53 protein-coding genes (1 of these 53 cut by a window edge) are annotated in these 56,692 nt (G+C 64.3%); 25 read left to right on the plus strand and 28 right to left on the minus strand.

Translation table 11 applies throughout. From position 1 onward, the window contains the following. The coding region (locus E1N52_RS32475) for a transposase (protein ID WP_133184843.1) at positions 1–229 on the plus strand (229 nt) is incomplete at its 5' end. Positions 230–372: 143 nt separating this feature from the next. On the opposite strand, the gene dctA is transcribed toward E1N52_RS32475, so the two are convergent. Then, complete coding sequence (dctA, locus tag E1N52_RS32480; RefSeq protein ID WP_133187602.1) at positions 373–1,731, minus strand: C4-dicarboxylate transporter DctA; 1,359 nt, start codon at positions 1,729–1,731, stop codon at positions 373–375. Positions 1,732–1,836: 105 nt separating this feature from the next. Further along, positions 1,837–3,003 (minus strand): mandelate racemase/muconate lactonizing enzyme family protein, encoded by a 1,167-nt coding sequence (locus tag E1N52_RS32485; protein WP_133187604.1) that lies wholly within the window; start codon positions 3,001–3,003, stop codon positions 1,837–1,839. Positions 3,004–3,140: 137 nt separating this feature from the next. Here E1N52_RS32485 and E1N52_RS32490 point away from each other — a divergent pair, with 137 nt between their 5' ends. Further along, positions 3,141–4,070, plus strand: coding sequence for a LysR family transcriptional regulator (locus E1N52_RS32490; RefSeq protein ID WP_133187606.1), 930 nt, complete (start codon positions 3,141–3,143; stop codon positions 4,068–4,070). A 48-nt stretch (positions 4,071–4,118) separates the two neighbouring features. Here the strand turns inward: E1N52_RS32490 and E1N52_RS32495 are convergent, their stop codons facing one another. The 8 genes from E1N52_RS32495 to E1N52_RS32530 all read right to left on the minus strand — a co-directional run bounded on the left by E1N52_RS32495 (position 4,119) and on the right by E1N52_RS32530 (position 14,270). Next, entirely contained in the window at positions 4,119–4,850 is a 732-nt protein-coding gene (locus tag E1N52_RS32495; protein ID WP_133187608.1) for an SDR family NAD(P)-dependent oxidoreductase, read from the minus strand. 9 nt (positions 4,851–4,859) lie between these two features. Continuing rightward, positions 4,860–5,648 (minus strand): DeoR/GlpR family DNA-binding transcription regulator, encoded by a 789-nt coding sequence (locus tag E1N52_RS32500; RefSeq protein ID WP_133187610.1) that lies wholly within the window; start codon positions 5,646–5,648, stop codon positions 4,860–4,862. Between the two features lie 163 nt (positions 5,649–5,811). Then, entirely contained in the window at positions 5,812–7,035 is a 1,224-nt protein-coding gene (locus E1N52_RS32505) for a sialidase family protein (RefSeq protein WP_133187612.1), read from the minus strand. Between the two features lie 45 nt (positions 7,036–7,080). Next, positions 7,081–8,490 carry a sodium:solute symporter family protein gene (locus E1N52_RS32510; protein ID WP_133187614.1) on the minus strand — a complete coding sequence of 470 codons (1,410 nt, stop codon included), beginning with the start codon at positions 8,488–8,490 and terminating at the stop codon, positions 7,081–7,083. 68 nt (positions 8,491–8,558) lie between these two features. Beyond that, positions 8,559–10,889, minus strand: coding sequence for a 4-hydroxythreonine-4-phosphate dehydrogenase PdxA (pdxA, locus tag E1N52_RS32515; protein WP_133187616.1), 2,331 nt, complete (start codon positions 10,887–10,889; stop codon positions 8,559–8,561). Further along, the gene (locus E1N52_RS32520) at positions 10,886–12,055 is read right to left on the minus strand and encodes an iron-containing alcohol dehydrogenase (protein WP_133187618.1); all 1,170 of its coding nucleotides are present in this window, start codon (positions 12,053–12,055) and stop codon (positions 10,886–10,888) included. The genes pdxA and E1N52_RS32520 overlap by 4 nt, the downstream gene beginning before the upstream one ends. A 70-nt stretch (positions 12,056–12,125) precedes the next feature. Then, positions 12,126–13,013 (minus strand): 4-hydroxy-tetrahydrodipicolinate synthase, encoded by an 888-nt coding sequence (gene dapA, locus E1N52_RS32525; RefSeq protein ID WP_133187620.1) that lies wholly within the window; start codon positions 13,011–13,013, stop codon positions 12,126–12,128. A gap of 108 nt (positions 13,014–13,121) precedes the next feature. After that, complete coding sequence (locus tag E1N52_RS32530; RefSeq protein ID WP_133187622.1) at positions 13,122–14,270, minus strand: porin; 1,149 nt, start codon at positions 14,268–14,270, stop codon at positions 13,122–13,124. 323 nt (positions 14,271–14,593) lie between these two features. Here E1N52_RS32530 and E1N52_RS32535 point away from each other — a divergent pair, with 323 nt between their 5' ends. Continuing rightward, entirely contained in the window at positions 14,594–15,496 is a 903-nt protein-coding gene (locus E1N52_RS32535; RefSeq protein WP_133187624.1) for an NAD-dependent epimerase/dehydratase family protein, read from the plus strand. A gap of 74 nt (positions 15,497–15,570) precedes the next feature. Here E1N52_RS32535 and E1N52_RS32540 read toward each other — a convergent pair whose 3' ends face one another. The 4 genes from E1N52_RS32540 to E1N52_RS32555 form a co-directional block, all read right to left on the minus strand. Beyond that, the gene (locus E1N52_RS32540) at positions 15,571–16,812 is read right to left on the minus strand and encodes a cystathionine gamma-synthase family protein (protein WP_133187626.1); all 1,242 of its coding nucleotides are present in this window, start codon (positions 16,810–16,812) and stop codon (positions 15,571–15,573) included. Between the two features lie 96 nt (positions 16,813–16,908). Then, positions 16,909–17,895 (minus strand): GNAT family N-acetyltransferase, encoded by a 987-nt coding sequence (locus tag E1N52_RS32545; RefSeq protein ID WP_133187628.1) that lies wholly within the window; start codon positions 17,893–17,895, stop codon positions 16,909–16,911. 112 nt (positions 17,896–18,007) lie between these two features. After that, positions 18,008–19,279, minus strand: coding sequence for a cardiolipin synthase (cls, locus tag E1N52_RS32550; protein ID WP_133187630.1), 1,272 nt, complete (start codon positions 19,277–19,279; stop codon positions 18,008–18,010). A gap of 73 nt (positions 19,280–19,352) precedes the next feature. Next, on the minus strand, positions 19,353–19,781 hold the full coding sequence (locus tag E1N52_RS32555) for a MarR family winged helix-turn-helix transcriptional regulator (RefSeq protein ID WP_425468176.1): 429 nt from the start codon (positions 19,779–19,781) through the stop codon (positions 19,353–19,355). Between the two features lie 144 nt (positions 19,782–19,925). On the opposite strand from E1N52_RS32555, the gene E1N52_RS32560 reads away from it, so the two are divergent. After that, positions 19,926–20,294 carry an antibiotic biosynthesis monooxygenase family protein gene (locus tag E1N52_RS32560; RefSeq protein WP_205965701.1) on the plus strand — a complete coding sequence of 123 codons (369 nt, stop codon included), beginning with the start codon at positions 19,926–19,928 and terminating at the stop codon, positions 20,292–20,294. 117 nt (positions 20,295–20,411) lie between these two features. Here E1N52_RS32560 and E1N52_RS32565 read toward each other — a convergent pair whose 3' ends face one another. The 7 genes from E1N52_RS32565 to E1N52_RS32595 form a co-directional block, all read right to left on the minus strand. Then, positions 20,412–20,753 (minus strand): RcnB family protein, encoded by a 342-nt coding sequence (locus tag E1N52_RS32565; protein ID WP_133187634.1) that lies wholly within the window; start codon positions 20,751–20,753, stop codon positions 20,412–20,414. Between the two features lie 65 nt (positions 20,754–20,818). Next, on the minus strand, positions 20,819–21,025 hold the full coding sequence (locus tag E1N52_RS32570; RefSeq protein WP_133187636.1) for a hypothetical protein: 207 nt from the start codon (positions 21,023–21,025) through the stop codon (positions 20,819–20,821). A 289-nt stretch (positions 21,026–21,314) separates the two neighbouring features. Continuing rightward, on the minus strand, positions 21,315–21,809 hold the full coding sequence (locus tag E1N52_RS32575) for a molybdopterin-dependent oxidoreductase (protein ID WP_133187638.1): 495 nt from the start codon (positions 21,807–21,809) through the stop codon (positions 21,315–21,317). Positions 21,810–21,959: 150 nt separating this feature from the next. Beyond that, positions 21,960–23,501, minus strand: a complete 1,542-nt coding sequence (locus E1N52_RS32580) for a methyl-accepting chemotaxis protein (RefSeq protein WP_133187640.1) — start codon at positions 23,499–23,501, stop codon at positions 21,960–21,962. A gap of 294 nt (positions 23,502–23,795) precedes the next feature. After that, on the minus strand, positions 23,796–24,578 hold the full coding sequence (locus tag E1N52_RS32585; RefSeq protein WP_133187642.1) for a YdcF family protein: 783 nt from the start codon (positions 24,576–24,578) through the stop codon (positions 23,796–23,798). Positions 24,579–24,686: 108 nt separating this feature from the next. Next, positions 24,687–25,040 carry a DUF3311 domain-containing protein gene (locus E1N52_RS32590; protein WP_133187644.1) on the minus strand — a complete coding sequence of 118 codons (354 nt, stop codon included), beginning with the start codon at positions 25,038–25,040 and terminating at the stop codon, positions 24,687–24,689. Positions 25,041–25,151: 111 nt separating this feature from the next. Then, on the minus strand, positions 25,152–26,177 hold the full coding sequence (locus E1N52_RS32595; RefSeq protein WP_133187646.1) for a DapH/DapD/GlmU-related protein: 1,026 nt from the start codon (positions 26,175–26,177) through the stop codon (positions 25,152–25,154). Positions 26,178–26,375: 198 nt separating this feature from the next. Between E1N52_RS32595 and E1N52_RS32600 the strand changes: the two genes are divergently transcribed. Continuing rightward, on the plus strand, positions 26,376–26,831 hold the full coding sequence (locus E1N52_RS32600; RefSeq protein ID WP_133187648.1) for an MEKHLA domain-containing protein: 456 nt from the start codon (positions 26,376–26,378) through the stop codon (positions 26,829–26,831). 27 nt (positions 26,832–26,858) lie between these two features. Here the strand turns inward: E1N52_RS32600 and E1N52_RS32605 are convergent, their stop codons facing one another. Beyond that, positions 26,859–27,500, minus strand: coding sequence for a TetR/AcrR family transcriptional regulator (locus E1N52_RS32605; protein ID WP_133187650.1), 642 nt, complete (start codon positions 27,498–27,500; stop codon positions 26,859–26,861). A 308-nt stretch (positions 27,501–27,808) separates the two neighbouring features. Between E1N52_RS32605 and E1N52_RS32610 the strand changes: the two genes are divergently transcribed. From E1N52_RS32610 to E1N52_RS32630, 5 genes are all read left to right on the plus strand, one after another. Further along, positions 27,809–29,029, plus strand: coding sequence for an efflux RND transporter periplasmic adaptor subunit (locus E1N52_RS32610; RefSeq protein WP_425468177.1), 1,221 nt, complete (start codon positions 27,809–27,811; stop codon positions 29,027–29,029). Between the two features lie 9 nt (positions 29,030–29,038). Then, a complete protein-coding gene (locus E1N52_RS32615) occupies positions 29,039–32,257 on the plus strand; it encodes an efflux RND transporter permease subunit (RefSeq protein WP_133187654.1) in 3,219 nt (1,072 codons plus the stop codon). Beyond that, positions 32,254–33,708 carry an efflux transporter outer membrane subunit gene (locus E1N52_RS32620; RefSeq protein WP_133187656.1) on the plus strand — a complete coding sequence of 485 codons (1,455 nt, stop codon included), beginning with the start codon at positions 32,254–32,256 and terminating at the stop codon, positions 33,706–33,708. Before E1N52_RS32615 ends, E1N52_RS32620 begins: the two co-directional genes overlap by 4 nt. 123 nt (positions 33,709–33,831) lie before the next feature. Beyond that, positions 33,832–35,154 (plus strand): leucine-rich repeat-containing protein kinase family protein, encoded by a 1,323-nt coding sequence (locus E1N52_RS32625; RefSeq protein WP_246089310.1) that lies wholly within the window; start codon positions 33,832–33,834, stop codon positions 35,152–35,154. Positions 35,155–35,346: 192 nt separating this feature from the next. Beyond that, positions 35,347–36,336 (plus strand): D-alanyl-D-alanine carboxypeptidase family protein, encoded by a 990-nt coding sequence (locus tag E1N52_RS32630; protein ID WP_133187658.1) that lies wholly within the window; start codon positions 35,347–35,349, stop codon positions 36,334–36,336. On the opposite strand, the gene E1N52_RS32635 is transcribed toward E1N52_RS32630, so the two are convergent. Beyond that, positions 36,333–37,121 carry a helix-turn-helix transcriptional regulator gene (locus E1N52_RS32635; protein WP_133187660.1) on the minus strand — a complete coding sequence of 263 codons (789 nt, stop codon included), beginning with the start codon at positions 37,119–37,121 and terminating at the stop codon, positions 36,333–36,335. The two genes, E1N52_RS32630 and E1N52_RS32635, sit on opposite strands and share 4 nt — an antisense overlap. A gap of 108 nt (positions 37,122–37,229) precedes the next feature. Between E1N52_RS32635 and E1N52_RS32640 the strand changes: the two genes are divergently transcribed. Then, on the plus strand, positions 37,230–38,309 hold the full coding sequence (locus E1N52_RS32640) for an MDR/zinc-dependent alcohol dehydrogenase-like family protein (protein ID WP_133187662.1): 1,080 nt from the start codon (positions 37,230–37,232) through the stop codon (positions 38,307–38,309). Between the two features lie 7 nt (positions 38,310–38,316). Here E1N52_RS32640 and E1N52_RS32645 read toward each other — a convergent pair whose 3' ends face one another. Further along, positions 38,317–39,483: a radical SAM protein gene (locus tag E1N52_RS32645; protein WP_133187664.1), complete on the minus strand. Its 1,167-nt coding sequence runs from the start codon at positions 39,481–39,483 to the stop codon at positions 38,317–38,319. Positions 39,484–39,713: 230 nt separating this feature from the next. On the opposite strand from E1N52_RS32645, the gene E1N52_RS32650 reads away from it, so the two are divergent. Beyond that, the gene (locus tag E1N52_RS32650) at positions 39,714–40,172 is read left to right on the plus strand and encodes a VOC family protein (protein ID WP_133187666.1); all 459 of its coding nucleotides are present in this window, start codon (positions 39,714–39,716) and stop codon (positions 40,170–40,172) included. Positions 40,173–40,217: 45 nt separating this feature from the next. On the opposite strand, the gene E1N52_RS32655 is transcribed toward E1N52_RS32650, so the two are convergent. Further along, positions 40,218–41,189: a substrate-binding domain-containing protein gene (locus E1N52_RS32655; RefSeq protein ID WP_133187668.1), complete on the minus strand. Its 972-nt coding sequence runs from the start codon at positions 41,187–41,189 to the stop codon at positions 40,218–40,220. Between the two features lie 338 nt (positions 41,190–41,527). On the opposite strand from E1N52_RS32655, the gene E1N52_RS32660 reads away from it, so the two are divergent. Together E1N52_RS32660 and E1N52_RS44255 are read left to right on the plus strand one after the other, a co-directional pair. Beyond that, complete coding sequence (locus E1N52_RS32660; RefSeq protein ID WP_246089311.1) at positions 41,528–41,719, plus strand: hypothetical protein; 192 nt, start codon at positions 41,528–41,530, stop codon at positions 41,717–41,719. Between the two features lie 330 nt (positions 41,720–42,049). Then, a complete protein-coding gene (locus E1N52_RS44255) occupies positions 42,050–42,223 on the plus strand; it encodes a hypothetical protein (protein ID WP_165979490.1) in 174 nt (57 codons plus the stop codon). 141 nt (positions 42,224–42,364) lie between these two features. Here the strand turns inward: E1N52_RS44255 and E1N52_RS32665 are convergent, their stop codons facing one another. Together E1N52_RS32665 and E1N52_RS32670 are read right to left on the minus strand one after the other, a co-directional pair. Then, positions 42,365–42,673, minus strand: coding sequence for a hypothetical protein (locus E1N52_RS32665; RefSeq protein ID WP_133187672.1), 309 nt, complete (start codon positions 42,671–42,673; stop codon positions 42,365–42,367). 170 nt (positions 42,674–42,843) lie between these two features. Further along, positions 42,844–43,716: a GNAT family N-acetyltransferase gene (locus tag E1N52_RS32670; protein WP_246089312.1), complete on the minus strand. Its 873-nt coding sequence runs from the start codon at positions 43,714–43,716 to the stop codon at positions 42,844–42,846. Positions 43,717–43,955: 239 nt separating this feature from the next. On the opposite strand from E1N52_RS32670, the gene E1N52_RS32675 reads away from it, so the two are divergent. From E1N52_RS32675 to E1N52_RS32725, 11 genes are all read left to right on the plus strand, one after another. Then, positions 43,956–45,446: an aldehyde dehydrogenase family protein gene (locus E1N52_RS32675; RefSeq protein WP_133187676.1), complete on the plus strand. Its 1,491-nt coding sequence runs from the start codon at positions 43,956–43,958 to the stop codon at positions 45,444–45,446. A 250-nt stretch (positions 45,447–45,696) separates the two neighbouring features. Beyond that, positions 45,697–46,365, plus strand: a complete 669-nt coding sequence (locus tag E1N52_RS32680; protein ID WP_133187678.1) for a haloacid dehalogenase type II — start codon at positions 45,697–45,699, stop codon at positions 46,363–46,365. 25 nt (positions 46,366–46,390) lie between these two features. Continuing rightward, positions 46,391–47,665 (plus strand): NAD(P)/FAD-dependent oxidoreductase, encoded by a 1,275-nt coding sequence (locus E1N52_RS32685; RefSeq protein WP_133187680.1) that lies wholly within the window; start codon positions 46,391–46,393, stop codon positions 47,663–47,665. A gap of 72 nt (positions 47,666–47,737) precedes the next feature. After that, positions 47,738–49,354, plus strand: coding sequence for an ABC transporter substrate-binding protein (locus tag E1N52_RS32690; protein WP_133187682.1), 1,617 nt, complete (start codon positions 47,738–47,740; stop codon positions 49,352–49,354). 91 nt (positions 49,355–49,445) lie between these two features. Further along, the gene (locus E1N52_RS32695; protein ID WP_133187684.1) at positions 49,446–50,402 is read left to right on the plus strand and encodes an ABC transporter permease; all 957 of its coding nucleotides are present in this window, start codon (positions 49,446–49,448) and stop codon (positions 50,400–50,402) included. After that, positions 50,399–51,355 carry an ABC transporter permease gene (locus tag E1N52_RS32700; RefSeq protein WP_133187686.1) on the plus strand — a complete coding sequence of 319 codons (957 nt, stop codon included), beginning with the start codon at positions 50,399–50,401 and terminating at the stop codon, positions 51,353–51,355. Before E1N52_RS32695 ends, E1N52_RS32700 begins: the two co-directional genes overlap by 4 nt. Continuing rightward, complete coding sequence (locus E1N52_RS32705) at positions 51,352–53,217, plus strand: ABC transporter ATP-binding protein (RefSeq protein WP_133187688.1); 1,866 nt, start codon at positions 51,352–51,354, stop codon at positions 53,215–53,217. Before E1N52_RS32700 ends, E1N52_RS32705 begins: the two co-directional genes overlap by 4 nt. Then, complete coding sequence (locus E1N52_RS32710) at positions 53,214–53,534, plus strand: (2Fe-2S)-binding protein (RefSeq protein WP_133187690.1); 321 nt, start codon at positions 53,214–53,216, stop codon at positions 53,532–53,534. The genes E1N52_RS32705 and E1N52_RS32710 overlap by 4 nt, the downstream gene beginning before the upstream one ends. Continuing rightward, entirely contained in the window at positions 53,513–54,988 is a 1,476-nt protein-coding gene (locus E1N52_RS32715) for an FAD/NAD(P)-dependent oxidoreductase (RefSeq protein WP_133187692.1), read from the plus strand. Before E1N52_RS32710 ends, E1N52_RS32715 begins: the two co-directional genes overlap by 22 nt. Further along, the gene (locus tag E1N52_RS32720; RefSeq protein WP_133187694.1) at positions 54,985–56,154 is read left to right on the plus strand and encodes an NAD(P)/FAD-dependent oxidoreductase; all 1,170 of its coding nucleotides are present in this window, start codon (positions 54,985–54,987) and stop codon (positions 56,152–56,154) included. Before E1N52_RS32715 ends, E1N52_RS32720 begins: the two co-directional genes overlap by 4 nt. A gap of 2 nt (positions 56,155–56,156) precedes the next feature. Beyond that, positions 56,157–56,519 carry a helix-turn-helix domain-containing protein gene (locus E1N52_RS32725; protein WP_133187696.1) on the plus strand — a complete coding sequence of 121 codons (363 nt, stop codon included), beginning with the start codon at positions 56,157–56,159 and terminating at the stop codon, positions 56,517–56,519. A 24-nt stretch (positions 56,520–56,543) separates the two neighbouring features. Here E1N52_RS32725 and E1N52_RS32730 read toward each other — a convergent pair whose 3' ends face one another. After that, on the minus strand, positions 56,544–56,692 hold the final stretch of the coding sequence (locus E1N52_RS32730) for a cupin domain-containing protein (protein ID WP_133187730.1). Its footprint extends 196 nt past the window's final position; the window shows 149 of its 345 coding nt (coding positions 197–345); its start codon lies beyond the right edge, outside the window; it ends in the stop codon at positions 56,544–56,546.

The raw sequence follows: 56,692 nt of genomic DNA on the forward strand, positions 1-56,692 counted from the left end.
GCGCAAAGTGATCTACACGACCAACGCCATTGAAAGCGTGAACGCCCAGCTACGCAAGATCGTCAAGACGCGTGGGCACTTCCCCACGGACGAGGCCGCGACCAAACTGCTGTGGCTGGCCTTGCGCAATATCACGGCTGACTGGAGCCGTGCCGCACATGACTGGAAAGCCGCGATGAACCAGTTCGCGATCCTCTACGAGGATCGCTTCACCAGGAATCATTTGTAGAATGCAATTGATGACCTGCCAGACGGCAGGTTTTTATCTGCCTTGCACACAAAAATTCAGACACTTCCAAAGTAGGTGCCGCCCCGCACAGGGGCAACGCACGCACACCGACGCGAAAACAAGCCACCCGCAAAGCACACATTTCACAGATGGTTTTCTACCAGCCCCCTCGACCCAGAAACATCCTCGCCGCTGGGCAAAGACAAATCGCCATCGCCCAACGCGTCCCCAACCTCAACCTCCCCATTCAAAACCGCCCGAGCCCGCGCAACATCCATCGCCCCTTCCCACCGTGCAACCACAATCGTAGCCACACCATTCCCAATCAAATTAGTCACAGCCCGAGCTTCATTGAGAAACCGATCCACCCCCAACAGCAGCACCAGCCCTGAAACCGGAATCTTATGCATCGAAGCAAGCGTAGCAGCGAGCGCAACAAACCCCGCTCCGGCCACACCGGCAGACCCCTTCGAAGTCAGCAGCAAAACGCCCAGCACGACAAGCTGATCGAGCAGCGTGAGATGAATATTCATCGCCTGCGCAACGAACAGGGCGGCCATCGTGAGATAAATCGCCGTGCCATCCGCGTTGAACGTATACCCAGTCGGCAACACCATGCCGACAACAGGCCGCGAACAACCAAGGTTCTCCATCTTGACGAGCATCTGCGGCAGCACAGCCTCGGTCGACGCCGTACCGAACGTGATCAGAATTTCGTCCCTGATATAGCGAAGATACTTCCACAGCGAAAATCCGCAAACGCGCATGACGAGCCCGAGCACGACCACGACGAAGAAGATCGACGTCACATACAGACAAAGCATCAACTCGCCAAACGACGCCAGCGTGCCGAGCCCGTACTTCGCGACCGTGAACGCCATGCCGCCAAACGCGCCCACGGGCGCGACGTACATGACGATACGCACGACGCCGAACATGCCCTGCAAAAACATGTCGAGCATATCGACGAGCGGTGCGGTGCGCGGGCCGAGCTTCGCCAGCGCAATGGCGAACAGCACCGAGAAAAAGATGATCGGCAGAATTTCGCCGTTCGCAAACGCGCCGACGATGCTGTTCGGCACGATGCTCATGAGGAAGCCGAGCGCCGTGTGGTCGTGGGCCGCGTGCGCGTAGCTGGCGATAGCCGAGCTGTCGATGTGCGCCGGATCGATGTTCATGCCGCTGCCCGGCTTGATCACGTTCACGACGACGAGGCCCACGAGAAGTGCGATGGTCGAAGCCACTTCGAAGTAGAGCAGCGCCTTAACGCCCACGCGGCCCGCTTCGTGCAGATCGTTCATGCGGGCAATGCCCACGACCACCGAAGCGAAGATGATCGGCGCGAGCGCCATGCGGATCAGCTTGATGAAGAGGTCGCCAAGCGGTTTGAGATCGGCTCCGATATCCGGATAGAAGTGGCCGACGAGAATGCCCGCCACGATACCGATCAAGACTTGTATGTATAGCTTCGAAAGATACTTTTTGAGTTTCGAGGGCCGCATGTCTGTCTCCTGAGCATGGCGCCATCCAGGTGAATCCGGGCGACCGCCAACCGCCATGCGTGCAGCGATTGTGTTTCCGGTCGCGCTGTTCTCTTCGCTTGAGCGTCAAGCCGTGAGCTTTTGCATTTCTGCAAACAGATCGGCCTTGCCCTCAAAGCCGATGCCGGGCAGGTCGGGCATCGTGATGTAGCCGTTGTCGACCTTCACGCCATCGGGGAAGCCGCCATAAGGCTGGAACAGGTCGGGGTACGACTCGTTGCCGCCAAGCCCGAGGCCCGCCGCGATGTTGAGCGACATCTGGTGGCCGCCGTGCGGGATGCAGCGGCTCGCAGACCAGCCGTGCTGATGCAGCATCTCCAGCGTGCGCAGATATTCAACGAGGCCGTAGCTCAGCGCGCAGTCGAACTGCAGCCAGTCGCGGTCCGGACGCATGCCGCCGTAGCGGATCAGGTTGCGCGCGTCCTGCATCGAGAACAGATCCTCGCCGGTCGCCATCGGCTTGTCGTAGTAGTTGCGCAGCGTCGCCTGCAATTCGAAGTCGAGCGGGTCGCCCGGCTCCTCGTACCAGAACAGGTCGTATTGCGACAGCGCTTTCGCGTACTGGATCGCGGTGTCCAGATCGAAACGGCCGTTGGCGTCGACGGCGAGCTTCTGGCCGTCGCCCAGCACGCTCAGGATCGAATCGATGCGGCGCAGGTCCTCGTCGAGCGACGCGCCGCCAATCTTCTTCTTCACGACCGTGTAGCCGCGGTCGATATAGCTGCGCATTTCGTCTTTGAGCTTGTTGTGGTCCTGGCCCGGGTAGTAATAGCCGCCCGCCGCGTAGACGAAGATCTTGCGGTCGGGCTGGCCGTTGCCGTAGCGGTCGGCGAGCAGCTGGAAGAGCGGCTTGCCTTCGATCTTCGCTACGGCGTCCCACACCGCCATGTCGATCGTGCCGATCGCAACCGAGCGCTCGCCATGGCCGCCCGGCTTTTCGTTGGTGAACATCGTCGCCCAGATCTTGTGCGGGTCGAGGTTGTCGCCCGCGTCGTTCACGAGCGAGGCGGGATCGGCTTCGAGAATGCGCGGGATGAAGCGCTCGCGCATCAGCGTGCCCTGGCCATAGCGGCCATTCGAGTTGAAGCCATAGCCGATGACGGGCTTGCCGTCGCGGATCACGTCGGTGACCACGGCGACGAGGCTGAGCGTCATCTTGCTGAAGTCGATGTAGGCGTTGCGGATCGAGGAACTGATCGGAACGGTTTTTTCGCGGATTTCAACGATTCTCACGGGTGTCTCCTGGTGGCACGGCCAGCATGTGCGGTCGCTCTCGCGGTCGTCGCGGTTGGCTGGCTGTTGGAGACGCTAGGTTATGCGCCCGGATCGGTACTATGATTCACTTGTTTTCACATCTTTATTAACCTGCGGTGAAGAATGACCTGACCTCCTATCTGGAGTTTTTCGTCCTGCTCGGGCGTTACGGAAGCCTTTCGAGCGTTGCACGGGACATGGATATCACGCCGCCGGCGGCGACCAAACGCCTCGCGCAGCTCGAGGCGCGCCTGGGCGTCAGGCTCGTCAACCGGACCACCCGCAGCGTGAGCCTGACCGCCGAAGGCGAGACCTTTCTGCACTACGCGACGCGCATTCTGGCCGAAGTGAAGGAAATGGAGGATGTGGTGTCGTCGAGCCGTTCCGTGACGCGCGGCTTGCTGCGTGTGAACGCGACGCTCGGCTTCGGGCGCACGACGATCGCGCCGCTCGTTTCGGAGTTCGCGAGGCGGCATCCGCATGTCGAAGTGCAGCTCGATGTCACCGACCGGCCGATCGACCTCGTCGAAAGCGGCGTGGATCTGGCGATCCGTTTTGGCGAGTTGCCCGACAAGCGGCTCATTGCGCGGCGCATCATGACGAACCGCCGCCTGCTGTGCGCGTCCCCGCGCTATCTGGAGACGCAGGGCACGCCCGCAACACTGGGCGATCTCGCCAATCATCAGTGCATCGTGCATCGGCAGAACGACAACGCTTACGGCATATGGCGCCTCGAGCGCGGTGGCGAGGCGCATTCGGTGAAGGTTCACGGCATGCTGTCGAGCAACGACGGCGATATCGTGCTTGGCTGGGCGCTCGACGGGCACGGCATTCTGCTTCGCTCGGAGTGGGATCTGGCGAAGTATCTGGAGAGCGGGCGCTTGCGCGTCGTGCTGCCCGAGTTCGTGCAGCCGCTGGCCGATTTGTTCGTGTACTACCCGAACAAGCGCAATCAATCGGCGCGTGCGCGAGCGTTCATCGATTTTCTGGCGGAGCGGTTCAATCGGCACGCTGCGGTGGCTGCGCCCGCGCAATCGGGCGGGTGAATGCGTGATTGCGTGAATACGAGCGGCGAGGCGCTGCAAGCGTAACCGCTACAGCGAACTGCCCCCGCAGATCATGATCTGCTGCCCCGTGATCGCGCCGGCCTGCGGGCCGAGCAGATACGCGACCATCGAGGCCACTTCTTCCACCGTCACGTAGCGCCCGATAGGCGGCATGACCGGCGCGCTCGACGTGCGCTTCGGATCGTTCAACATGGGCGTGGCGGTTGCGGCGGGCGAGACCACGTTGACGGTGATGCCGCGCGGCGCCAGCTCGATCGCCCACGAACGCGCCATGCCGACCATCGCGGCCTTGACGGCCGCGTACTGGCTGCGCCCCGCAGCGCCGCCCGACACGCGGCTGCCGATCAGCACGATGCGGCCGCCTTCACGCATGGCGGGCACGAGCGCGTTGGCGAGCGCCGAGGCGGCGGCCACGTGCAGACGCCACATCGCTTCGCCGCTTGCGTCGTCGAGTTCTCCAACGCGCGCCGTTTTCATGAAGCCGGCCGCGTGCACGAGGCCATCGACCGCGCCCATGCGCTGCGCGAGTCCGGCAATCGCAGCGGTGTCGTCGAGGTCCGCGGCGCACCAGGTGAAGCGTGGATGATCGAGATCCGGCGCGCTGCGGCTCAGTCCGATCACGTCGTGGCTCTCGGCGAGCAGGTGCTTCGCAATGGCGTAGCCGATGCCGGAGCTTGCGCCCGTCACGACCATGCGCCTGTTCGCGGCCGTGGCTGTCGTGCTAATTGCTGCGGTCGTTGCGGTCGTTGCGTTGTCCATTGTCGTCTTTCAATGCGCGGCTCCCGCAGGCACCTCGATCGGCTCGATCGTGAGCCCCGCGAGATTGCGGAATGCCTGCAATTCGTCATGCGACGCGCTCGCGTCCGTGATGAGCGTCCACGGCTTCTCGATTGGCGCCCAGTGCTGCTGGCTGTCGCGGTTGAGCTTGTCGGCGGTCACGAGCACGAAGAGGCTCGCCGCCTGCCGCATGAGGCACTCCTTGAGGTAGGCCTGGTCGGCGGTCGCTTCGCACAGGCCGCGGCCTGGCACCACGCCATCGGCGCCGAGGAAGGCCTTGTCGACCGTTACGCGCGTGAGCGCGAGCTGCGCGATCGGCCCGAGCGTGCTCATGCTCGACTCGCGCACCTCGCCGCCGATCAGCGTGAGCGGCACGCTGCTGCCCGCGAGCGCCTGCACGACGAGCAGGTTGTTCGTCACGACGCGAATGTCGTGACGGCCCGCCTGCGCGAGCACGCGCGCCAGCGCGGCGGTGGTGGTGCCGCTGTCGAGGAAGATCGTGTCGCCGGTACGCACGTGGGCGGCAGCCGCGTGGCCAATGGCGTCCTTCTCCGCCTGGAAGCTCTGGCGGCGCTGTTCGAGCGATTCCTCGGGCGCATGCGTGCTGACCGAGGCCGCGCCGCCATAGGTGCGCAGGATGAGCCGCTCGTCGGCGAGCGCGCGCAGGTCGCGGCGCACGGTGGCCTCCGACATGCCGAAGTGTTCGCACAACTCGGACACTTCGGTCATGCCGGAGAGGACGGCCTGGAGCATGGCTTCGCGACGGCGGGCTACTTTCATGGAGTGTTCGGCGTTGGGTTCGGGACGCCGCTTCGCGGCGAGGCAGACGGCCTGGACAATACGGCGCGCACGCAGTTTACACGGTACTTTACCGCGTGCTGCACCCCGTACTGTATCCAGTTTCCGACGCCTCGCGTTCATCGCGTGGGGTCCCGGTTCCCGGTCAGGCGGCGGCAGGCGCGGGCTGTGATGCGGCGCTCGCCGCGCTGGCCCATTCCTCCGCCACGCTCACGTACTTGATGCGCTGGCGGAAGTACGTGTAAGCGATATGCAGGCGGCCATCGGGCGACTGCGCGATCGACGGATACGAAAACTCGCGGTTGAGCTTGTCCGTCGAATTGTTCGTCATGCAGTAGCCGTCGCCGGTTTCGAGGTTGCGCGTGATCGGCCAGGTGCGGCCGCCGTCCGTCGAGATCGCGAGCGTCATCGGTGCGCGCGGCGCGCCCCAGAACGCGGTGCCGTGCGCGGAGGCGGCTTGCGTCACCAGCTCGCCGCTGTCTTCCGAATCTTCGATGTCGTCGTAGAGCGAAGCGCGCCGACCGGTACTCTGCGCCGCGCTGCTCGCGTTGAACACGAGGCCCAGGTGCCCGTTGGCGAGCGCGACGAACTGGATCGACGAGTTGTTGTTCGGCAGCGCGAGCGCGTGCGGTGCGCTCCATGTCATGCCGTCGGCGGAGCGGCTCGCGTAGATATGGTCGGCCCAGCGGCTGCGGTAGAGCGCGAGGAGCGAGCCGTCCGCGAGCGACTGGATGTTCATGTGCACGCAGCCCACGCTTGCGGGCACCGCGTGTTCGGTCCAGCTCGCGCCGTTGTCGGTCGAGCGCATCACCATGCTCACGTCGTCGTTGCCCGACCAGCGCTCGCCCGGCTGGACGCGGCACAGGAACGCGGGGCACAGCCACGCGCCGTCGCGCGCCACCACGATAGGCTGGCGCACGAAGGTGCCGGGGCGGTCGAACAGCGTTTCGATGGGGCCCCACGTGCGGCCCTGATCGGTGGAAACGCGGCGGCGCACGATCGACGTGTTCTGGTGACCCGAGAGCTGCGCCGTGTAGATCAGCCAGGTTTCGCCGTTGGGCGCCGCAAAGAGCACCGGGTTCTGCTCGGAGCGCGTCGGGTCGTCGGAGAGGCGCACCGGCTCGCTCCACGTGTCGCTGCCCCTGGTCAGGCGCGAGAGGTAGACCGAAATGTCGGGCACGCCTTCCTGGGTGCCGCCGAACCACGCGCAGAGCACGTCGCCATTGGCGAGGGCGAGCAGGTTCGCCGCGTGGCACTGCACCGTGGCGGCCGGGAGGTAGGCGTCCGTGCGCGCCGCGTCGCTGGGGGCGGCATGCAGGCGGCCGGGCATGGTGAACGCGGCTTCGGGCAGCGTGGAGGGAGTCGTCATGATGAATTCCTGTTGCGATGTGGCAAGGGGTTCGCGCGTTGCGCCTTACGAGTCGGAATGCACGACACGCTGGCCGTTGCCGCTCGCCGTGGGCGTGAGCAGCTTCTCGACGACCATCACGATCGCGGGCGAAACGAGCGCGATGTACATGTTGTCGATGCCAAGCGGATTGCCGAGCAGATACCAGATCGTGGTGGCGATCGTCGCGACCACGAGCGCGCTGATCGCGCCGCGGTTGCTGTTGAAGAAGGGCAGGTAAATGCCCATCAGCGCAACCACCGTGACCGAGAGGCGCAGCGCACGGGTGAAGAACGAGAGCGCGAGAATCTGCGGCACGAACAGCACGAAAATGAGCGGCAGGAAGCCCACCACGAAGGAGATCGTGCGCGTGGCGCGCAGCTCTTTCTCAGGCGTCGGGCGATAGCGCGGTACGTAGAAGTCCTTGACGATCAGCGAGGCGATGGCGAGCGCCACCGTGCTCACGCTCACGAAAATCGAGGCGACGAGCGAGACCGTGACCACGCCCGAGAGCAGCGGGTGCATGTGCTGGAGAAAGATCGGCAGCGCGTAGAGGCTCTTGATGTTGGGGAACAGGAACTTCGCCGCGACGCCGAGAAAGCCGAGCGCAATCGCGATGGGAATGCACAGCGCGCCTGCGATCAGCGTGGAGTTGCGCGCCTCGTTCGCGGACTTCGCGCCCGAGATCGCCTGAATGATGAACTGCGTGGAAAAAATCGCGCCGGCCGTGCCGATGATCCATGCGCCGATCGTGCCGCCGCTCAGCATGCCGTTCCAGGTGAAGTACTGGGCGGGCATGGCGTGCATCATCGGCGCGACGCCGCCCGTCATGGAGAGCGCAACCCACACGAGGATGCCGATGCCGATGAGCTTCACGGTGCTGTGCAGGATCGTCACGTAGGCCACGCTCTTCAGGCCGCCCCAGGCGAAGTAGATCGTGCTGACGACAGCGGTGATGAACGCCGCGGTGGGCAGGTTCACGCGCATCACGGTCGAAATGGCCGCGGCGCCGCTCACGTAGTTGCCCACGTTCACGATGAAGAGCGCGTAGATCATGACGGCCGAAACGACGAGCCTTGCTGTCTTGCCGTACTTCTGCGCGATGAAGCCCGAGATCGTGAATTCGCCGGAACGGTAAAGGCGCCTGGCCATGAACAGGCCGAAAAATACGAAGCCGATCGAAGCGGAGATCACCGACCACGAAGCCGCGATGCCCACGTTGAAGGCTTCCTGCGAGGTGCCGATGGTCGACTTCGCGCCGATGTACTCCGACATCAGCAGGATGGCGATCACGATGGCGGGCGTGGAGCGGCCCGCGACCATGAACTGTTCGGTGGTCTTGCTACGCAGCCGGATGCTGATCCAGGCCGTGACGACGATATACACGACCACCATCGCGATGATGATGGAGGTGTCCCACACAGTGAGGCGATTCATAGGTGATGTCTCCGATTATTGTGTGCAGGGCGGCCGGCGACCGCGCGGGCGCCGGCGGGGGCCGTGCACTAAGCCGTCTGCACGGCGCGGCGCGTAGCGAGGTCTTGTGCCTGCTTCAGCGCTTCGAGCATGCTGCGTTCGTCGGCAATGCCCTTGCCCGCGATATCGAACGCCGTGCCGTGATCGACCGAGGTGCGGATCACCGGCAGCCCCACCGTCACGTTCACGCCGGCTTCGAGGCCCATCACCTTCACGGGGCCGTGGCCCTGGTCGTGATACATCGCCACGACCACGTCGAAGTCGCCGCGGCCTGCGCGGAAGAACAGGGTATCGGCGGGCAGCGGGCCTTCCACGTCCCAGCCGCGCTCGCGCAGAACGGCCACTGCGGGCATGATCTTTTCCTCTTCCTCGCCATAGCCGAACAGGCCGTTTTCGCCCGCGTGCGGATTGATGCCGCAAACGCCGATGCGCGGCTCTTCAATGCCCGCGCGTACGAGCGTTTCGTGCGCGCGCTCGATCGTGCGCTGCACGAGGCCCGGTTCGATCTTGCGGATCGCGTCGAGCAGGCCGATATGCGTCGTCACGTGAATCACGCGCAACTTGGGTGCCACGAGCATCATCGAGACTTCGGGAATGCCCGTGAGGTGCGCGAGCATTTCCGTATGGCCGGGGAAGATATGGCCGCCCGCGTGGAGCGCTTCCTTGTTCAGCGGCGCGGTGCAGATCGCGTCGAGCTCGCCTGCCGAAGTCAGCTCGACCGTGCGCGCGATGTACTGGTACGCGGCGTCGCCGGCAACGGAGGAAAGCTGACCGTAGGGCATCGACTCCGGAATCAGGCCGAGGTCGATGCAGTCGACTACGCCCAGCTCGAAACGTGCGTCGGCGGGGGCCTCGACCGAACGCACTTCGAGCGTGACGCCCACGCGCCGCCCGGCGTCGACGAGCCGCTTTGCGTCGCCGATCACGAGCGGGCGGCAGCCGTCGTACACCGACTGGTGCGCGAGGCTCTTCATGATGATTTCCGGGCCCACGCCGGCGGCATCGCCCATCGTGATGCCGATTACGGGACGATAGTTCATGGCTTCCTCTTTGCTGGAGTGGCGCGGCGCGTTCGCGTCCGCTTGCGTCATGGCGGCGAGACGCTGCCATGCGCGATAAAGGGTGTCGGGCCGTCCGAAGCCGCCCGCCTTGGTGACGACGGGCAATACGCGCGACGCCTGGGTGGCGGCCATGAGCGGCACGCCGTTTTCGATTTCTTCGACCACGCGCAGCGTGGCCACGTCCATGGCCGCGAGCAGCGCGCGCGCCGTTTCTCCGCCCGTGGCGATCAGCGCGGCTGCGTGCGCGGCGGCGGGGGCGAGGCATTCCGCGAGCTGGCGGGCGAGCAATTCGCCGTCGCCGACCAGGACGCGCTCGGTCTGGCTCACGGCGACCACCGCGTGACGCCCGCGCATGAGCGTGTTCGTCACGCGCGTGCCCAGCGTGAGCGACTCGGGGCTCACAGGGTCGAGCAGCGCAACGGCGTCGACAGTGAAGACGTCGAACGCATCGCCCGCATTGACGCGCAGCGTGGCGACCTGTTCGTGCGAGACGCTCGACATGCTGCCCACTACCGCCAGCACGCCGCGCGGGTGTTGTGCGATCGTTGCAGGCGCAACGGCTAATGCGGGCGACGTGTTTTGCGGCGCGTGGTCGTTCGTGAGGCGCGCGATCACCGTTTGTGCGAGTCCCGCCGAGCCGACCCAGAACACGCCGTCGAGCGTGGCGGACGCTTCGGCGAGCAGGGCGAGGTCGGCGTCCGTTTCGCTGTCGCAGATCACGGCCTCGCACTTTGCGGCGCGCAAGGCATCGAGACGCGCGCGCAATGGCAGAGCGCCTTCGCGCACGGCTTGCAGGCCGACGTGCGCGACCTGCAAGCCAGCGTCCGTCAGCATGGAGGGCACGTGGCCTGTGCCGCCGATGCTTTCGTTGCGCCAGACTTCCGTCTCTTCGACGGGCGTGCCGTTCACAAGGAGGCATCCGTCCCGTGTGGTGCGGCCGGCTTCCGGCAGTGCGGGTGCCACGATCGCCATGCCCGCGTGAGCCGCGAGCGCGGCCACTTCGGCGGCGACGTTGCCTCGCAGCGTCGAATCGATCTTCTTGTAGAGCCGCCGGCCGGCGGCGTGCGCACGCCAGGCCTGCGCGTTCGCGCTCGCCGCGTCGGCGGGCGCAGCGCGGCGCGTGTCGGTGTCGATCGCGAGCACGTCGGGACCGGCTGTGCCGCCGTGCGCCGCAGCCGCGTTAAGGCAGACCACGCTGGCAAGGCCGCGATGCGTGCTCTTCACGGCGCAGTCGGCCGTGCCGGAGAGATCGTCTCCGAGTATCAGCAGGCGCACGTTGCGGGTGGTTGGCGTGTTCATGGCAGCAGACGGCTGTAGATCGCCTTGATGTCGTCGAGGCTCAGCGCCTTGGGATTGTTGCCGAGCAGGCGCTTGACCTTGGCGGCCGCAACGGCGAGCGCGTCGAGATGCGTTTCCGACACGCCAAACTGGCGCAGATCCTGCGGAATAGCGAGCGCCGCGGTCCATTCGCGCAGGCGCTCGAGAAATTTGTCGGCGGCGGCCTGATCGCTGTCGTCGTGCTGCGCGATGCCGAGCGCGTGCGCGACGGTGGCGAGGCGGCCGACGATGGCGTCGAGATTGAACGCCATCACGTGCGGCAGCAGCATCGAGTTGGCCACGCCGTGCGTGATGTTGAACATGCCGCCGAGCGGGTAGGCGAGGGCGTGCACGGCCGCCGTGCCGGCCGCGGTGAGCGCGAGGCCGCCGTACATCGAGCCGAGCAGCATGGCTTCGCGCGCCTTCAGCGAATGACCGTTCTCATAGGCTTCGAGCAGGTTCGCACCAATCAGCCGCATGGATTCCATCGCGAACATGTCGCTGATGGGATTGGCCTTGGTCGAGATATACGACTCGAGCGCGTGAATGAACGCGTCCATGCCCGTCGCAGCCGTAATGGGCTTCGGCAGGTCGAGCGTGAGCGTGGCGTCGAGTATCACGAGCTGCGGCAGCAGATGGCGGCTCACAATGCCCACTTTCAGCTCTTCGTCGGGCAGCGTGACGATGGCGTTGGGCGTGACCTCGGAGCCGGTGCCCGCCGTGGTCGGCACGAGCACGAGCGGCACGCCCGGCGTCTTGATCAGATCGATGCCGAGCCATTCGCGCAGCGGCTGCGCATTGGTGAGGCGCACGGCGAAGAGCTTCGCGGCGTCGAGCACGCTGCCGCCGCCGACGGAAAGCACCGCGTCGGGCGCGAACGGCTCGATCTGGCCGCGAAACACCGTTTCCACGTTCTCGATGGTCGGCTCTGGCTGCACATCGCGCACGATCAATACTTCGATATCCTTGGCTTCGAGTGCCGCCACCACGCGCGCCGCGACTCCGTTTTCCTCCATCACCGGTTGCGTGATGAACGCAATGCGGCGAACCGGGCGGTCGAGCAGCGCGAGCTTTTCGGGCAACTGGTCGAGGCTGTTGGCGCCGTGCACGACGTGCTTGACGGTCTGGAAGTGATAAACGGGGTTCATATCGTGAGTCTCGATTTCGGTCTTGCTGCTGTTCTTGCGGAAGGGCGTTCGTTCGGTGGCGATCGTGGCTTCAGGCTACGCGCGGGTAGATTTCGAGCGCCTGCGCGAGGCGCTCGCGCGTGGCGGCGTCGAGCGGCTGCGCGGGCGATCGTGCCGGGCCGGCGGGCATGCCGAGCATGGCAGCCGCGGTCTTGAGCACCACCGGCATCGTGCCGAGCGCGAAGGCGTCGCGCAGCGCGCGCAGCGATTCCTGGGCGCGGCGGGCCGCCTCGATTTCGCCTGCCTGGAAGTGATTCCAGATCGACATCACAACGCCCGGCACCGCATTCGTCGTGGCGGCAACGGCGCCGTCGCCGCCTGCGATCAGCGACCAGAGGATCATCGAATCGGTGCCCGTGAATACGGCGAAATCGTCGCGGCGCAGGTTGATGAGTTGCAGCAGGCGGTCGAAGTCACCGCCGCTGTCCTTGATGCCGCGAATGTTCGGAATCTCGGCGAGGCGGCGCACGGTGTCGATGGTGAGCGTCACGCCCGCTTTGGCCGGAATCGTGTAGAGCATCACCGGCAGCGGCGTCGCGCCTGCGATGCGCTCGTAGTGCGTGAACAGTTCGGGCTGCGAAGCACCGTTGAAGTACGGGGTGATGACGGAGACGGCATCGACGCCCGTATCCAGCATCTTGCTGTTCAGCTCGATCACGTCGCGCGTGGCGTAGGCGCCGGTGCCCGCGATCACGGGCACGCGCGAGCGTGCCTGATCCACGGCGATGCGCGCGATGCGCAGCTTTTCCACCTCGGAAAGCGCGATGAATTCACCGTTGGTGCCGAGCACGAACAGCGCGTGCACGCCCGCGCCGATCAGGCGATCGACGAGCGTGCGCAGGCCGGCTTCGTCGACTTCTTCGTCGGCGGTCATTGGGGTGATGAGGGCGGGGATGATACCCCGGAAATTCACTGCCATGTTCGTTCTCCACTTCGCCGGGGGACAACGCGATGTTGCCCTCCAGACTCGCGGCGCGATGGGGCGCGCCGCGCGGTTTACCTGCTGATTCGCCTGCAGGTTTGAATGCTAGAACCGGTGCCGCAGCCCCAATGCCGCGACGATCTGATGCGAATTGCTCGAGGCCGTGATCGGCCAGAGCGCGGCCACCGCGGCCTTGCCGGTCGAGTCAGTGCCGCTTGCGCGCTGATACGCGGCGGTCAGGTAGATATCGGTGCGCTTCGAAAGCAGATAGTCGCCGCCGATATTGGCCTGGTTGTAGTGCGCGTCGCCGGCGCCGTGGCTGTTCGTGTACTCATACGCTACGCCCATCAGCAGCGCAGGCGTGAATTGATAGCTGAAGTTCACTTCGGCATTGTCGAACACCGCCGTTGCCCCACGGTAGGCCGCAATCGGCGCCGCCGCCGCGCCCGAGCCGAGATCCTCGAAACGCGAGTTCGAATACACGAGACCGACCTTTGCGTTGCCGAACGTGTAGTTGCCCGCCACGGAGGCGACTTGCTGCGTGCGCGCCGACGTGTAGCCCGAGAAGATCGGCGAGTTGTTCGGCGAAATGGGCGCGGCGCCGGCCGTGCCGTCCCACAGCGCGGTGTTGGGGCGCGAGGTGTTGATGTACGACGCGGCCAGCGCGAGCGGCCCTTGCGAGTAGCCCGCCACGACACTCCAGATGCGGTTATTGTTGAAGGCGCCCGGTGTGCCGCCGAAGCTGAACAGCGCGCCGCCGCGGAAACCGTGATAGCTCTGGCTCAGGAACTTGATGCTGTTGCTGACGCGCGAATTCACATACAGGTTGTCGGTGTCGCCCGGATGCGCGCCGATGCCGCCAGCCCACTGATTCGCGACGACGAGCGGACCGACGAGATCGGCCGAAGGTTCGTTCTGGCGGCCGAGCGTGACGCTGCCGAACGGCGTGGCCGCGCCCACCCAGGCCGCGCGGCCGAACATACGGCCGTTCTGGCCCAGCGTGCCCGTGGTGCTGCTAAAACCGTTTTCCAGCTGATAGATGGCCGCATACCCGCCGCCCAGATCCTCGGTGCCCTTGAGGCCCCAACGGCTGCCGGACAATACACCGCTCGACATCTGGTAGTTCGCCGAACCCTTCTGGTTGTTCGTGTACACGAGCGACGTGTCGATCAAACCGTAGAGGGTGACGCTGCTTTGCGCATGCGCGCCGATCGCGACGCCCAACAGGCCAAGCATGGCGGTGGTCCTTCTCATCTTTTATTGTCTCCGGCAGGTTAGTTTTTTTGACTGATTCGATCAAAGCTGGCGGCGCTTTGGACATCGACGGGCCTCGAATTGATCGGTTGAGTCATCTTATTTGAGCGAAACGATCGATTCAACCGAGGGAAAACCCTGAATTTGATCGAATCGATCATTTTTTGGAGGGTTTGTCAGCGGAGAGCAGGGCGAATCGACTCTGCGCGGAACAGACAATCCATCCGGCTGGAAAGGAAGCGGTGACTGCTACAACCGGCTGATGTTTGCGGTAACGTGCCCATTCGCAGAGGCTGGAATGACGCAACGAACAGGAGAGACAGATGACAAAGCGAGTGATAGTGACCGGCGGCAGCGGCCTTGCCGGCAAATGGGTGGTCGAGAATCTGGTAGCGCACGGCTACGAAGTGTTGAATCTGGATCGTGTGCCCATGCCGAAGCGCACCGCGCGCACGCTGATCACTGACATCACCGACGCGGGCCAGGTTTTCAACGCGATCGCCTCGACCACGGCGCCGGTGGAATTCGCCGACGACCTGGAGCCGAAACCCATCGACGCGATCGTTCACTTTGCGGCGATTCCTCGCATCATGTTGACGACCGATAACGAGGTCTACCGGATCAACGTGATGGGGACCTACAACATTCTGGATGCCGCTGCGAAGCTGGGGGTCCGCAAGGTGATCGTGGCTTCGAGCGAGACGACTTACGGCGTGGTGTTCGCCCACCGGCATCGCGATCCGGCGTACTTCCCGCTGGACGAGGACTATCCGGTGGACCCGATGGACAGCTACGCGACCTCGAAAGTGGTCAACGAAGTGACCGCGAAGGCATTCCAGGCGCGCACCGGGTCGGACATCTACTGTTTTCGCATCGGCAACGTGCTCGATCCCGAGGATTACGCTAAGTTCCCCACGTGGCTCAAGGACCCCGCGCTGCGCAAGCGCATTGCATGGAGCTATATCGACGGGCGAGACCTCGCCAACGCGTGCCGCCTTGCCATCGAAACGGACGGGCTCGGCTTCGAGATCATGAACGTCGCCGCGGATGATGTGTCGTCCGACTTGCCGACCCAGACGCTGCTGGATCGCTACTATCCGGGCGTGCCGGTCAAGAAGGCCCTCGGCGAGTTCGAGACGCTGCTCAGCAACGAGAAGCTCAAACGCCTGCTTGGCTGGCAGCAGCAGCACTACTGGCGCGACGAGGCAAAACGCTTCAATCCGTAAGCGGTGTTGTCAGCCTCGAAAACGCACAGGGCCAGCGCATGCTGGCCCTGTTCACGACATCTACGCTGCAGGCGTTAAGCCGCCAGCTTGAGCGCTTGCGAGAAGTCCGCGATCAGGTCGTCGATATCCTCGATGCCCGCCGAAAGCCGCAGCATGCCGTCGGAAATGCCCATCGCCTTGCGCGTTTCTGCGCCAGCTTCGAAAAAGATCGTCGGCGCGACGGGGATGATGAGCGTGCGCGTGTCGCCGAGACCGGTCGCCTTGATCGGCAGTTCGAGCGCGTTGACGACTTCGATCATGCGTTCCGCGTTGAGCAGTTCGAACGAGAGCAGCCATGACGCGCCCTTGAACAGCGCCTGTGCGACCTCGTATTGCGGATGGCTCTTCAAGCCCGGATAGAACACCTTGCCGATGGCTTCGTGGCCTTCGAGAAACTGCGCGAGCGCGAGCGCATTGTCGCTGCTTTGCTTCACGCGCAGGGCGAGCGTTTCCGCGCCCATTGCGATTGCGTGTGCCTGCTCGGACGACAATGACGCGCCCATGTCCCGCAAGCCTTTCTTGCGGATCTGCAGGAGCCCCTGATCTTTCGCTGCCGAACGCCGGTAATCGTCGGCAATGTTCGGGTACGCGCTCCAGTCGAACAGGCCCGTATCGGTCACCGCACCGCCGAGCGCGGCGCCATGGCCCGCGATGGTCTTCGTCAACGAGTTGATGACGAGGCTCGCGCCGACCGCCTTAGGCTGGAACAAGGCGGGCGAGGTAATCGTGTTGTCGACGACGTAGACGATGCCGCGCTCGCGGCACAGCTCGCCGATGCCTTGCAGGTCGGGGATCTGCGTGCCCGGATTCGCGATCGTTTCGACGAACACCATGCGCGTATTCGGCTGGATGGCGTTCTTCACGTTCTCCGCGTCGCCGGCGTCGACGGTCGTGACTTCCACGCCGAGCGTGCGCAACGTGCCGAACAGGCTGTTGGTGTTGCCGAACACGTAACGGCTCGACACGAGATGATCGCCCGCGCGCAGCAGCGTGAGGAACGTCGCCGTGATCGCAGCCATGCCGGTGCTGAAGCAGACCGTGCCGGTGCCGCCTTCCAGGCTCGTGATCTTGCGCTCGAGCGCGGCGGTCGTCGGGGTGCCTTGCCGTGCGTAGTTGAAACCGCCTTTCTTCGTGCCCTGAAACACGCCGATCAGGTCCTCGACGCGCTCGAAACCATATTGCACGGACGTATGAATCGGCTGGCGCACGCCGCCGTGCTCGGTGCCTGCGATCCTGTCGCCGTGAACGATGCCAGTGGTGAAGCCTTGCTTGCTCACTCTTACTCCGTCTCTCAAGTCGATTGCGTTTGGCACATTATCGCCTGTAACGCGCGTTGCCGGCAGCGGGGACGCACCGAGCCAATCCGGCGATCGCTATCGCAGTTCGGACTCCGACGGTTCCAGCACGCTGCGCAGCTTGCCGAGCAGCCAGTTGACCAGCGCGTTGTTGTGCCGGTAGTGATTCCAGGTGGGAATCTGGCGAGCGCCCAGAATGCGTTTGAACTCATAGGACGTCGCGCCCAGTTCGATTTCCTCAAAGCCTTCGCGAATACCGAATTCGACCGTGCGAATGAACATGGCGAAGTACAGGCCGTATTGCTGGCTCTTGTCGTAGTCGAGCCCGATATAGCGGTTGACGAGGTGGCGTCCCTTGCCGATCAACTGGGTGAAGCCAATCAACTCGTCGTCGAGAAAGTACAACAGATAATGGCTCAGGCTGCGGGTATTGGCGAAATACTCCGGCGTGAGCTTCTCGAACTTCAACTCGGCCTTTTGCCAGGTCTTCAGATACAGTGCATACACTCTGGCGATGAGGTGATCGGGCAGACCCGCGCATTCTTCATAGCGCAGCGCGGCGGCTTTTTTCAGTTTGCGCTTGAGCAGGTTCCTGCGGTCGCTCTTCATGGCCTGGTAGTAGTCCGGGCCGATCGACAGCACCGGCACCGGCAGGCCTTTTGCCGCCACGAAGCCGCGCAGCGGCAAGTCCTCGGCGAATCCCTTGTACGCGAGCAGGCTTCCTTTCTTCGCAAGCGCCGCGCTGATGGCCGCGAGCGTTTCCTGCGAGACTTCGCCCTGGATGCGGCCGGCATCGACGGTCGGATGCCCGATGCAGGCCAGCTTGAAGCGGATCCAGCTCAAGCTTTGCTTCAGCCAGCCGCTGGGAAGCAGCGTGTTGAGCCGGAAATCCATCACGAAGTAGGGCGCCACGGTAACGAGTGCGCTGTCCCGGTACACGGCGAAATAGCCGAAGCTGAAATCATCCAGCCGGGCCGTCTGAAAGGCACGGTAAAACTCCGCCCCCTCCGGCTCGTCGGGCAGAAATCCCTCTGGCGGAGCGGCCAGATCCTCGATGTGCAGCATGGATTGCGGTCCCCACTATTTCTGATTGCTTTGTTGACTGCTCGATATCGGGCACCGATTGTCGGCGATCTTCGCTGCGTTGTCGATTGGCGCTGCGGGGCTCGCGCAAATGTCACAACTGCGAATCGAGGAGGGCGGCCGCGTGTTCGAGCAGCTTTTCCCGCAACGACCGGCGGCGCCAGTCTTCGAGCGTGATGCGTTTCGCGAGGGCGACGTCGGCATCGAAAATGGCCGTCTGCTGGCGCGCGAAATCGCGGTCGTAGATGTTGAGATTGGCCTCGTCGTTGAGCTTGAACGAGCGGCTGTCAAAGTTGGTCGAGCCGACCGACACCAGATATTCGTCGACGACGATCAGCTTGCAGTGGAACATCGTCGGCTGATATTCGTACATCTCTACGCCAGCCGCGAGCAGGTCGCCCCAGCACGCACGTGACGCCTCGCGCACCGTGTGGGTGTCGATGCGCTTGCCGGGCGTGATGATGCGCACCTGCACGCCGCGCTTCGCCGCCTCGACGATCGCGTTGATCGTCAGCTTGTCCGGTACGAAGTACGCCGTCGACAAATGGATGGAGCGCGCCGCCGCGGTGATCGCCATGAGGTACATCAGCTCCATGTCGTCGCTGCCGCCCGAGGGCGAGCTGCTGAACATGTGCGCGAGGCCGTTGCCCGCGTCGTCGATCTCGGGAAAGTACAACGGGCCGTGCAGCACATTGCCTGTCGACTTGACCCAGTTGTCCATGAAGACGGCCTGCATCTGTCCGACCGCCGGGCCTTCAAGGCGAAAGTGCGTGTCGCGCCAATGCTTCGCGTCCTGCGCGTGGCCGGTCCATTCGTCGGCGATACCCACGCCGCCCGTAAAGCCGATGCGTCCGTCGATCACGAGCAGCTTGCGGTGGGTGCGGTCGTTCATGCGGCCAAGACCCGTCCAGTGTGGCTTGTGATACAGGACGAGCTGGACGCCCGCTTCGCGCAGCATCCGTTGATAGCGCTTGTCCATCTTCGACGAGCCGACCCAGTCGAGCAGCACATGCACGGCGACACCCGCGCGCGCCTTGTCGGACAACGCGCGCGCGATTTCCTCGCCAATCGCGCCGGACCAATAAATGAAGGTCTCAAAGGTGATGGTGTGCTGCGCCGAGCGGATGCCCGCCAGCATCGACGGAAAGATCTCGTCGCCGTTCACGAGCACATAGAAGCGGTTGCCTCCCACGACGGGCGGCCCGAGCAGCAGCCCCATCGAGCGGATGAACTGTGGGCTGTCGCTCGCGTAAAGGCGCTTGATCTTGTGCTCGATCTTCTTTTCGCCGCTCGTGAGGTTCGCGATTACCAGGATGACGACGAGCGTCACCGCGACCGTCACGACGATGAGGGCAATTGTCGACATGCGTGGGCCTTGCCTCGCGGATGGGAACGATGCCCTGCTGTAGCACATTGCGTGCGCAAGCGACGCCGGACGATCAATCCGGCCCGTCGGCTCCAGCCATGTCGTCCAGATTCGCCTGCATTTTCATGATGACGCGCTGCAAGGCTTTGATTTCGTTGACGGTCACGCCATCGGAGAGGCGGTTGACCCAAGGGGCCTGAAGACGCATCGCCGCTTCGAAGGCTTGCCTGCCCTCGTCGGTCAAAACGACAAGCTGCGCGCGGCGATGGTGAGGGTTAGCCTCGAAGCGGACCAGACCGTCGTTTGCGAGGTCGTTCACGATCCGCTGCACGTTCTGGCGATTGGCCCCCAGATCCCGGGCGATCCAGGCCACGGGCTGTGGGCGTTCCGCGGCGCTGATGGCGCCAAGCATTTGCCAGCGCGCACTCGTGAGCCCGAGGCCCTCGACCAGACGGTCGCCCGAGGTGAGCAGTCCGCTATTGAGCCGGAAGAGATCGAGCATGATGCTCGACAGGAGTTCGCCAGCCGGTGTTCTCGCAGGTTCGCGCATATGTCACCATATTTTCAAATTGACATCATCATGTCAATTTACTATAAATTGGCCATGACCGGTTGACATCATGTCTTTTGGAATCTGGAGTGCACCATGCTGCAATTACGTCCGCTTGATCCTTCTTTCCCGATCGAACGCCAACTTGCCATTGACGCCGAGCCCGTTGTGCTCGTGAACGTCTTTACACTGGATCTGGCCGATGAGGCGAAGTTTCTGGAGGTCTGGCAGGAGGACGCTGCGTTCATGAAGCAGCAACCCGGTTTTGTTTCGACGCAACTGCATCGTGCGCTCGGAGAGCATCCGGCTTATTTGAATTACGCGGTCTGGGAATCCACTGCGCATTTTCGGGCGGCATTCTCTCAGCCGGCGTTTCGTTCGAGCCTGGCCGCGTATCCTTCTTCGGTGATCGCGTCGCCGCATATCTTCCAGAAAGTCGCCGTGCCGGGTATTTGCGCGAGCTAGGCGCCGTCTCACGTTTTTATGTAGTCGTTGCGGTTTGAGTTCAGGTCGCCGCCGGTTGCCGGCCCTTGGCCGCGTTGCGGCGAAGAGCGGGCAATTCGTGGAAAAGCAACGGCATGGTCAATGGGTACTGGCGGGCAAAACCGTTGAGATCACGCCGGTCGCGCTGGCAACGAGCACATAGTCGCCGGCTACGCCGACCCAATGGTAGCCGCGCGGCGGCGCTTTCAGGCCATGCTGATTCCAGTTTTCGACCACGAAAATCCGGTCACGGTATTCAGGCGGCAGGCGGTCGCCACGATGCCAGTCGCGATGCGGAATCGCACCGACCGGACGGTTGGCTCTTTCAATCGACGTGGGCGGCGGGTTGCCAGGACGATGTTCAGGCTGCGATGCGAACGCGGTGCCTGTCGTGGCGAGCAGGGCGGCAATAACGAAGAGTGTCGTGATTTTTGCTTTCATGGTGAATGCTCCCATTAGTGTTCAAGAAAAGAGGAAGTGAGATGAAATTCACTCAGGAATGTTGATCATTCACTGAGAGATTCACTTCCACTGGATTCGCTGGCGCGATGCGCCTCATCTGCGACGCGACTCGACGTGCGATTCTTGGCGATGGACTCGCCCTGCGGGGCGATGGTCGGCGCTGGCAAACGGGCCATGGCCATGAACGGCGCCATCATGAGGAGGCCGGCAATTGCGAACGTGGAGTTGAGTCGGTTGAAGTAGGTGTACACGCTTTTCTCCCTGACAATGAAATAAAGGATTACTAATCTATCGATGGACTGGCTCGAAGTTCGAGCGAAGCCCCGAGGAAGACTGGCTCCGAATCCAAAGCTTGCACCAAGTTTACATTTCGTAAGATTTGCTTTCAAGCAATCGGAGCGAAAATATCGTGCGGCGTAACGCCTCACAAAATTGGAGCGCGAACACGGCGGCAGCGCACGCCAAAGCCGCGAAGCGAGCCGCGGCTGGGCGCGTCAGTTACAGCCAGCCTGCGTTGCACAGGCCAGCGGGGGCAATGCCTCAGAGCGCGAGCACGCGCGCCTCGATGCGCGCGAGACGTTTGACGTGGCGTGGCGCCGGGACGAGATCGGCGCCCGAAAAGAGCACGGGGGCGCCATGCTGCGCGTCGAGCGCCTTGTCCCCACATTCGTACGCGACGATCACCTTCTCGCCAACAGGCGTGTTGAACAGTTCATGCCACGAAAACGTCACGAAGTAACCGTCATGGCCGACGGCGAGGAAGATCATGCGCTTGAAGTCGCCGTCCACGTCGTTGCGAAGTTCGGCCTGCGCGAGCAGGTCCGTGAGGCGCACGCCGCGATAGGGCGCGACCGCCCGGATGAAGCGCTGCGTGGTGTAGCAGCGCAGGTCGAACGCCGGGCACGTGACGGCCGGATATTGCCGGAGCGCTTCGAGCGAGAGGGACATCGGACGCACGAGGCTGCCCGTGAGCTGGAGCGGGCTAATTTGCCCAGCGGTGTTGTCGATCGGGGCCGGGGCGGTCGCGATATCCATGCATGAGTCTCCGGGTCGGTAATGTAGCGTTCGCTATAGTCCAGCGTATATTACGCTCGCGATCGACCGGAGTCAGCCTCGCCTGCAAGATGCCGGACATGCCGCGGCGGTTATGTCCCTCAAGGCTGGGCGCGCGGCATCTGCGTGAAGTCAGGCAATGGCGCCGTCCCTGAGCCTGAACGCGGCCACGGTCTCACGAAGCGCATGCGCCTGCTCGGCAAGCGCATACGTTGCCGCCGATGCCTCCTCCACGAGCGCCGCGTTCTGCTGCGTGACCTCGTCCATTTGCGTGACCGCGATGTTCACCTGCTCGATGCCCGTCGACTGTTCGCGTGATGCCGTCGAAATATCTTGGACGGTGCCGGAAACCCGCTGCACGGCTTCGACGATCTCGTCGATGATGTTGCCGGCGTCGGCGACCTGAGACGATCCGCTTTCGACGTGTTCTTTCGACTGCTCGATGAGCGCCTTGATCTCGCGCGCCGCACTTGCGCTGCGCTGCGCGAGCGTGCGGACTTCGCCCGCGACGACGGCGAAACCGCGGCCTTGCTCGCCCGCACGCGCCGCTTCGACGGCGGCGTTGAGCGCAAGAATGTTGGTTTGAAACGCGATGCCGTCGATCAAGCCGATGATTTCGCCGACCTTGCTCGAGCTGTCCGCAATGGACTGCATCGTGCCGACCACGCCGCGCATTACCGTGCCGCCACGCGCCGCGGTCTGCGCCGCCGTACCCGCTAGTGAGCTGACGTGCTCCGCATTCTGGGCGTTCATGCGTACGATCGACGTCAGCTCTTCCATACTAGCGGCCGTTTCTTCGAGCGACGCTGCCTGCTCTTCGGTACGCGAGGACAGATTCTGATTGCCCGAGGCGATCTGCGCGCTCGCCGTTGCGACGCCTTCGGCGTTGGCTCGGACCTCGCTCACTACGCGCGCGAGGCTCGTCTGCATTTTCGCAAGCGCCGTGAGTAGTTCCGCTGTTTCGTCGTCGCCATGCGCATGCAGATCGGTCGACAGGTCGCCGTCGGCGACCTCGCGAGCGAAGTCCACGGCGCGGCCCAGCGGGCTCGTGACCGTGCGGCTGAACAGCACGCCGCCCGCCAGCGCGAGCAGGAACGCGACCACCATCAGCACGGCGCTCACGATCGTGGCGTGCGCGGCCTGCACCGCGGCCTGGGCGGCTACTTGCGCATTGGTGGCGGCGATGATCTGCGCGGCACGGTCGAGCAGTTGGGCTGGCGCGCGATCGACGCCGGCGACCACGGTATCGCCCGCAACGGGATCGGCGCCCGCCGCCTTGAATGCCTCGAAGCCCTTGCGATACCCCTGGCCCATCGCCTCATGCGCATCGGCGAACTGCGCGACGAGTGTGCGCGCTTCGCCTTCGGGCAGCTTCGTTTCGAGCGCGGCGGCGAGATCGTTGACAGTGCGCTCGCGCTTCTGAAACGCGCTCCAGTAACGATCGAGTTTTTGCGGGTCCTTGCCGCGCAGGAGGGTGTCTTTCCACTCCTGCACCTGCAGCTTGAATTCGACGAGCGTCGCAGACACCATGCGCTCGTTCGCAGCGGCGTCCTGCACGGTGGTGCGGTAGGTATCGATGGCCTGGTTGAGCGTGTGGATACCGTAGAACGCACCCGCCGACATGAGGGTGAGGGACGCGGCGAAAGCGAGGGGAATCTTACGGCTGAGTTTCATGGGGTTCGAATGGCTAAAAATGCAAGGCGCATGACGCGCCGACTTCCTTATTACGGCTCGAGCCCGCCCTTCTTGAGGTTTAGCGCATTACGTCGTCTTTCATCATACGTAATCGGATAGAAACACCTCGTGCGCGGACGGTATTCATCATCGACAATGCTTGGGAAAGTCTGACTATTCGCGTGCCATTTTTCTAAAAGAAGCGTGCAGGCGGGCGCTAGAGGATCGCGAATAAATGTGTATTCCTTATTAAATGGATCGATGCCGTCAGGCAGTTCATGGCTGTGAGCCTCACTACGAGAGGCGCCGGGTCTCGTTGCCCAGACGCGGCCGTTTCGCGGCGGCATTCCAGCCCAACGCGTTGTACACCGCATAGAGCGCCATGCCGGCGTACTCATGGAGCGCGAAATCGGTGATGGTGAAGTTGTACGCAAGCGGTAGTGGCGATAAAACGGCGCGCAGATAGTCGGCGCGCATCGGCGTGGCATCGACACCGAAATGCGAAAAATACAGCAAGCTTCGCCGTAGGTGAATGGCCGACGACACCAGCAGTACTTCGTCCGCCTGGTATCGCTCGAGCAAGGCGCTGGTGAATTGCGCGTTTTGCCATGTGTTCATGCTGTCGGGCTCGCTGAGCACATCGGCAGACTCGATACCGAGCCGGATCAAGGTGCCTCGATAGACCGAGGCTTCCGACTCGCCGTTATGACGCGGATCGCCGCCGCTCACGACGATCTTGCAATCCGCGCCGGTCTTGCGGCAATCGCGGTAGAGCGCGGCGGCTTCGACGATGCGCGAGTACGAAAAAATGCCCGGTTCGATGAGGTCGGCGCGGGGCACCTTTTCCGTGCCTGCGCCCAGCACCACAATGGCGTTTCGTTTGCTCCACTGCACCGTTGGATTCTTCGCATAGGCCGATTGCAGATTCGTCAGCAGCCAGGCGGGAACAGGGCCGCAGCCTGCGGCAAGAAACAGGGCGAACGAAGCGGCATAGAGCACGCCACTCGTGCGGCGCCATTTGAGCGCAGCGAAACAGGTGGCAACGGCAATGGCGACGAGAAGGACAACGAGCGTCATGCGAACCACCTGATATCGAAATGAAATTGGCGAGCACGATGGCCGCCGCGTATTGCATCGTACAGAACAACCCGCGCAAGCCGTCTATTTCAAGCACGGCGCGGCGAACTATAGATCGACCTCTCCTTCGAACGCTTCGAAATGAAACTCGGCGATGAGGGGAGGGGCGGCTTCCATGGCGGCTTCCATGGCGGGTTCGGCAGCGGAGTTCGGGGCTGGCGTTGACGTGTCGTCGCGCTGTGTGGCGCAATTCCCGGCAAGCATACCGCTTGCAAAAAACACAATGCCGGTTGTCACGCCGCCACCGAGGAGCCAAATCAGCTGATACCAGTAGAAGAACGGCATGCCGTCCCACATGGGGTCGACCTTGTCCCAGGTTGGCACAGCGATAAGGGCCAGCCACGGCAAATACAGCAGGGAGAGCCAGCGTCGCAGAGATTTTGGATTGCCTTTCAATTGCATCGCCCTTGGAAAGTTGAAACCGTCGCGTCGTGAGAAGCGACGATCTGCAGGGCATAACACGCAATCGATCAGGCATATTCCTGACAAAGAGAGGTTGGAGAAATAATAAGGTTAGCGAAGTGATTCAATGTCTGATGTGACGAGGCATGGTTGAGGCGAGGGGCGGTGCAGCGACGGATGCAGCGACACCCAGCTCCTGGCGCTTTCCAGCGCTTCGATCTGACCGGTTTGCGAATTGCGCCGATACACGAGGCCGCTTCGGCCACTCAGGTCGATGGCTTTTACCACTTCGCCCGAAGCAAGCCGGATTCGAGTTCCCGCAGTGAGGTACAAGCCCGCTTCGACCGCGCAATCGTCTCCGAGTGAGATGCCGACTCCGGCGTTCGCGCCCAGCAAGCAACGTTTCCCGATCGTCACCTGATGCTTGCCCCCTCCCGACGTCGTCCCCATGATCGACGCTCCGCCGCCCACGTCGGATAGCTCGCCCACCAATGCGCCGAGACTGATGCGGCCTTCCACCATGCACGGTCCGGTCGTGCCGGCATTGACGCCGATGAATCCTTCCGCCGTCACCGTGGTGCCGCAAGTCAGGTGAGCGCCCAGCAGCACCCGGTCGGCATCGGCAATCCAGACGTCTTCGGGCATGACGTAGTCGACCATGCGGGGCACCTTGAAGGTGCCGCGAACCTCGCACGGGACACCTTCGGCGCGACATGTGCGAAGCATATCGAGCGCCTGGCCCGGTGCGCATGGGCCGAGCGTCGTCCACGCGACATCGGACATGAGATCGAGGAAGCCGGTCAAGTTGGCCTGTCGCGGCGCAATGAGGCGGCGGCTGATGAGGTGCAAACGCAGATAGACATCGTGGATGTCCGCAGGCGGGGTAGCGAGACTGCCGATCGTGGTTCTCACCGCAACCGTTCGCACTCTCCGACGCTCATCCCGTTGACCCGCCAGCGCGGCCCATTTGCCCAAGGAATCGCCAATCTGCGGGCCCGTGAGTGCTGACGTCGCCGATGCAGCTGCATCGGCTCGCAACGATGCGAATGGATACCACGTGTCGAGGACCGTGTTGTTGCTGGAGACGGTGGCGAGGCCGAAGCCCACCGCGCCGGTGTTCAGATAACGAGGTTCCATTGGCTGACTCGCGAAGGTTGTCCGCTAACAGAACACTCGGCGTTTCGGTCGTATTCCAGCTTTCTTGGCGCACACACGTATCCGTTCTTTTCCCGTTTGTGTCGGCATGTATCTGCCGCTGAGTTGGACGCGCATTTTTACGCGCGGTTGATAGAATTGCGCAACGCGGAACCCCACGATTCGAAGGAGCAAGTCTGCATGTCGCCGAACACGGATACCGAATTTTTTCGCCTTCTCGCAAATAGCTATCGCCGCTTGCTGGGCGTTTCGCTCGTGCCCGAAGGCTTGAGTGATACAGAGGGCGCGGCCTGGCTCTACGAGCGCGCGCCGTTCGGCTTGCTTGCGCACGGCACGCAGGCAGACCCGGTATTCATGTATGGCAATCGTCGCGCGCAAGCGATCTTCGGCTACGACTGGGAAGAGATCACGGCGCTGCCGTCGCGTCTTTCAGCGCAGGCGCCCGAGCGTAGCGAGCGGCAGGCATTTCTCGATTCGGTTACGCGCGAAGGCTTCGTGAAAGACTATCGCGGCATCCGCATCACGAAGTCAGGGCAGCGCTTCTGGATCGAACGCGCGACCGTATGGCAATTAATCGACGAAGCCGGCGTGCTGCACGGGCAGGCTGCGATGATTCCGCAGGTCGCGCCTTGCTGATGCTGCTTGGGCTCGCGAAGCCCGCCGTCATTTTGCGCTCTGCGGACCCTTGCGGTTCGCGTGCGGCGCGGCTGCGGCATAGCCCGCGGCAAATACATCGACCGCCCGGTTCACGACCTCCAGCAATTTTGCGCGCGAGGTTTTGACCTCATAGCCAAGCGTCGCGATTTCGACCAACTCGGCTTCGAGAAGCGCCAGCAGATGCTGAGCGGCGACGCCTGGATCGCACGTCCGGATGGTGCCCCCTTCGATCGCGCCGGCGAGAAAGTCGCGCACGTGCATCAAGCCCCGTTTCGGCCCCGATTCGTACAAGGCTCGGCCCACGTTCGACCGGTCGACCTCCTGATAGCACAGGCGGCGTGTTGCGAGAAAAGAGGGCTGCAGCACTGCCGTCAGGTAGTGGACCCCAAACGCGGCGAGCGACTCGCCTAGCGGCATATCGAGCCTCAACTGACTGAACGCATGCCGGATTTCGGTTCCGGCGCGGCTCGTCATTGTTTCAGCAAATAACGCCTCTTTCGACTCGAAATAGCTATACAGCGTCGCCTTCGACGCGCCCGAGCGAGCCGCGATTTGCGTCATCGACGCCTGCTCGAAGCCGACGTCCCGGAACACTTCCAGCGCGGCTTCGATGATGGATTGACGCTTTTCTTCGGTCTTCTTTCTCATGGGTCTCCCTTCCTCTTTTGCTCTCGGGCTGGGACGCGAGCGTCCACGCAAATACGCTGCCCCGTCACGGATTGAAACATTCCTGGCCGGGTAATGCGATTGACAGCCACCAACCGTTCCATTATAAACCATACCGTTCAGTTTAGTTATGTGACCGGGAACATCCAATTCAGGGTTGGAAGCTGATGCGCAACGAGGCATCAACCTTTCCGGGCTGCAAGACTTCAACCATTTAGTACTACGAGTCAATGGCTTCGCGCCTGCCCGTGTTTTGGCAAGGCGATTCAACGCAAGATTCGATGGGATATATGCCACAACAGATTCATGCAAGAGAGGGATGGAGCCGGAAAAGCCAACGCTTGGGCACCGTGCTTTTCTGCTCGACCGTCATATTGATCGCCGGCTGTCAACGTCACGACGCCGGGATGCCCGCTAGCCTCGCCAGCCAAAGCGTCGAAGTCGGCGTGAAGACGCTCGCACCGCAACGCATCGTGATGACGGCCGAGCTATCGGGCCGTCTTTCGGCTCTCAAGGTCTCGGATGTACGGCCGCAAATTGGCGGCATCGTGCAGAAGCGGTTCTTCGTCGAGGGTTCGGACGTAAAGGCGGGCCAGGTGCTCTACCAGATCGATCCGGCCACCTACCAGGCGACTTACGATCAGGCGCGCGGCACGCTCGCCAAGGCCGAGGCAACGCTGGCTTCCGCAAAGACGAAGGCCGACCGCTACGCGCAGCTCGTGAAGATCAACGCGGTCAGCGCGCAGGACAACGACGATGCGATCGCCGCCGTTCGCGAGGACGAGGCCGATGTGATCGCGGATCGCGCATCGCTCGAGTCGGCGCGTATCAATCTCGGCTACACGCGGATCACCGCGCCCATTTCGGGCCGCATCGGCGCTTCGTCGGTGACCGAAGGCGCGCTCGTGACCTCGGAACAGACCACCGCGCTCGCCACCATTCAGGCATACGACGAGATGTACCTCGACGTCACGCGCTCGAGCGCCGACTGGCTGCGCTTGCGCAAGGCGTTTGCCTCCGGCCGGCTCAAGCGCTCGGGCACGGGCGCGGCGGTGCAGCTCGTGATGGAGGACGGCACGCCGTACGCACACGCGGGCGTGCTGCAGTTTTCGGGCATCACCGTCGATGCGACGACGGGCTCGGTCACGCTGCGCATGGTCTTCCCGAACCCGGAAGGCGAACTGCTGCCCGGCATGTTCGTGCGCGCGCAGCTCGACGAGGGCGAGAGCACGAGCGCGCTGCTCGTTCCGCAACTCGCGGTCACGCGCGCTTCGGACGGCAGCGCGAGCGTATGGGTCGTCGATGCGACCGGACACGCGAAGCAGGTTGCGGTACGCGCGGACAGCGCCTATGCAGACCAGTGGATCGTTACGGGCGGATTGCAGGCCGGCGATCGCGTGATCGTGAGCGGGCTGCAGAAGGTGCAGGCGGGCGTGGCGGTTCACGTGGCCGCCGATGCAGCCTCTGGCGTTGCTGTGACTTCAGCAGCATCTTCAGCGGCGAAGTCGTAAGGAGGGCGCATGGCAGGTTTCTTCATCCAGCGCCCGATCCTCGCGTGGGTCGTTGCGATCGTCATCATGCTGATCGGCGGCGCGGCGACCACCACGCTGCCGATCGAGCAGTATCCGACTATCGCGCCGCCTTCGGTGCAGGTCACGGCGACCTATCCGGGCGCTTCCGCCGACACCGTCGCGAAAACCGTCACCCAGGTGATCGAGCAGAAGCTTTCCGGCATCGATAACTTGCTCTACATGTCGTCGACGAGCAGCGGCGCGGGCCAGGCGACCATCAACCTGACGTTCAAGCCCGGCACCAATCCGGACATCGCGCAGGTGCAGGTCCAGAACAAGGTTACCCAGGCCACCGCCTCGCTGCCGGAGACGGTGCAGGAGCAGGGCGTGCAGGTGGCGAAGGCGTCAAGCGACTTTCTGATGATCGTCGCGCTCTCGTCGCCGGGCGGCTCGCTCAACTCGATCGACCTCGGCAACGTCATCGCCACGCAGATCGAGGACCCGCTCACTCAAATCAACGGCGTGGGCGACGTTACGCTCTTTGGCGCGCAGCATGCCATGCGGATCTGGCTCGATCCCGTGAAGCTGCGCAGCTTCGGCGTCACCGCGTCCGACGTGACGACTGCGGTCACCAATCAGAACGTGCAGCTTTCCGTCGGCGAACTCGGCGGTGCGCCTGCTACGGATTCCCAGGCAATCAACGCGACGATCTCGGCGTCGAGCCTGATGACGACTGCCGACCAGTTCGGCGACATTCTGCTGCGCGTGAATAGCGACGGCTCGAAGGTTCGCCTGAAGGACGTCGCGCGCGTCGAGGTGGGCGGCGATTCATACGATACGTCCTCGCGGCTCGACGGCAAGCCGGCCGCCGCGCTGGCCGTCAAGCTCTCGACCGGCGCGAACGCCATGGCGGTCGCGAAGGCCGTGCGCGCGAAGCTCGTAGAACTGCAGCCGCAATTGCCCAAGGACGTGGCGATTGCGTATCCGTACGACTCCACGCCGTTCGTGAAGATCTCGATCGAGGAGGTCATGAAGACGCTCTTCGAAGCGGTGATCCTCGTGTTCCTCGTGATGTACCTGTTCCTGCAGAACCTGCGCGCGACGCTGATTCCGACGATCGTCGTGCCGGTCGCGCTGCTCGGCACGCTGGGCGTGATGTCGGCGATCGGCTTTTCGATCAACGTGCTTTCGATGTTCGCCATGGTGCTCGCGATCGGCTTGCTCGTGGACGACGCGATTGTCGTCGTCGAAAACGTCGAGCGGATCATGGCCGAGGAAAAGCTCGACGCGAAGGCGGCCACGAAGAAGGCGATGAGCCAGATCACCGGCGCGCTCGTGGGCGTGACGACCGTGCTGACCGCCGTCTTCATCCCCATGGCGTTCTTTTCCGGCTCGACCGGCGCGATCTATCGCCAGTTCTCGGTCACCATCGTATCGGCGATGGTGCTCTCGGTGCTGCTCGCCATGACGCTCACGCCCGCGCTCTGCGCGAGCCTGCTGAACCCGTCGGCCGTCGAACATGCGCGGAGCCGTGGCTTGCTCGGCGCGTTCAATCGCTTCTTCACGAAGAGCAACGCGCGCTACAGCAGCACGCTTGCTCGCGTGGTGGCCAGGCCCGCGCGCTGGATGCTCGGCTATGGACTGATCGCGGGCGTGGTCGGCATTCTGTACGTAACGCTGCCTTCTTCGTATCTGCCGGAGGAGGACCAGGGCTCGATCATGGTGTCGATTTCGGCGCCGGTCGGCACGCCGTCTTCGAAGACGTTGAAGACCGTGGCAGCCGTCGAACAGTACTTTTTGAAGCAGCCCGCGGTGACGCACGTGATGGCCGTGAACGGCTTCAGCTTCAACGGACAAGGGCAGAACAATGCGCTCGCGTTCGTGCAACTGAAGGACTGGAGCCAGCGCGGGTCGAACGACAGCGCGCAGGCGGTGATCAATCGCGCGAACGCGGCCTTCGCGGGCAATCGCGATGCGCAGATCTTCGTGATGAACGAGCCTGCGATTCATGGTCTCGGCACGCAAAGCGGCCTCGACTTCGAGATCGAGGACCGTGCGGGCCAGGGGCATGACAAGCTGCTGAAGGCGCGCAACCAGTTCCTCGCGCTGGCCGCGAAGGATCCGTCGCTCGCGATGACGCGTTCGGCGGGCCTCGAAGATACGCCGCAGCTTTACGTCGATATCGACCGGGAGAAGGCGAGTGCGCTCGGGCTGTCGATCGCCGATGTCGACACGACGATTTCCACGGCATTCGGCTCTGCGTACGTGAACAACTACATCGATACCGGGCGGATCCAGAAGGTCTACGTGCAGGCGGACGCACCGTACCGGATGATGCCGGACGACATCGGGCAATGGTACGTGCGCGCAGATTCGTCGTCGAGTACTTCGTCATCCTCAAGTTCGTCGTCGAGTTCCACTTCGGGTTCAACGTCTACATCGTCCACGACGACGTCGGGCTACGACGGCCAGATGGTGCCGTTCTCGGCGTTCGCGACCACGCGCTGGACGTTCGGGCCGCCGCAGATCGAGCGCTACAACCGCGAACTCGCGATGCAGATGAGCGCGCAGCCCGCACCTGGTGTGAGCACCGGCCAGGCAATGGCCGCCGTCGAAAACCTCGCGAAGCAGTTGCCTACCGGATTCGGCATCGAGTGGACGGGGCAGTCGTATCAGGAAGTGCTTGCCGGTTCGCAGGCCACGTATCTGTATGCGATTTCGCTGATCGTGGTGTTCCTGTGCCTCGCGGGGCTGTACGAAAGCTGGTCGGTGCCGCTCGCGGTCATTCTCGTGGTGCCGATCGGCGTGCTTGGCGCGTTGCTGGGTGCGCATCTGCGCGGGCTGTCGAACGACGTCTATTTCAAGGTCGGCCTGCTGACGACAATCGGCCTCGCAACGAAGAACGCGATTCTGATCGTCGAATTCGCGAAGGACCTCCAGGAGCAGGGCCGTGGCCTCGTCGAGGCCACGCTCGAAGCCGCGCACCAGCGTTTGCGGCCGATCCTGATGACCTCGCTGGCTTTCGTGTTCGGTGTGCTGCCGCTCGTGATCAGTACCGGCGCGGGCTCGGCTGCGCGCCATGCGATCGGAACCGGTGTGGCCGGCGGGATGATCGCGGCGACAGCGCTCGCCATCTTCTTCGTGCCCGTGTTCTTCATCGTCGTGCGCCGGCTGTTCAAAGAGCATGGCGACGGCGTAGCCGCGCAGCCCGCAAAGGATCAGGAATGAAACTGAAGCTTCTATCCGTGCTCTGTGCGGCAGCATTGAGTGCATGCTCTCTCGACCCGGTTTATCAACGGCCCGCTGCGCCGGTCGCCACCACGTGGCCAACGGGCGCCGCGTACGCTACGGGTGCATCGGCGGCTACGCCTTCGATATCACCTGCAGCACCGAACGCGGCCGACGTCGGCTGGCGCGACTACTTCAAGGACCCGCGCCTGCAAGAGCTGATCGGGCTCGCACTCGACCACAATCGGGACCTGCGTGTCGCGGCGCTGCAGGTGGCCGAGTACGAGGCGCAGTACCGCATCACGCGCGCGGAGCTGGCGCCGACGATTGACGCCGGCGGCTCGCTCACGAACACGCGCACCGATGGCGCGGTGAGCCACTCGAACACGGTGTCGGTCGGCACGACATCGTGGGAAATCGACTTTTTCGGGCGCATCCGGAGCCTCAAGCGCCAGGCGCTCGAAAACTATCTGTCGACGCAGGCCTCGCGCACCAGCACGCAGCTTTCGCTCGTGGCCGATGTGGCGACCGACTATCTGCAATTGCTTTCCGATGAGACCTTGCTGAAGGTCTCGACCGACACCGCTACGGCCAACCAGAGCACCTACGACCTCACGCTGAGCATGATGAAGATCGGCAGCGCGTCGCTTCAGGACGTGCGCGAGGCGCAGACGTCGCTGGCGAGCGCACGCGCGAGCGTGGCGTCATACACGCGTGCAGTCGCTCAGGACCGCAACAACCTGATCGCCGAAATCGGCTGTCCGTTGCCCGACGACTTCGCCACGGGGCCTACGCTGCTGGAGAGCGACGCCATGTTCGCGGACGTCGATGCGGGCATCCCATCCGATTTGCTCGCGCGGCGGCCCGATATCATCGAGGCGGAGCATACGCTCAAGGCGGCGAACGCGAACATCGGCGCCGCGCGCGCGGCGTTCTTTCCCAAGATCGAGCTGACGGCGAGCGCAGGCACCGCCAGCACGAGCCTCTCGCAGCTCTTCAAGGCGAGCACGGGCGCGTGGACGTTCGCGCCGACGATCACGATGCCGATCTTCGATTACGGCAGCAACAAGGCGTCGCTCGACGTTGCGAAGATCGAGAAGGATATCGACGTGGCCGACTACGAAAAGGCGATCCAGACGGCATTCAAGGAGGTATCGAACGCCCTGGCGGGGCGCGCGACCTATGTCGATCAGGTCGCGGCGGACCGCGACTACGTGAAATCGGCGCAGGATTACTACGATCTCGCGCAGGCGCGCTACAAGACCGGCACCGACAGCTTCCTGACTTTGCTGACCGCGCAGCGCACGCTTTATACGGCACAGGAGCAACTCGTCACCGACGAGCTTGCGAAGCTATCGAATCAGGTCACGCTGTACAAGGTGCTGGGCGGCGGCTGGTCCGCATCGACCGTGCATGAGCAAGCTGCCGCAAGCGATCAGGCGCGTTCTTGAGGCATGCAGTCCGAAATGCAGCCCAGGCGAGTCACCCGCTAGAATTGCGAGGGTCGGCGCTGCGTTGCGCAGCGGCGCCGCCGACTTCCTTGCCAATATTCGATTATTCGATTCAATTCACGCGTGAAGACCGCTACTCTCGAACAACTGCGTGACGGGCAACTTGCCGGCGCACGACAGCTCAAGCTCGCTTGCGGGTTGACCGAATTTCCGCGCGAAATCTTCGACCTCGCCGACACCCTCGAGGTGCTCGACCTCTCGGGCAATGCGCTCACGTCGCTGCCGGACGACCTCCCGAGGCTGCGCCATCTGCGCATTCTGTTCGCTTCGAACAACCCGTTCACCGAGTTGCCGCCTGTACTCGGCGACTGCGAATCGCTGAGCATGGTCGGCTTCAAGGCGAACCGCATCCGCCGCGTTACGGGGCGCGCGCTGCCGCCGCAATTGCGCTGGCTGATCCTGACCGATAACGACGTCGACGCGCTGCCGGCCGAAATCGGCGAGCGTCCGAATCTGCAAAAGCTGATGCTCGCCGGCAACCGGCTGCGCTCGTTGCCCGAGACGATGGCCGCGTGCAGCCGGCTCGAGCTGCTGCGGATTTCGGCGAACCGGCTCGACGCCTTGCCGGACTGGCTGTTGCGTCTGCCGCGGCTCGCGTGGCTCGCCTATGCCGGCAATCCGCTGAACGTGGCGCGCGAGCAGGTAGCGCTGGCCGATTCGCCGGTGCCCGATATCGACTGGCATACGCTCGCGCTTGGACAAACGCTCGGCGAGGGCGCGTCGGGCGTGACACATCGCGCGACGCGTCTCCTGCGCGACGGCCATCCGGTGGAGGCGGTCGCCGTCAAGCTGTTCAAGGGCGCGGTGACGAGCGACGGTTTGCCGGAACTCGAAATGGCTGCGTGTCTGCAAGCCGGGCCGCATCCGAACCTCATCCCGGTGCTCGGCAAGATCACGGGTCATCCGCTGGGCGAGCACGGCCTCGTGATGGAACTCATCCCTCCGGCGTTCGTCAATCTCGCCGGGCCGCCGAGCCTCGACTCGTGTACGAGGGACGTCTACGCAGCCGATGTTCTGTTCGATCGCCCGGTTGCGTTGCGGATCGCACGCGGGATCGCATCGGCGGCGCAGCATCTGCACGGGCGCGGGATCATGCACGGCGATCTCTACGCGCACAACATCCTGCACGACGGCTCAGGGCACGTATTGCTAGGCGACTTCGGCGCGGCGTCCTTTCACGATATCGACGATCGCGCACAGTCGCAGGCGCTCGAGCGCATCGAGGTACGCGCGTTCGGCTGCTTGCTGGAAGAACTCGCGCAACGTCTGGCCGGAGAGGCTAATGAACGCGACGCCGGGTTCGATGCGCTGATTGCAGACTGTTTCGCCGAGCAAGTCGACAGGCGGCCTTCGTTCGATGAGATTGTCGAGCGGCTGTCTGCCTGACGCCATGAAACGGGCGGTTTCGCTGACGCCCGAGGAATTTTCGCAAGCCGCTGAATAGTCGGCATGGAGGACAAGAATTCTGTCCTCTTTCCCACACTCATTCGTGCAACGAGCAACTACAGTTGAATCGTTGGGGATCAGTTGCACGTTGGACCCGCCATCGCCTGATTGCCGTCCCAGGGTGTGAACGCCATGAAAAAATTCCTCAGCGCGCTATTGCTCGCTTCGGCGCCGTTCGTTGCGTGGGGCGAGACGCCATTCCTCCATTCACACAGCGCGATCGTGTATGACGTCGCGCGCCACGAAGTCCTGCTCGAAAAGAACGCCGACGAGGCCCAGCCGATCGCGTCGCTCACCAAGCTGATGACGGCGATGGTCGTGCTGGACACCGCCCAGCCGTTGGGAGACACGGTGACCGTCGACAACGACGACATCGATCGGCTCAAGCATACGGGGTCCCGCATCCCTATCGGTGCGTCGCTCGAGCGAGGAGAGATGCTGCGTCTTGCGCTGATGGCGTCGGAGAACCGCGCTGCCTCCGCGCTTTCGCATGCGTTCCCGGGCGGCCAGCCGGCGTTCATCCGGCAGATGAATGAAAAGGCGCGCGCGCTGAATATGACCAATACGCACTTCGACGATCCAACCGGGCTCTCGCCCGAGAATCTCTCGACGGCGCGCGATGTCGTGAAGATGGCGGACGCCGCGGCGCGCTATCCGTTGATCGGCGAATACACGACGCTTCCCCGTTACGAAGAGGCGATCGGCACGAGGACGCGGTTCTATCACAACACCGACCCGATAGTGAGCTCAGCCGACTGGGACGTGCTGGTCGCAAAGACAGGCTATATCCGCGAGGCGGGGCGCTGCATCGTGGTCGATGCGAACATGCCGAACGGGCAGGTGATGATTGCGCTGCTCGGCTCGCGAACCTCGTGGGGACGCTCTGCCGATCTCGTCACGATACGGCGATGGCTAAACGGCGACGACACGCCGGTCGTCGAGCCGCGCTATTACGCAAGCGCCCGTGCGCATCATCACTATTCGATGCTCGCGCGTTCGCACGGCGTCAGTGTGCGGCTCGCATCGTACCGGAGCGCCCCGACGCCCGGTGCGCACCGGCAGAGCGTCAAACACCATGCCGGCAAGCGGGCGCACCATACGCTGGTTGCGGCGACAGGCTAAACGGCATCCGCGCCGGCCGGTGTGTAGATTGCGAGCTTCAGCGCCGGATCGTCGTTCGCCTGAAACGTTGCGTACTCGTAGCGCTGCGTACCGTGCTTCGCGTGCGCCAGGACCTTCTGCCCCGACGCGCCGCTGCGCACGTCGTGCGCATTCCACCACCTCGCGAACTCCTCGCTGCCTGAACGCAGGCGCTCGACCAGTTCGACGAACGCAGGGTCGCCCGCATAGAGGTCGTGGCTCGTGCGAAACAGCGCGATCATGCGGCGGGCTTCATCGGACCAGCTAGCACCAAAGAGCCGCCGTGCCTCGGGTTCGATGAACATGTAGGTCATGATGTTGCGATCTTCCGCAGCGAGGCGGTCGAAGCCAAGCAGATCGGAGGCGGCCTCGTTGCACACGAGGATGTCCCAGCGCCGGCCCGCGACGTAAGCGGGCAGACCGAGGCTGGCGACGATCCGCGCAAGGGTCGGCGGCACGCTCTCGCGGGCGAAGACGCGCGGCTCGCCGCGCTGCGCGAGCGCGCGCAAATGGGCGGCTTCGGCCTTGTCGAGCCGCAGTGCCTGGGCAAGCGCATCGAGCGTCGCATCCGAAGGGCTGACCGCGCGCCCCTGCTCGAGCCGGACATACCAGTCCACGCCGATGCCTGCGAGTTCCGCGACTTCTTCACGCCGCAGGCCGGGCGTGCGGCGGCGCCGGCCGCCGCCCAGGCCAACGTCGTCGGGGCTCAATTTCTTGCGCCGGGAGCGCAGAAATTCGCCGAATTGGGTTTGTGTCGTGGCTGTCATCGCGTTCGCTTCGTGCAGGGTGGGAGTGCGCAATCCTGGGATCGCAGCGGGCCTTGTTGCCCATTCTAAGCCTGCCAGAATCGGCGCTTTCCCCCTTCTGGAAGCGCCATGAAAGCTGCCATTCTGAAAACCCTCAACACGCCGCTCGCGATCGAACAGATACCGGATCCCTCTGCCGGCACCGGCGAGGTCGTCGTGGACGTCGTTGCGGCGCCGGTGTTGTCCTATGCGCAGGAAGTGTTCAGCGGAGAACGCCGCTATCCCATCGAACTGCCGATCGTGCCAGGCTGCGGCGCGATCGGCCGGGTGCGGACCATCGGCCCGGATGCGACGAAACTGCAACCGGTTGACTGGGTGTTCTGCGATCCGACGGTGCGTGCTCGCGACGACGCGCTGATGCCCGACATCGTGCTGCAGGGCTGGAGCGCGCGGGGCGAGGGCGGCCAGAAATTGCAGCGCTATTTTCATGACGGCCCGTTCGCGGAACAGCTAAGGGTGCCGACCGAAAACGCGGTGCGTATCGGCGACATCGATCCGGCCGACGCTGCACGATGGTGTGCGCTCAATACGCTGCTCGTGCCTTATGGCGGGCTGCTCGCGTCCGATCTGCGGGCGGGCGAGATCCTGCTCGTGAGCGGCGCGACCGGCAACTTCGGCAGCGCGTGCGTCGCGGTGGCGCTCGCGATGGGCGCGCGGTGCGTCGTTGCACCTGGGCGCAACGTGCAGGCGCTCGACAAGCTGGCGCGCAAATTCGGCAAGCGCGTGAGAACCGTGGCGCTTTCCGGCGACGAGGCAACGGATCGCCAACGCATGCAACGGGCGGCGCCTGGGCCGATAGACTGCGTGATGGACCTGATGCCGCCATCGGTTCCGGCGACGACGGTGCGCGCCGCGGTGATGGCGGTCCGCCCATACGGGCGCGTGGTCCTGATGGGCGGTGTCGGCATGCTGGGTGGAGCCGGGCTCGAGCTGCCTTATCCGTGGATCATGCGCAATGACATCACGTTGCGGGGCAAGTGGATGTACCCAACGCACGCCGTGACGCTAATGGCCGGTTTGATTCACGGGGCACTGCTCGATCTGCGCCATTTCGATGTGACGACCTTCGCGCTCGACGATGCGAACGAGGCCGTCGCGCATGCGGCGGCGAACGGCGGCCCATTCAACATGACGGTGATTTGCCCGTAGCCTCGATTCATGCGCCTTGCGGGGATGAACGGCGCGCGCCGGGCCGTCCCGCCAATGCGGTAAGCGCCGTTCGAGGTAATTCTTCCGTGGCGAGCGCCCACAGCGAATACGCCACGCCGCGCTGGAGCAACAAGCCGACAGCATTGCGGAGTTCGCCCCTGCCCAGCGCATAGACCGAGTCAGTGACGGCCTTGGCGCCGTGCATCAGCACGCTGGCATGCCGGTAGCACCCCATCATGCAGGCGTTGCACGGTTCGCGTTGATCGGGCAGACGGTCGAGGTCGAACACGGAGCCCATGGGCTCATGCCACGGTTCGCAACGCCAGACATCGAGGTTCCAGTCGATATAAAAATACTTGCTCCCGGCGATGCACGGAATGCGTTGCTGCTCGCCGCGCACGAACCGTGCGACCTCGTCCAGCGCGGCGCTCGGGTCCATCACGCGAAAGTGCTTTTTGAGGGCTTCGATGGCACTCAATGCTTCGAGTAGTTCGTCACGGCTGAGGTCGACAAGCTTCGAATTCTCGTCGTAAACCAGCGATGTGGAACCGAATGCGTCGCGCCTTGGGTAGGAAAACACCACCGAATCGAAGCCAAGGTGGCTGAGTGTTTCGGGAAGCGACTCGTACTGGACGAGATGGCTCACCGTCACCGTTGCGCAGACCGGGATGCCGAAGCCGTGCGCCTGGGTGATGCCCTCGCGGATGCGGGCCGCAAGGCCTGGCAGGCCGCGATTGTGCTCGTGCTCGCTCATGTCAGCGCTATCGATCGAGATCAGCAGCCGCTTGAGGCCGGCGGCGGCCAGTTGCTTGATGTGGCGGGGGAGGAACCAGCCGTTCGTGATCACGCCGCACTGGATGCCGGCTTTCGTGGCCGAGCTGACGAGCGATTCGATCTGCGGGTGGACGAGAGGCTCGCCGCCCTGCAGCGTCATGTAGCGAATCTTGCGTCTGCGCAGCATCGGCATCGCGCGCTCGAACGCATCGGGATCGAGATAGCGGCGCGGGCCTGCCATTTTCTTCTCGCGCGAAAAGCCGCAAAAGTCGCACGCAGCGTTGCAAACATTCGTCACCGAGACGTCACAGACCGCAGGCAGTGGATTGTGTGGCTCGTTCGCGTCGTTGCTTACATTTGGCAAACTGCGCCACTTGATGGTCCGCTCTGTCCTGTCCATGGTGCTGGTGCCCTCACGGTTTGCCGGCTCATTGCGCTCGAACCATCATAGGTTACGCTACGCACGCGCGCCGCATCGGGTACGATTTTTATTCAAGAATGGCTCAAACAAATCTTGTTTGACTGGCTAGTGCGAGGCGACTTCAATCCCCATACTCGAGGTGTCTCGCCGGAATTTCGGTTCCGGGCGAATTTGCGAACGCTATGCACTGGCTGCAGAAGGAGGGGGAAATGGTTGACACTTCAACCACGAAGCCGCGCGCGATCGGCTTCAACCACGTCGCGCTGGAGGTCGGCGATATCGAGGAGGCGCTGGCCTTCTATGGCCGCATCTTCGACTTTCAATTGCGCGGCAAGAGCAAGACGATGGCCTTCATCGATCTTGGCGATCAATTCATCGCGTTGCAGGCGGGGCGCAAACAGCCCGCTGATGATGGCCGGCATGTCGGCCTTGTTGTCGATGACAAGGAGGCGGCGCGCGCCGCACTCAAGGCGGCGGGCGTGAAGACGCTCGACGGTCCGTTTCTGGATTTTCGCGACCCATGGGGCAATCGCATCGAGATCGTGGGCTACGACAACATCCAGTACACGAAGGCGCCGAACGTTCTGCGCGGCATGGGCCTGACGCACCTGTCCAAGAACGAAAGCGCGCAAAAGGAACTGGCCGAAAAAGGGATGGCAGCGAGTTGAAATCGAGGTTTCGGTGACCGCTTTTCGGTAGCGCTGCTGCTTCGCTCAATTCGGTTGCGGTTGCGGTTGGGGCTGAGGTTGCGGCTGTGGAAGTGGTTGCGGCTGTGGAATTGGTTGCGCTTGTGGTGGTGGTTGCGGTAGCGGCTGTGGTTGCAATTGTGGCTGAGGTTGCGGTAGCGGCAGTGGTTGCGGTTGCTGTTGGGGCTGAGGCTGCAGTAGCGGTTGCGGCTGCGGCGCCGTAATCGGTTCGAGGCCGGTGCGCGAAATTGCGGCCGCCGCATCCGGCGAGGACAGAAAGCGGATCAGTGCCTCTGCGCCGGCAGGATTTCTCGCTGTGGTGGCAATGCCCCCGGAGTACACCGTGTAGCGTTGTACTTCCGCGGGCAAACTGCCGACTACCGTTATGCCCTTCACCGGCAACAGCTCCACGACCTGCTGCAAGCCGATCTCCGCGTCGCCGTTCGCGACGACAGTGGCGACCCGCTCGGCGGAAACCATGCGGCTCTTGCTTTTCACACGCCCGTCAATGCCGAGGCGCGAAAACAACTCGTTGCCGATATCGATTCCACTCGCGCTTTGCGGATAGACAATCGACTTCGCTGCAAGCAGCGTACGTCGCAACGCATCGACAGTGCTGATGTCCGGTTTCGGCGCACCCTCGCGCACCACCATACCAATTGGCGAGCGTGCGAAGTCCACCTTGCTGCCAGGCACTACGTTGCCGGCGTGAATCTCGTCGTCGAGCGCATAGCTGACCACGATGAGCACGTCGGCCCACTCGCCACGCGCAAGCCGCACAGGAATCGCATTCAGGGCCGTGCCCGACGCCGCTCCCCAGACGGTGACCAATGTATTGCCGCTCTCATCCTCGAATTGCGGACCGAGGTCGCGATACGCTGGCGCAAACCAGCCCGACATCATGACCTTGACCTGGTCTGCCAAAGACACGCTGGGGCTTAGTAAAGCGAGCGTTATGCAGAACGCGAGTGTGCGAACCTTTAGCTTTTGGATAGTCACGGCTGCGCCCCAACTCGATCGGCTGATCCGGCACCACGGACATGAATCGCTCCCTATTTGCGATAGCAACGTATGAAGAAAGCGTTGCAACGAAAGCGCGTCGTGGCTATGACCTTTTGCATCGTTTATACAACACGTTCGTTTGTGCACACACTGCTTTTCTTCGCCTCTGATAGTCTTTTCCCAGCGACAGTTCGGGCGGTTATCAAACTTGACGCGTGCGATCGTGAAATCGAAGACAGGGGGGCTTATCCATGTTGCATTGGCTTTCAAACTTGATTGCCCACAATGCCGCAACGCCGGAGAAGCAGGCTCAACGCGCGCTAGGTGAATTGCGCATGGCACTGTTCCAGGCCGAACAGCGGGTTCTGGATGCGCAACTGCAGGCCGAGTATTACCGCACGCGAATTGCGTTTTGCGAGGAAGTGCTGAAGGCCGGCATCGAACAGGTGTCGGACCAGCGCAAAGGGCAACGTGAAGCGGTCACGCACGACTTGCGTCCGAGCCTGAAGCTTACGACTTCGCAATAGTCGAGCATCGCGGCGGGCCTCCTCCTGAATCAGGTACAGGATAAAACATCACAACGTGATGTAATATCTATTCGGAGGCACTCTACGGCTGACGTACGCCTGAATCCGCGCAGCGATTTGGGGCCAAAGCGAATGGCCTCACGGATTCGCGCGATGGGTTGGGAGGAGCCGCAGCCATTGCGGCCACGGCACTGAACTTGCTGAGTCGGTGTGTAGGGCACCTTACTGGTTGATGGTTTCGTCTCAAGACGCAGGGGCGATGCGTGTGACGACTTCGCAAGGTCTTGAAACGATCCACTCCAACCGATAGACCTACACAAGGAGACGATCATGGACTACCGTGAGCATAGCCAACCGCAGGAGAAGCAGGACGGCGCTGATGCGGCTGACGAACCTTTCCTGCACCCATACCGTGCGTTATTGCACGAACCCACCGTCGTGCTGGTCGGCAACCCAAGTGACCGTGCAGACGTGGCCACGTCGGCGATACTAGGCTACAACTGACGGCAACGTGTGCCGGTCGAGTATTCTGTATTCCGAACTATTTGCTTGACGAATCAACGTTGGCGAAAAGCGGCAGATGCGCGCCCATTCGGGCGCATCGCGCTTTTCTTTCCGCCTGCCGGCAAAACGAACGACGAACCGCTAGACGCGCGGTAGATCGTCGATGGATTTTTCGACGTTACCGTCCGGCACTTCCAGATCGATTCCATCGATACCGTTGGGATGCGGCACCGGCTTGATCTTCGGGCCGAGAAATCTCATTCCGCCCAGCGTAAATACCGAATAAACCACTGCGCCCGAGCGGATGTCATTTGTGACGGCCGCCACCTCGGAGATGGTCGGTGTCGAGAGCCAATTGTGCGTCTGGGGATCGATTTGCGCCCAGCGCACGTGTGTGACCCGGTCCGTTGAGGAACTAATGCGTACACCGTCGATACCATAGGTAGCCATAGCCGTCACCCTCGAGACGAGATTTCAATGGTAGTCCGTTCGCTGCGCGGGTGGTAGCGTGCCGTCGGCCGGGCGGGGTGCTTCGATCGTTCTGGAAACGATTACGGGTGGTGACGAGCGGGTGAAAAGCGGATTAAACGCCGGTGACAAGCCGCAACCAGGGCATACGCTCACCACACCGCCTGGCTCGTGATTGCAAACTGCTTGAACTGCGTATCGACGTGCAAAGGCGCGCCGTGCTCCGTCTTCTCGATGTGATCGACGAGCGGCAGCCCCACGCCTTCGAGCCAGTCTGAGAGGCCGAGATCGACGGGCGTATCGATGCGCACGAACATGCCCGCGTTGGAGGCGAGCCAATGGCTGATCAGCGCCTTGGCGCGGCAGGCATCCGGGGAATCGGGGGCGATCACGGGGCCGATCACGTGCCCGTCGCCAAAGCGGCGAAAGAGTGCGAAGCCGATCAGGTCGCCGTCGCGGTCGAGCGCAATGCCGCTCGCTTGATCGAGCAGTTTCGGCAGCATATCCGAGCGGTCGAGGCCGCTTGCGCGCGTTGCCAGCTCGATGAGGCGGGGCCGGTCGCTTGCGCCGATCGGGCGCAGCCGCTCGCCCGCGGGCAGCGAGACGAGCGGCGGCTGAAACGCCGCGCCCTGGTGCTGGTGAATGCGGCCGATGCGCGTAAAGCCGAGCCGCTCGACGAGCGGCCAGCCCGTGTCGCTCGCGTGGAGCAGCAGCGTGCGCGAGGCGAGCGCCTGCATCCAGTGCTCGATCATGGCCCGGCCAATGCCGCGGCGCTGATGACTGGGCTTGACGATCAGCATGCCGAGCGTCGCCGCGTTGGGTCCGAATAACCACGAGAAAGCCGTGCCGACGAGCGAGCCGCTTTCGTCCACGGCCACGATGCCTTCGCCGATGCGCGCGGCGAAACGCCAGTCTTCGGGGCGGTGCCGCCAGCGCACTGCCGTCGACAACGCATGCGCGGCGGGCAGATCGTCGGCAGTAAATGCGCGGTAGGTAATGACGCTGTTCAGGTTTGGGTCGGACACGCCGGCCTCCAGATTCTGTATACGCGTTCCGTGACTATCGCATTGGCCGCCGTGGCTGACTAGGACGATCTTCCTGTTTGGGCGCGCGCCCGGCCGACGCCCGTGATGCAATGCAAAACGCGGGGTTGGACGGTCAATAACGCGTCGATTCTGCTGATTGCGCTTTTTTGTCGGCGAAATATGCGGTGGCAGTGGACCTACGATATTTCCCATCGAGACCAAGTCGAGGGAACCCAGTCATGGACCAGTTCGATCCCGCCGCAGTGGCTGCCTCAGCGGCCGAAAAAGCCGGCCACTTCATCGGCGGAGAGTGGGTCGCCGAGGGCGCGGCGCGCATCGGGGTCGCGCGGCCATCGGACAGCGTCGTCTATGCCTCGGTGCCGATTGGCGATGGGCAACTGGTGGACCGCGCCGTCGACAACGCGAAGCGCGCGTTTCGCGAGAGCGGCTGGCCACGCATGGCGCCGCGCGAGCGCGCCCGCATTCTGCGCCGCTTCGCCGACCTGATCGCCGCCGACACCGCCACGCTCGCGCCGCTCGAAGCGCTCGGCTCGACGCGTCCCGTGCGCGACGTGTGCGCGTGGGACGTGCCGTTCACGGCGGAAGGCATCCGCTTCTATGCCGAGTTCGCCGACAAGGTCGGCGGCGAGGTCGTGGCCACCGATCACGATCATCTGGGCATGACGATCGCCGAGCCTTATGGCGTGGTCGGCGCGATCGCGCCGTGGAATTTTCCGCTCGTGATGGCATCGTGGAAGATCGGTCCGGCGCTCGCGGCGGGCAATGCCGTGGTGCTCAAGCCTTCGGAAATGACGCCGTTCTCGGTGCTGCGTCTGGCAGAACTCGCGATCGAGGCGGGCATTCCGCCGGGCATCTTCAACGTCGTGCAAGGCGACGGCGCGACGACCGGCGACGCACTCGTGCGCCACCCGGACATCGCGAAGGTCACGTTCACGGGATCGACGCGCGCGGGCTCGGCGATCATGGCTTCGTGCGCGCAAAGCGGCACGAAGCCGGTCACGCTGGAGTTGGGCGGCAAGAGCCCGCAAATCGTCTTCGCGGACGCACCGAAGCTCGACGAGGTCGCGCGCCGTATCGCCGGCGCGATTGCAGGCAACGCGGGGCAGGTGTGCGTGGCCGGTTCGCGGCTGCTGGTCGAGCGCTCTGTTGCGGACGAGCTCGTTGCGCGCATCGAGCAGGCGTTCGCCGCGCTGCGCGCCGGCGCGACGTGGGCTTCGGGCACGACGCTGCCACCGATCATTTCGGAAACCCAGGCAGCGCGCATCGAAGCGATAGTCGAGCGCAGCGTGGCCGAAGGCGCCACGCTCTACTGCGGCGGCCGCCGCGCGGACGCGCCCGTGCCCGGCGCGTTCTACCTGCCCACCATCCTCACCGGCGTGACGCCGCAAACCGAGGCGGTGCGCGCCGAGATTTTCGGCCCCGTGCTCACGGTGCAGACCTTCGACACAGAGGAAGAAGCGCTCGCGCTCGCCTCGCATCCCGAATACGGCCTCGCCGCCGGCGTGCACACCGCGGACATCGGCCGCGCGCTGCGGATCGTGCGCGCGCTGGAGGCGGGCACCGTGTGGGTCAACCGCTACGGACGCAGCAACGATTTCATGATCCCGACCGGCGGCTACAAACGTTCGGGCATGGGCAAGGATCTCGGGCGCCAGGGTTACGAAGCGCACCTGCGTTTCAAGAGCGTGCTGATCGATACGAGAACCTGACGTCATGCTGACTGCAATGCTGACGAATCACGCACGAAAACGCACGGTCATGCGGCTATGGCCCGCGCGATGGCGTCACCGCAGATTCTGCTGTGGCGGCCCCTGCAAACGCGTGGTTTATACCGTGCAGGCCCCACGATTCGACGCCAACCCCAAATTTTGTGCTGCTTAAATTTTCCACAGGGACGCACTTCCACCTGTTTTCGCCACTGAGCCCGGAGCGGGTTCATCACACGAAAGGATTGTCATCATGATCGATTTCGAGCCGAAGTACATCACGTTCGACTGCTACGGCACGCTGACGAAGTTCCGCATGGCCGACATGGCGCGCGAGATGTATGGCGACCGCCTCAAGGGCGCCGATCTCGAGAAGTTCGTCGCGTTCTTCGCGGGCTATCGCCGCGACGAGGTGCTCGGCGCATGGAAGCCGTACCGCGACGTGGTCGTCAATTCGGTGCGCCGCGCCTGCAAGCGCATGAACGTCGAGTTCATCGAGAGCGAAGCCGAAAAGTTCTACACCGCCGTGCCGACCTGGGGCCCGCACCCGGACGTGCCCGAAGGCCTCTCGCGCCTCGCGAAGAAGTACAAGCTCGTGATTCTCTCGAACGCATCTGACGACCAGATCCAGAGCAACGTCGACAAGCTCGGCGCACCGTTCCACCGCGTGTTCACGGCGCAGCAGGCGCAGTCGTACAAGCCGCGCATGCAGGGCTTCGAGTACATGTTCGACCAGCTCAACTGCAACCCCGGCGACGTGCTGCACGTTTCGTCGAGCCTGCGCTACGACCTCATGACGGCGCACGACTTGGGCATCAAGCACAAGGCCTTCGTCAAGCGCGGCCACGAGCCGGGCACGCCGTACTACGAGTACTACGAAGTCGAGACGATCGGCGAACTCGCTTCGCAACTGGGTCTGTGAGAAGAGCGATAACTGAGGCCGCCCGATGAAGCTCGACTCCTACTGGCTCGATACTGCCCCTGGCGGTCTGCTCGCAAGCGAGGGACCGGTGGAGGGCCGCGTGGACGTAGCCGTGGTTGGCGGCGGCTTCACGGGGCTTTCCGCGGCGCTCGCGTTTGGCCGCCGCGGCGCGAGCGTCGCGGTGCTGGACGCAGGCCGCATGGGCGGCGGGGCATCGGGGCGCAACGGCGGCCAGTGCAATACCGGCGTGGCGCAGGATTATGCGGCGCTGCGCGGGCAGCTCGGCGTCGAGCGCGCGCAGGGTTGCTACCGCGCTTACGCGGCCGCCGTCGATACGGTCGAGCGGCTGATTCGCGAAGAGGGCATCGACTGCGACTATCTCGCCTCGGGCAAGCTCAAGCTCGCGGCGAAACCGCATCACCTCGAACACCTCGAACGCACGGCCGAGCTGATTCGCCGCGAAGTTGATCCGGACGTCGAGATCATCGGCCGCGAAAAGATTCGCAGCGAGGTGGAATCGGACAGCTTCCATGGCGGACTGCTCCAGAAGCACGGCGGCCAGATGCACATGGGGCGCTTCGCGGTGGGGCTCGCGAACGCCGCGGTACGGCGTGGCGCACAGCTCTACGAGCACGCCGCCGTGACGTCCATCGCGAAAGAGAGCGGCGGCTATCGCGTGGAGTCGACACGCGGAACGTTGCACGCGCAACAGGTATTGATCGCGACGGGCCCTTCGCGGCATGGGCCATTCGCGTGGTATCGGCGGCGTCTTGCGCCGGTCGGCTCGTTCATCGTCGTGACGGAACCACTGCCGCCCGCGCAGCTCATGCGGCTCCTGCCCAACCGCCGCTCGTACACGACGAGCCGCCTCATGCACAACTATTTCCGCGTGACGCCGGATTCGCGCCTGCTGTTCGGCGGCCGGGCGCGTTTCACGGCGTCGGAGCAGCCGTCCGACGCGCGGAGCGGGCGCATCCTCCAGCGCACTCTCGCTCAGCTCTTTCCAGCGCTCGCGAGCGTGCGGATCGATTACTGCTGGGGCGGGCTCGTCGATATCACCGCGGACCGCCTGCCGCGCGCGGGTCAGCACGAAGGCGTGTGGTTCTCGATGGGCTACAGCGGTCACGGCACGCAGATGTCGACGCACATGGGCCAGGTAATGGCCGACGTGATGAGCGGCAACCCGTCCGCGAACCCGTGGCGCGATTTCGCGTGGCCTGCCATTCCGGGGCACACGGGCAAACCGTGGTTTTTGCCGCTCGTCGGCGCGTACTACCAGATCAAAGACGTCTTTTACTGACCCAGCTTTTCCACAACACACAGCCTCGATACGTCGAGCTGCGGCCCCCCACATCAGACGCGGAGAAGCTTCATGAGCATCGACAAATCGCTTGAAGACATCGCTCACCCGGGCGTGCGGCTCGAGGAATTGACGAAGCGCGGCGCCACGCGCCGCGACCTCCTTCGCGCGATGGCCGCGGGGGGCATGATGTCGATGACGGGCGCGGGTCTGCTTGCCGCGAGCGGCGCGGCCTTCGCGCAGGAAAAGCCGAAGCAGGGCGGCAAGATCCGTGTGGCGACGCAGTCGTCGTCCGCGTCCGACACGCTCGATCCCGCGAAGGAGTCGGTGTCCACCGACTACGTGCGTGCGTACACGCTGTACAACGGCCTGACCGAGTACGACTCGCACCTCGGCGCGCAGATGGCGCTCGCGCAGTCGCTCGACACGAAGGACGCGACGGTGTGGGTCGTGAAGCTGCGTAGCGGCGTGCAGTTCCACGACGGCAAGACGCTTGCGCCCGCCGACGTGGTGTACTCGCTCATGCGCCACAAGGACGCCGCCGTGGGCTCGAAGGTCAAGACGCTCGCCGACCAGTTCCAGGACGTGAAGGCCACGGGCCCGAACGAAGTGACGATCACGCTCACGGGCGCGAACGCCGACCTGCCCGTGATTCTCGCCGACTCGCACTTCATGATCATCAAGGACGGCACGAACGACTTCAAGACGGCGGTGGGCACCGGCCCGTTCAAGCTCAAGGAGTTCTCGCCGGGCGTGCGCACGGTCGTCGTGCGCAACGAACGCTACTGGAAGCCGGGCCTGCCGCATCTGGACGAAATCGAACTGGTCGGCATCGGCGACGAGTCGGCGCGCGTGAACGCGCTGCTCTCGGGCGACGTGCAGCTCATCAACCAGGTGAGCCCGCGCTCGACCTCGCGCATCAAGGGCACGCCGGGCTTCGCGGTGAAGGAGACGAAGACAGGCCAGTACACCGACCTCATCATGCGCGACGAGGGCGGTGTCACAGGCAACGCCGACTTCCGCCGCGGCATGATGCACCTGTTCGACCGCGAGCAGATCCGCAACGCCGTGTTCCTCGGCTATGGCGCGATCGGCAACGACCAACCGATCGATCCGACCAACAAATACTATTTTGCCGGCCTGCCGGAGCGCACCTTCGATCCGCAGAAGGCCAAGTCCTACTTCCAGAAGGCAAAGCTCGGCAGCACGCCGCTGCAGATCTACGCCTCCCCGGCGGCGGATGGTTCCGTCGAAATGGCGATGCTGCTGCAGCAGGTCGCGCCGCAGGCGGGCCTGAACCTTCAGGTGGTGCGCACGCCCGGCGACGGCTACTGGTCGAACCACTGGATGAAGCATCCGCTGACTTTCGGCAACATCAACGCGCGCCCGAGCGCCGACGTGATCTTCACCCAGTTCTTCAAGTCGGATGCGCCGTGGAACGAGGCGAACTGGAAGGACCCGAAGTTCGACCAGATGCTGCTTGCCGCGCGCGGCGAGCCGGACGACGCGAAACGCAAGAAGATCTACGGCGACATGCAGGTGCTCGTGCATAGCGACGGCGGCATCGGTATCCCGTTGTTCCTCAGTTCGCTCGACGCGCATACGACGAAACTCAAGGGCCTCGGTTCGATTCCGATTGCCGGACTCATGGGCTTCAAGTTCGCCGAGAACGTCTGGCTCGAGGCGTAGTTCGAGGTGTGATGTGTGCGGCCGGTGTGCGCCTGGATGCGCGCCCGGCCATCGATTCCCCGCTTCATGATGCTCAGGGAGGCGACATCCGATGAAAGCTCACGCGCAACGTCTCATTGCCGCGCGTCTCGGTCTCGCGCTGCTCACGTTGCTGATCGTCTCGGCAATCGTGTTCGGCCTCACGGGCCTCTTGCCCGGCGACGCCGCGCAGCAGGCCCTCGGCCAGGCGGCCACGCCTGAGCAGGTGGCCGCGCTGCGGCACCAGTTCGGCCTCGACCAGCCCGCGCTCACGCGCTATGTCCACTGGCTCCTGCAGGCCGTGACCGGCAACTTCGGCACGTCGGTGTCGAACAACCAGCCGGTGAGCGAGCTGATCGCCACGCGCTTGCCGAATTCGCTCGTGCTGGCGGGGCTCACCACGCTCGTTTCGGTGCCGCTCGCGCTCGCCATCGGCATCTTTTCCGCCGTGTTCCGCGGCTCGCTGCTCGATCGCGTGCTCAACGTGCTCACGCTCTCTGCCGTCGCCGTGCCCGAATTTCTGGTCGCCACCATCGCCGTGCTGATCTTCGCGGTGAAGCTGCGCTGGCTGCCCGCGCTGTCGTACCTCTCGGAGGTGGACTCGTTCGGCACGCTCCTGCGCATCTACGCGATGCCGGTCATGACGCTGTGCTGCGTAATCGTCGCGCAGATGGCGCGCATGACGCGCGCCGCCGTGCTCGACCAGCTCGGTGCGCCCTATGTGGAAATGGCGCGCCTGAAGGGGGCGTCGCCCGCTCGCATCGTGTTGCGCCACGTGCTGCCCAACACGATCGGCCCGATCGCCAATGCCGTCGCGCTGAGCCTCTCGTATCTCTTCGGCGGCGTGGTGATCGTGGAGTCGATCTTCAACTATCCGGGCCTCGCGAGCCTGATGGTCGACGCCGTGACGAATCGCGATCTCCCGCTCGTGCAGGGCTGCGTGATGGTGTTTTGCGCCGCTTATCTGGTGCTCGTGCTGATCGCAGACCTGTGTCAAATCGTATCCAACCCGAGGCTGCGTCAACGATGAACCGACCCGCCACATCCCATGCCGCGACCGTGCTCTACGCGACCAGCGAGAGCGAGGAGCGGCCCGCCGCCGACGTCGTCAAGGACGTACCGGGCGACGTGCCCACGCCGCCGCGCTCGCCGCTGCGCCGCATCGTCGGGCGCCTCTCGGTGCTCGGCCTGATCGGCCCTGCGATCGTCGTGTTCTGGCTCGGCGTGGCCTTCATCGGGCCGCTCGTCGCGCCGTACAAGGGTGGCGCGATCACCTCCACGGAGATCTTCGGCTCGTATAGCGCGGCGCATCTGCTCGGCACCGACTTCCTCGGCCGCGACATGCTGAGCCGCGTGCTCTACGGCACGCAGTACACCGTGGGCCTCGCGCTCGCCGCCACGCTGCTCGCAAGCGGTATCGGCACATTCTTCGGACTGCTGGCTGCCGTCGCACCGCGCTGGATCGACGAGGTGCTGAGCCGCCTGTTCGACGCGCTGATCTCCATTCCGAGCAAAGTGCTCGCGCTCGTCGTGATCGCGGCGTTCGGCTCGTCGGTGCCGATGCTCATCACCGTCGCGGCGCTTGCCTATATTCCCGGCGCGTTCCGTATCTCGCGCTCGCTGGCCGTGAACCTGATGACGCTCGAATATGTGCAGGTCGCCAGAGCACGCGGCGAAGGGCTCTTCTATATCGCCCGCGTGGAGGTGCTGCCGAACATGATCCACCCGATGCTCGCCGACTTCGGCCTGCGTTTCGTGTTCATCGTGCTGCTGCTCTCCGGCCTCTCGTTCCTCGGCCTCGGCGTGCAGCCGCCGGACGCGGACTGGGGCTCGCTCGTGCGCGAGAACATCGGCGGCCTCTCTGAAGGCGCGCCAGCCGTGCTGATGCCGGCCGTCGCCATCGCGACGCTGACTGTGGGCGTGAACCTGCTGATCGACAGCCTGCGCCGTCACGGCGGCCGCGCGCATGGAGGCGGAAAATGAACATGATCGAAGTGACGGGCCTGCGTGTGGTCGCGGGCGTGGCGCCCGATCCGGTCGTCGAGATCGTCAAGGGCGTCGACTTCACGGTGAAGAAAGGCGAAGTGCTCGCGCTGATCGGCGAGTCGGGCTCGGGCAAGACCACCATCGCACTCTCGCTGCTCGGCCATGCGCGCGACGGCTGCGCCATTGCGGGCGGCAGCGTGAAGATCGGCGGCACGGACGTGCTTGCGCTCGACGAACGCGGCCGCCGCGCGCTGCGCTCGCGCACCGTGGCTTATGTCGCGCAGAGCGCCTCGGCGGGCTTCAACCCGGCGCGCACGATCATGGATCAGGTGACTGAGCCCGCGCTGCTGCACAAGCTGATGTCGCCCGCGGCGGCGCGCGAGAAGGCGGTGAGCCTGTTCCGTGCGCTCGCGCTGCCCGCGCCCGAGACGATCGGCGCGCGCTATCCGCACCAGGTGTCCGGCGGCCAGCAGCAGCGGCTGATGGCGGCGATGGCGCTCATCACGGATCCCGCCGTGGTCGTGTTCGACGAGCCGACCACGGCGCTCGACGTGACCACGCAGATCGAAGTGCTCGCCGCTTTCCGCAAGGTCGTGAGGGAGCTGGGCACGACGGCCGTGTACGTCTCGCACGATCTCGCGGTCGTTGCGCAGATGGCCGATCGTATCGTCGTCCTGAACAATGGCGCGGTGCGCGAAAACGGCACGACGCTCCAGGTGCTCGACGCCCCCGTCGACGACTACACGCGCGCGCTGCTGGCCGCGCGCCGCCACCCGGACCCCGGTCCGCCCGCCGTGCCGCCTGCCGCCGAAGTGCCGCTGCTCGAAGTGCGCGGCCTGACCGCGGGGTATGGCCGTGTCGATCCGAACGGTGTGCCCGCCGTGCGCGTGCTGGAGGACGTGAGCCTGCGCATTCCGCGCGGTAGCGCGCTGGGCGTGATCGGCGAATCGGGCTCGGGCAAGACGACGCTCGCGCGCGTGGTGGCCGGGCTGGTCGAGCGCGCGCGCGGCGAGGTGCTGCTCGACGGCGTGCCGCTGCCCGCGACGCTTTCGGCGCGCACGCCCGATCAGTACCGGCGCATCCAGATCGTGTTCCAGAACGCCGACACGGCGCTCAACCCAAGCCGCACGATTGCCGATATCCTCGCGCGGCCCATGTGCTTCTATCACGGCCTCCGCGGTGCGCGGGCGCAAAAGCGCATGCTCGAATTGCTGGATCTCGTGAAGCTGCCCGCATCGATTGCGAAGCGTCAGCCGGGTGGCCTCTCGGGCGGCCAGAAGCAGCGCGTGAACCTGGCGCGCGCCCTGGCGGCCGAGCCTGCGCTCATTCTGTGCGACGAGGTGACGTCCGCGCTCGATACCGTGGTGGGTGCCGCGATTCTCGACCTGCTCGCCGAGCTGCGGCGCGAGCTGGGCGTCTCGTATATGTTCATCAGCCACGATATCTCGACGGTGCGCGCGATCTGCGACGACGTCGTCGTGCTGTACGGCGGCCAGTGCGTCGAGGCGGGCCAGCGCGACGTGCTGGAGGCGCCGCCTTATCACCCGTACACGGGTTTGCTCGTCGACTCCGTGCCGGCCCTGCAGCCGGGCTGGCTCGACGCACGGCGTGCCGTGGCTGGCGCGGCACTGCCGCCGCTTGGCGCGTCGGCCGAGGTGCGCGAGCTGTGCGCGTTCCGTGCGCGCTGTCCGGTGCGCATCGATGGAGCGTGCAATGTGTCGGCGCCCATGATGAAGCGCTTGCCGAGCGGCGCGCAGATCCTTTGCCATCACACGACGGCGGAACTGGAGCGCCTGCAGACCGCACAGGCGGCGCAAGTCGCGCAGGCAACGCAATCCACCGGGAGGGCAGCCGCATGAGCGCGCGCTTCGTGAGAGTGGCGGAAGCGGGCCGCCCGACCTTTGAGATCGAGATCGACGGCCGCGTGGCGCAGGCCGCCGAGGGCGACACGCTAATGGTCGCACTGCTCGCTACGCAGGACGCCTTGCGCGACTGCGAGTTCGACGACGGGCGCCGCGCCGGTTTCTGCCTGATGGGCGCGTGCCAGGACTGCTGGGTGTGGACCGCGCAGGGCGAGCGGCTGCGCGCCTGCACGACACCCGCGGCGCCGGGCATGTCGATCGTCACGCGCAACGCGCTTACCGGGGAGGGCGTATGGCCGCGCGCGCAGAACTGAAGGTCGTCGTGATCGGCGCGGGACCGGCGGGCGTGCGCGCGGCGCAGACGCTGGTCGCGGCGGGCCTGCGTCCCGTCGTCGTGGATGAAGGGCGGCGCGACGGCGGGCAGATTTATCGGCGTCAGCCCGAAGGCTTCAAGCGCAGCTATGAAACGCTCTATGGCACCGAGGCCGAACGCGCGGCGTCGCTGCATCGCGACTTCGACGCGCTGCGTTCGCAGATCGATTATCTGCCTGACACGCTCGTCTGGAACGTCGGGCCGAAGTCCGTGCATCTGGCGAGCGGCGCACGCTACCACGAGCTTGCCTTCGACGCGCTGATCGTCTGCAGCGGCGCGACTGACCGGCTCATGCCAGTGCCTGGCTGGCATCTGGCGGGCGCCTATAGCCTGGGCGGCGCGCAGGTCGCGCTGAAGTCGCAGGGCTGCGCCATCGGTGCGCGCACCGTCATGATGGGTACCGGCCCGCTGCTTTACCTCGTCGCCGCGCAGTACGTGAAAGCGGGCGCGACGGTGAGCGCGGTGCTCGATACGTCCACCTTCGGCCAGCGCCTGCGCGCGTTGCCCGATTTGCTGCAAGTGCCCGCCACGCTGCGTAAGGGCATGGCGCTGCTGCGCACGCTGCGCCGCGCAGGTGTGCCGATGCATCGCGGCGTAACGCCGCTCGCGATCGAAGGCTCGCCCGAGCACGGCGTGACGGCGGTACGCGTGAAACTCGCGAACGGCGGCGAAGCGCGCGTGGCGTGCGATGCCGTCGCGCTGGGTTATCACTTGCGCTCGGAAACGCAAATCGCGGATCTCGCGGGTTGCGCGTTCCGTTTCGATCAAGCCGCTCGGCAGTGGCTGCCCGAAGTCGATCAGGACGGCCGCAGCAGCGTGGCGGGCGTCTATCTGGCCGGGGACGGCGCACGCGTGCGCGGCGCCGACGCGGCCGAGCGCGCGGGCCGTCTCGCCGCGTTGGCGGCATTGCAGGATGCGGGCGCGGTCTCACCGAACGGAGCACTTGCCGAAGTGGCAACACTGCGGGTCGAACTCGCACGCTTCACGCGCTTCGCACAAGGATTGCGCCAGGCATTTCCTTGGCCCGCCCATTTCGCGGCGACGCTGCCTGACGACACCATCGTGTGCCGCTGCGAAGCCATCACGGCGGGCGAATTGCGCCGCGTAGTGCGCGAGACGGGCGCCACGGAAGCGAATCGCGCGAAGGCGTTTTCACGCGTAGGGATGGGGCGCTGCCAGGGCCGCTTCTGCGCGCACGCTGGGGCCGAAGTCATCGCAGCCGAGGCGCATGTGCCGCTGGAAGCAGTGGGCCGGCTGCGCGGGCAGGCGCCGGTCAAGCCGCTGACGATGGCGCTGAGCGTCGCTGGGAATGGCATCGACGAAGCGCAGGGCGGCGCGGCCCCCGCCGCGCAAACGCAGCCCGGCGCATGCCGCACAAAGGAGTTCAGCGAATGACGGATCGCGCCGATGTGATCGTGATTGGAGGCGGCATCATCGGGACGTCCACGGCGTTCTTCCTGAGCCGCCGCAAGCGTTCAGTGATCCTGATCGAACGCGGGCTCACGGGCCAGCAGGCGAGCGGCGTGAACTTCGGCGGCGTGCGCCGCCAGGGACGCGCGCTTTCGCAGCTTGCCATGTCCAATCGCGCGCTCGATATCTGGTATCGCGCGCAGTCGCTGCTCGGCGAGGATGTCGAGTTTCTGCCTTCGGGCCACACGCGCGTGTGCTACCACGCACACGACGCCGAATACTTTCATCGCTACGCCGGGCAGGCGCGCGCGTACGACCTCGATCTCGAAGTGCTCGAAGGCGCCGCGATGTTCAAGCGCTTTCCATTCCTGGGCCGCGAGGTGCTGGCCGCCTCCATCTCGCCGCGCGACGGCCATGCCAATCCGCGTCTGGCCGCGCCGGCCTTCGGGCGTGCCGCTGCGCGACTCGGCGCCAATCTCGTGGAGAATACCGAGATCGTGCGCGTGGAAAAGGAAGCGGGCGGCTTTCGCGTGGAGAGTGCGACGGGCGCCGTGTGGCGCGCGGAGCAACTGCTGATTTGCGCCGGCGCGTGGGCGGGGGCGCTCTCCGGGCAATTCGGCGAGCCGGTGCCGCTCGTTGCGCGCGGCCCGCAAATGGCCGTGACCGAGCCCGTACCCTACCGCTTCACGCATTCGATGGGCGTCTACACGTCGAACAAGGAAGAGAGCGTGTACTTCCGGCAGATTCCGCGCGGCAACCTCGTGCTGGGCGGGGGCGCCCCAGGGCCTGCCGACGCAGCAACGCGCCGCGCAGGCGTGTTGCCCGGCAACACCGTGCAGCAGATCGCGCAGTTCCGCCGGCTGGTTCCCGCGCTTGCACCGCTGCATGTGATCCGCGTGTGGAGCGGCGTGGAAAGCTACCTGCCGGATTCGGAGCCGGTGATCGGCCCGAGTTCGACCACGGAAGGGCTGTTCTATGCGTTCGGCTTCAGCGGCTCGGGTTTCCAGATCGGGCCGGGCGTGGGCGAAACGCTCGCGGAACTGCTCGACGCCGGTGCAACCGACATACCGCTCGAACCGTTTTCGATTGCGCGCTTCGGGCGCGCGGCGCCTGCTGCAAGCGCGCACACATCGACTGCCAGCGAGGCTTGATCATGCATGACGCGAATGCATCCGTTGCCGCGCCAGTCACTCCACTTCGCGACGCGCTGGCCTATATCGAAGCGAATTTCGACAAGACCGTGAGCCTCGCGGAGCTGGCCGAGGTGTCGGCGCTCAGCGTCTCGCGATTCGCTACTGTGTTTCGTCAGCAGGTCGGCCTTTCGCCATACAAGTACCTGTGCGAAGTGCGCGTGCGCCGCGCGCAGCTATTGCTGCTGGCGGGTGTGCCGGGCGCCGTGGTCGCGACGCAGGTCGGCTTCTTCGACCAGAGCCATCTGGGCCGCCATTTCAAGCGCTTCTGCGGCGTGACGCCCAGCGCCTTCCTGCAGCAGGCGAGGGCGCTCGAAGCGGCTTGAGCGCCTTCTGTCCTGCGTCGCGCGTCACAGGATGACGTAGACCTTGCGCATCGTTTCGTCGACTTCCCACGTGCCTTCCGTGTTGGCCGCGAAGAAGAGTGTATCGCCGCCGCGAAAATGGACGGTCGCCTCGCCGTCGGGCGTGAAGCGTCCGCTGCCGCTCAGGATGTGCA

Source organism: Paraburkholderia guartelaensis, from assembly GCF_004353905.1.
In the GTDB taxonomy this organism is placed as follows: Bacteria; Pseudomonadota; Gammaproteobacteria; order Burkholderiales; family Burkholderiaceae; genus Paraburkholderia; species Paraburkholderia guartelaensis.

What these genes read in the sequence shown, in the direction of transcription:
- E1N52_RS32725 (WP_133187696.1), top strand. Translation starts at nt 56,157, where the DNA reads ATGCATGACGCGAATGCATCCGTTGCCGCGCCAGTCACTCCACTTCGC.
- E1N52_RS32640 (WP_133187662.1), top strand. Translation starts at nt 37,230, where the DNA reads ATGAAAGCTGCCATTCTGAAAACCCTCAACACGCCGCTCGCGATCGAA.
- E1N52_RS32600 (WP_133187648.1), top strand. Translation starts at nt 26,376, where the DNA reads ATGTCGCCGAACACGGATACCGAATTTTTTCGCCTTCTCGCAAATAGC.
- E1N52_RS32635 (WP_133187660.1), bottom strand. Translation starts at nt 37,121, where the DNA reads ATGACAGCCACGACACAAACCCAATTCGGCGAATTTCTGCGCTCCCGG.
- E1N52_RS32495 (WP_133187608.1), bottom strand. Translation starts at nt 4,850, where the DNA reads ATGGACAACGCAACGACCGCAACGACCGCAGCAATTAGCACGACAGCC.
- E1N52_RS32650 (WP_133187666.1), top strand. Translation starts at nt 39,714, where the DNA reads ATGGTTGACACTTCAACCACGAAGCCGCGCGCGATCGGCTTCAACCAC.
- E1N52_RS32660 (WP_246089311.1), top strand. Translation starts at nt 41,528, where the DNA reads ATGGCACTGTTCCAGGCCGAACAGCGGGTTCTGGATGCGCAACTGCAG.
- E1N52_RS32615 (WP_133187654.1), top strand. Translation starts at nt 29,039, where the DNA reads ATGGCAGGTTTCTTCATCCAGCGCCCGATCCTCGCGTGGGTCGTTGCG.
- E1N52_RS32535 (WP_133187624.1), top strand. Translation starts at nt 14,594, where the DNA reads ATGACAAAGCGAGTGATAGTGACCGGCGGCAGCGGCCTTGCCGGCAAA.
- E1N52_RS32585 (WP_133187642.1), bottom strand. Translation starts at nt 24,578, where the DNA reads ATGACGCTCGTTGTCCTTCTCGTCGCCATTGCCGTTGCCACCTGTTTC.
- E1N52_RS32630 (WP_133187658.1), top strand. Translation starts at nt 35,347, where the DNA reads ATGAAAAAATTCCTCAGCGCGCTATTGCTCGCTTCGGCGCCGTTCGTT.
- E1N52_RS32695 (WP_133187684.1), top strand. Translation starts at nt 49,446, where the DNA reads ATGAAAGCTCACGCGCAACGTCTCATTGCCGCGCGTCTCGGTCTCGCG.
- E1N52_RS32505 (WP_133187612.1), bottom strand. Translation starts at nt 7,035, where the DNA reads ATGACGACTCCCTCCACGCTGCCCGAAGCCGCGTTCACCATGCCCGGC.
- E1N52_RS32720 (WP_133187694.1), top strand. Translation starts at nt 54,985, where the DNA reads ATGACGGATCGCGCCGATGTGATCGTGATTGGAGGCGGCATCATCGGG.
- E1N52_RS32500 (WP_133187610.1), bottom strand. Translation starts at nt 5,648, where the DNA reads ATGAAAGTAGCCCGCCGTCGCGAAGCCATGCTCCAGGCCGTCCTCTCC.
- E1N52_RS32610 (WP_425468177.1), top strand. Translation starts at nt 27,809, where the DNA reads ATGCCACAACAGATTCATGCAAGAGAGGGATGGAGCCGGAAAAGCCAA.
- E1N52_RS32520 (WP_133187618.1), bottom strand. Translation starts at nt 12,055, where the DNA reads ATGAACCCCGTTTATCACTTCCAGACCGTCAAGCACGTCGTGCACGGC.
- E1N52_RS32510 (WP_133187614.1), bottom strand. Translation starts at nt 8,490, where the DNA reads ATGAATCGCCTCACTGTGTGGGACACCTCCATCATCATCGCGATGGTG.
- E1N52_RS32595 (WP_133187646.1), bottom strand. Translation starts at nt 26,177, where the DNA reads ATGGAACCTCGTTATCTGAACACCGGCGCGGTGGGCTTCGGCCTCGCC.
- dctA (WP_133187602.1), bottom strand. Translation starts at nt 1,731, where the DNA reads ATGCGGCCCTCGAAACTCAAAAAGTATCTTTCGAAGCTATACATACAA.
- E1N52_RS44255 (WP_165979490.1), top strand. Translation starts at nt 42,050, where the DNA reads ATGGACTACCGTGAGCATAGCCAACCGCAGGAGAAGCAGGACGGCGCT.
- E1N52_RS32555 (WP_425468176.1), bottom strand. Translation starts at nt 19,781, where the DNA reads ATGCTCGATCTCTTCCGGCTCAATAGCGGACTGCTCACCTCGGGCGAC.
- E1N52_RS32680 (WP_133187678.1), top strand. Translation starts at nt 45,697, where the DNA reads ATGATCGATTTCGAGCCGAAGTACATCACGTTCGACTGCTACGGCACG.
- pdxA (WP_133187616.1), bottom strand. Translation starts at nt 10,889, where the DNA reads ATGAACACGCCAACCACCCGCAACGTGCGCCTGCTGATACTCGGAGAC.
- E1N52_RS32700 (WP_133187686.1), top strand. Translation starts at nt 50,399, where the DNA reads ATGAACCGACCCGCCACATCCCATGCCGCGACCGTGCTCTACGCGACC.
- E1N52_RS32665 (WP_133187672.1), bottom strand. Translation starts at nt 42,673, where the DNA reads ATGGCTACCTATGGTATCGACGGTGTACGCATTAGTTCCTCAACGGAC.
- E1N52_RS32605 (WP_133187650.1), bottom strand. Translation starts at nt 27,500, where the DNA reads ATGAGAAAGAAGACCGAAGAAAAGCGTCAATCCATCATCGAAGCCGCG.
- E1N52_RS32690 (WP_133187682.1), top strand. Translation starts at nt 47,738, where the DNA reads ATGAGCATCGACAAATCGCTTGAAGACATCGCTCACCCGGGCGTGCGG.
- E1N52_RS32710 (WP_133187690.1), top strand. Translation starts at nt 53,214, where the DNA reads ATGAGCGCGCGCTTCGTGAGAGTGGCGGAAGCGGGCCGCCCGACCTTT.
- E1N52_RS32645 (WP_133187664.1), bottom strand. Translation starts at nt 39,483, where the DNA reads ATGGACAGGACAGAGCGGACCATCAAGTGGCGCAGTTTGCCAAATGTA.
- E1N52_RS32575 (WP_133187638.1), bottom strand. Translation starts at nt 21,809, where the DNA reads ATGGATATCGCGACCGCCCCGGCCCCGATCGACAACACCGCTGGGCAA.
- E1N52_RS32715 (WP_133187692.1), top strand. Translation starts at nt 53,513, where the DNA reads ATGGCCGCGCGCGCAGAACTGAAGGTCGTCGTGATCGGCGCGGGACCG.
- E1N52_RS32560 (WP_205965701.1), top strand. Translation starts at nt 19,926, where the DNA reads ATGCTGCAATTACGTCCGCTTGATCCTTCTTTCCCGATCGAACGCCAA.
- E1N52_RS32675 (WP_133187676.1), top strand. Translation starts at nt 43,956, where the DNA reads ATGGACCAGTTCGATCCCGCCGCAGTGGCTGCCTCAGCGGCCGAAAAA.
- E1N52_RS32530 (WP_133187622.1), bottom strand. Translation starts at nt 14,270, where the DNA reads ATGAGAAGGACCACCGCCATGCTTGGCCTGTTGGGCGTCGCGATCGGC.
- E1N52_RS32580 (WP_133187640.1), bottom strand. Translation starts at nt 23,501, where the DNA reads ATGAAACTCAGCCGTAAGATTCCCCTCGCTTTCGCCGCGTCCCTCACC.
- cls (WP_133187630.1), bottom strand. Translation starts at nt 19,279, where the DNA reads ATGTCGACAATTGCCCTCATCGTCGTGACGGTCGCGGTGACGCTCGTC.
- E1N52_RS32620 (WP_133187656.1), top strand. Translation starts at nt 32,254, where the DNA reads ATGAAACTGAAGCTTCTATCCGTGCTCTGTGCGGCAGCATTGAGTGCA.
- E1N52_RS32590 (WP_133187644.1), bottom strand. Translation starts at nt 25,040, where the DNA reads ATGCAATTGAAAGGCAATCCAAAATCTCTGCGACGCTGGCTCTCCCTG.
- E1N52_RS32685 (WP_133187680.1), top strand. Translation starts at nt 46,391, where the DNA reads ATGAAGCTCGACTCCTACTGGCTCGATACTGCCCCTGGCGGTCTGCTC.
- dapA (WP_133187620.1), bottom strand. Translation starts at nt 13,013, where the DNA reads ATGGCAGTGAATTTCCGGGGTATCATCCCCGCCCTCATCACCCCAATG.
- E1N52_RS32705 (WP_133187688.1), top strand. Translation starts at nt 51,352, where the DNA reads ATGAACATGATCGAAGTGACGGGCCTGCGTGTGGTCGCGGGCGTGGCG.
- E1N52_RS32565 (WP_133187634.1), bottom strand. Translation starts at nt 20,753, where the DNA reads ATGAAAGCAAAAATCACGACACTCTTCGTTATTGCCGCCCTGCTCGCC.
- E1N52_RS32545 (WP_133187628.1), bottom strand. Translation starts at nt 17,895, where the DNA reads ATGCTGCACATCGAGGATCTGGCCGCTCCGCCAGAGGGATTTCTGCCC.